The sequence below is a fragment of the Azospirillum sp. FG154 genome (assembly GCF_057809575.1).
In genome coordinates this window covers 1-54,839 of the sequence record NZ_JBMDKF010000003.1, presented here as the reverse complement: position 1 = coordinate 54,839, position 54,839 = coordinate 1, and the positions used below count along the sequence as shown (strand labels likewise).

The window sequence follows — 54,839 nt, the reverse complement described above, 5'->3', positions numbered from 1 at the left end:
CAACGATCGGCGTCAGCTTGTAACGCGCCGCCGCCGCCGCCAGTCGGCCATCGGCCTTGATGGCGGACACGAAAGCGTTGACCCGCGCCAGCCACGCCTCATCCCCCGGCGCGACCGCGTAGGCGTAGGGCGTCGGCTGCACGGGTTGATCGGGAACGATCAACTGCGCCCAGGGGTGGAAGGCCAGCATCCTTTGGCCATAGGGGTAATCGGTCAGAAAGGCGTCGGCCCGTCCGGATTGCACCTCTTCCTCGCGTTCCTGCGGGCGGGCGACGGCGACGACGCGGGCGTGGGTCATGGCGCTTCGCGCGTAGCCATCCATGAAGGTGCCGCTTTGGACGACGACGACGTTGCCTTCCTGATCCAGGTCCGCCCAGCGGTGAATTTGCGCGTTGGTCTTGGTGGTGACGGCGTAGATGCCGCTGCGCAGATAAGGCTGGCTGAACGACACCTTCGCCGCGCGGGCCGGGGTGGCGCCGATGCCGAACATGCTGATGTCGCAGCGGTCGGCCAGCAAATCCTCGATGAAGCGGGGAAAGCTGGTTTCAACAAACTCCAACGACGCCCCGAGGTCGGCGGCGAACGCCCCGGCAAGTTCGACGTCCACCCCCTCCAGAGCGTTGGTGCGCGGGTTGCGGAACGAGATCGCATAATAATCTGGCCACATGCAGACGCGAAGTTTCTTATCCTCAGCAATTTTTTCCAACCGCCCGCCCGCTTGCGCGGGACTGGAGACAAACGAAAGGACAATGAACGATATCGTTAGAAACGAAAAAAACCGGATGGCATGCTTTCTCATTCCAACATCCCTTTCCAAAAATTCGTTTCTGTATTGGAAGATTTTCCGATCAACGCTTCCGATGGCCGTTGACGATAACATCGTCCGGTTCACGCCAACAGCGTATGCTTTGCAGAATTGCAAAACCGCTGTTAAAATCGCGGGTGATGGTTTTGGGATTTTCCCGGAACGCCCCGCCCCCTTTCGCCTCTGGAACGCCGTTCTGCCCCCACCCGCCCCCACAGCCAAACCGGCCCGTGATCTGAAGGGCCTGTTCCTGCGCAAGGGCGGGGTGCTGGTGTTCGCCCTGCTGGCCGTCATGGCGTTGCTGGTGGATCTGACGTACCAGTTCACGGTGATCCGGCGCACCACGCTCCGCCAGACAAACGCCAATCTGGCCAGCCTGACCAGCGCGCTGGAGGCATCGACCACGCGCACCCTTCAATCGGTGGACGTCACCCTGTCCTCGATCATCGACGGGATCGACGACAGCAATCTGCTGAATGGCGGCCAACGGATGGCTGAGGTCGCCGCGCTTCTGAAGGAGCGTTTGCGCCGTTCGCCGCATCTGCGGGCCTTGGCCCTGTTCGACCTCACCGGACGCCTTCTCCTCAGCACCGACGGCGCCCCCCACGAGGCGTTGTTCCTGACCGAACGGGACATCATCCGGATCCACAGGCTTGACCGCAACAGCGGCCTGGTCATTGGCGACCCCATCCCCGGCCGCACCCTGCTGACCGCCAACCGCAGCATTGACCCGTCGGGCCGTTGGCTGCTGCCGATGAGCCGCCCGCTGCGCGACGCCGACGGCGCGCTGCTGGGCGTGGTGGTGGCCACGGTGAACCCTGATTATTTCCAGGGCCTTTATCAAACCGTGCGAATGTCCGACGGTGGGCGGGTCGCCCTCTACCGCTATGATGGAACGCTGCTGATCGCGCAACCGCCGCCCAAACCTCCCAGCGGCGCGAAGATCGGCGATTCCGCCGCTCAGGCTCCGCTGTTCCGTCAGCGGCTCCCAGCCGCTGAACATGGGGTGTTCGACGAGGTCGCGGCGGACGGGAACACCCGAATCACCGCCTACCGGACAACCCCGGTCTGGCCGCTGGTTCTGACGGTCAGCGTTGACGAGGCGGAGGAATTGGCGGGATGGCGGGACAATCTGCAACAGTCGGCGCTGTTGTCCGGCGGTTTCATTCTGCTGATCCTGCTGTTTGGCGTCCTGCTGGCCCGGTCGACGGCGACGCAACAGCGCCAAGCGACGGCGTTGGAGGAAAGCAACGCCCGCCTCAACGCCATTCTCGACACGGCGGTGGAGGGAATCCTCACGGCAAGGCCGAACGGCCTCATCGAAAGCGCCAACCCCGCCGCCCACAGCATCTTTGGCGGCCCGCCCGGCGCGCTGATCGGGCTGCCAATCAGCAACCTGTTGCCGCCGGAAAAGCGGGAGGCGCAGAACCGCTTCATTGACGACATGGCCGCCGGGGTGAAGCGATACCGCACCGGATTCAGCAAGGAATTGACGGCGGCCCGCCTGAACGGCGACCTCTTCCCGCTCTCTTTCTCCGTCGCCGAGGTGAAAACCGCCGCAGGCCCGCTTTACGCCGCCATTTTGCGCGACCTGACCGACAGCAAGCGGGTTGAGCAAACCCTGCGCGACGCCAAGGAGCGGGCGGAGGATGGCCAACGCGTCAAGATGGAATTCCTCGCGACGATGAGTCACGAGATCCGCACGCCGATGAACGGGGTCATCGGCATGGCCGGGCTGTTGCTCGACACCCGGATGACCGACGAGCAGCGCGGTTTCGCCACGACGATCCGGGATTCGGCGGAATCCCTGCTGGTCATCATCAACGACATCCTGGACTTCTCAAAGATCGACGCCGGTCGGCTGGAACTGGAAATCGACGATCTGGAATTGGCCCCGCTGGTCGAAGGCGTGCTGGAAATCCTGGCGCCGCGCGCCGCCGCCAAGGGGTTGGAGCTGGCCAGCTTCGTTCCGCCGCCGCTGCGTCGGCCCTTTCGCGGCGATTCCGGGCGGTTGCGGCAGATATTGCTGAATCTGGTTGGAAACGCCGTCAAATTCACCGACAGCGGCAGCGTCACCATCCTGCTGGCCGAGGACGTCGGCGAAAACGGCGCGCCGCAGGTGCGTTTCGAGGTGCGCGACACCGGCATCGGCATCGACGACGAAGACCGCCCGCGCCTGTTCACCATGTTCAGCCAAGTGGACGCCTCCCCCGCCCGTCGGCACGGCGGCACCGGCCTGGGGCTGGCGATTTGCAAACGGCTGGTCGAACTGATGGGCGGGCGGATCGGGGTGGACAGCCAGCCCGGTTTGGGCAGCGTCTTCTGGGCGTCCATCCCCCTGGAGCGGGGGGCGGCGGCCAAACCGCTCGCGCCGATGGCCGATTGGTCGGGACGGCGCGTCTTGATCGTCGACGACGTCGCCGTCAACCGCGACCTTCTAGCCCGCCACATGACCAGCTTCGGCATCGACGCGGAAACCGCCGCGTCCGGCGACGAGGCGCTGACGCGCCTGACCACGGCGGCGGAACAGGGACGTCCGTTCGACGCGGCCATCCTCGACCATCGGATGCCGGGGCTGACCGGCCCCGAAGTCGCCGCGCGCATCCGGACCATTCCGGCGTTGGCTGGGATCCGGCTGGCGCTGGCCACCTCGCATCTCACATCGCCCACGACCGCAGAGTCGCCCCAGGAAAGCGCGCCGGTCGATGCGAGCCTGAGCAAACCCATCCGTTTCAGCGTTCTGTGTCAGGTTCTGGCCAGTTTGCTGGACCGCCGACCGACGACCGAACGAACGGCTCCGGCGGCGGCGAACGCCACGCCCGCCGCCGCGCCGCCGCCCGATTTTCACGCCCGGGTTCTGGTGGCCGATGACAACCCGGTCAATCAGCAGCTCACCCTGGCTTTGCTGCGCCGCGCCGGTCACACGGCGGAAGCGGTGTCCAATGGCGAGGAAGCGGTCGAAGCGGTGTCGTCGCGCCCCTATGATCTGGTGCTGATGGATGTCCAGATGCCGGTGATGGATGGTTTGACGGCGACGCGCGCCATCCGTCGCCTGTCCGGGGCCGCCGCCCGCATCCCCATCATCGCGCTCACCGCCAACGCCATGCAGGGCGATGACGCCGTGTGTCTGGACGCGGGCATGGACGATTACCTGTCCAAGCCGATCAACGCCCGAAAGCTGACGGATTCCGTGATCCGCTGGGCGCGCCGCCCGCCGGCGCAACCCCTTCAATCCCCGCTCGCCGCGCTTGAGGCGACCGCCCCGCCAACCCCGGCGCCGAACGAGGATCACGATCCGGTCAACCCGGCGACGCGCGGAGAGCTGATCCAGATTCTGGGGCAGAATGGCTTCGCCGTCCTGATGAACACGTTTTTCACCGACAGCGCCCGCCACATGAGCCTTTTGCATTCTGCGATCGCTGAATCCAACCTTTCGGTTGTCTCACAAGAAGCTCACGTTTTGAAAGGTTCCGCCGCCAACGTCGGGTTGGGACGGCTGTCCGGCCTCGCCGATCAATTGGTGATTGCCGTTCAACAGAAAAATACAGCCGCCTTGACCCTTGAGCATGTTGAAAGAATGTCCGCAGAATTGACGAAGGCCAAACAACATCACACGCGTTTCTCAGAAAACTCGATAGGATTGATCCCGCCGAAAACCGCGTCTTAACGGACGTTTGACGACGCCTGCATTCTGTGGCAGTTGAACGACGCATCGACACCCGCATCGTTTGGAGAGCAACGCGATCATGGCCGAACCCGTCACAGCGCTGGTTGTCGATGACGAGGAAATGACCCGCGCCATCGTGGCCGGGTATCTGGCCCGCATCGGCTACCGCACGCTGGAGGCGGCGACGATCGCCGAGGCTTGGGCGATTTTGACCAATCCGGCGATCATCATTCATGTGGTGCTGCTCGACCGACGCCTGGACGATGGCGACGGGTTGGAGGTGTTTGAACGGATGAAGACCGTGCCCGGCTTGGCGGAAATCCCGGTGATCGTTCAAACGGTGTCGGACAGCAGCGCTGAAATCGCGGCGGCGATCCGCGCCGGGGTGTTTTATTACCTGTTCAAACCCTATGACGGGGCCTTGCTGCGTTCCGTCGTCCGCGCGGCGGAAGAGCGCTCCGGGCGGTTGAAGACCTTGCAGGGCGATTTGCGGTCGCGCGCCGACGCCATTTCCCTGCTGCGCGACGCCCGTTTCCGTTTCCGCACGCCGCAAGAGGCGCAGAACCTCGCCATCACCCTGTCCACCATCGCCGACACCGCGCACAGCCTGACCTTTGGCCTGTCGGAAATCCTGATGAACGCGGTGGAGCACGGCAACCTCGGCATCGGGTTCGAGGCCAAAAGCGTTCTCAAAGCCACCGGCGCGCTGACGCAGGAGGTCGAAGACCGTCTCGCGTCGCCCGAGCATCGCGACAAATACGCGACCTTGCATGTGGAGCGCAGCGACAACCGCGTCGTCTTCACCGTCACCGACATGGGCCGTGGCTTTGACTCCAGCCGTTATTTGACGGTGGACGCCTTCCAATCGACCGCCACCCATGGGCGTGGAATCGCCTTGGCCCGCATGGTCGGGTTTGACCAGTTGACCTATGTCGGCACCGGCAACCGTGTGGTCGGCATCGTCAATCTGGACCGCCCGGCGGTTCCTCCCGCCGACTGATCCACAGCGCGGTCAGGTCATCGGCCAACGGGCGCGGCATGTTGGTGAAGTAACGCTCCAGCAATTGACGCAGCGGCCCGCCCTCAAGTTCGGCGTCGCCGTCCAGGCCGTTGACCAGATCGACGACCCCCTCATAACCAAACACCTGCCCCTCCCAATCGCGCGCCTCGAACAGGGCGTCGCTGAACAGGAACAGAAAGGAGCCGGGGGGGAAATCCAGATGCCGGTTGCGATAACTGGCCTTGGGCGACACCCCCAACGGCAAGCCGACGCTGGCGCCGACCTCCAACGCGCCGTCCGGTCGACCGACGATGGGCTTCGGCGCGCCGGCGGTGGCGTAGACGACGGCGCCGACCCGAACATCGACCACCGCGTACAGCATGGTGGCGAACTGGCTTTCCGGCAGCAACCCGACCAACAGGCCGTTGATCGCCCCCAGCGTTTCCGCCGGATCGTCGCCGGGCAAATCAATTTTGGCCAGCAGCGCGTGCAAACGGAAGGTGTTCAGCGCCGCCGCCACGCCATGGCCGGTGAAATCGCACAGAAACACCGCGAAACGATGGTCGTCGAGCGCGCGGGCGCCCCAGATGTCGCCGCCCAGTTCCGAACTGGATTCAAAATGGCTGTCCAGCCGGATCGCGTAACGCCGCTCCAGCCCGCCGCGCGCCTCAACCGTCGGCAACAGATCAAGCTGCATGTCGCGCGCCAGGGTCATCCGCTGAACCGCGCCGGTGTGGTAGGTTTGCAGGCTGCGGATGACCTCCTGAAGCGAACGGTTGAGCGAACGGTTTTCCAAATGAACCCGCAGCCGCGCCGCCAGTTCCGGGCGTGTCACCGGGCGTGGAATCAAATCGGTGGCCCCAGCGCGCATCAGCGCCTGCCGCTCCCCCGCCCCGGAAAAGCGGCCAAGCACCAAAATCGGCGCGTCGCGCATGCCGTCCATGGCGCGCAGACGGGCGATCAGATCCGAACCGTCGGACAGCAGCCCCAGATGCAGCACCAACAGGTCGGGCGCGCCCTGCTCCACCTTCGCCAGCAGCCCATCGGCGTCCAGCGCGACGTCCACCACCCGCACGCCAACGCTGTTCAGGGCCGAACGCAACACCGTCACGGCGGGGGGGCGGGGATGACCGATCAACACGCGCTGCCCGCCAACCGAACGGGCCGCCGCCGGGGCCGCCGCGCCCGCCTCTGATGACGCGTCGCTCATGCCCGTTCGCCCTCCCTCCCTGCCGCGTTCAACGCCACCGGGGTCAGAACTCGCAGGGGATGATGGTGTGAAACTCGGAAATTTCGATCATGTCGCGGACCTGCCCGCGCGGATGCTTCATCTTCAACTGAACCGACGCGCGGTGTCCGGCGTTGTTCGCCAACACCAGCAGCCCCAGCCCCGCCGAATCAATGAAATCCAGGCCGCCAAGATTCAGCACGCATTCGGCGATGCCGTCCTTTTCCATGCCGTCGATGATCTGGCGGAAATCGTCGTTGGCTTCAAAGGTCAATTGCCCGCGCAACTCAACCTCGCGGACGCCGCCGCCCAGATCGCGGACCGTGTAATTCATGCCACACCCAATGATTTTGGTCCGATCTTACCCTTAAGAGCGCCCGTCTGTCCTGGCTGTTTCATCAACGCCAAACATGTCGCACGGATCATGAACCAATGCGGTTTTGCGCGCAAAGGAATGGCGAGGTCAACAGAGCGCGTTGCGAAAAACGATGGAAACACAAGGCCGACACAACCCCAACCAGCCCTTGCGGTCAAGACACAAGTTGCGACGCCCGCAAGGTCGTTGGGCGAAGGGTTCGTCTCGTCCTTTTGCGAAGCCGGGCGATCACGCCGCAGATCTTAGGGGCTTGCCTCGGGTCTCGGCAGGGCGGCGGCTCCCGCCGGTTCCGACGCGCGCATTCCCGGTTCATAGACGACGACCCGGTTCCGCCCCTCGCGCTTGGCGCTGTAAAGAGCCAGATCGGCGCGATGGATCGCCTTTTCCAGCGTGTCGGTCGCCCCTTCCAACCCGGCGATGCCGATGCTGGAGGTCAGATGGAACGGCGCGTCGGGGGCCGGAATCGCCATGCGCGCCAGATTGCGGCGGACCCGTTCGGCCACCACGCGGGTTTCGTCGGCGGTGGCGCCGGGCAGGACGACGACGAACTCCTCGCCGCCCAGGCGCCCCAGAATGTCGTATTCGCGCAGGATCGCCTGACAGCCGCCCGCCACCATGCGCAAGGCGTCGTCGCCGGTCGCGTGGCCGTAGGTGTCGTTGATCCGCTTGAAATGATCGACGTCGAGAACGAAGACCGCCAAGGGTTCATGGAACCGATGGGCGCGGGCCAACTGCTGGCGCGCCAGCTCCATGAAGGAGCGTCGGTTGTAGATGCCGGTCAATGGATCGCGCGAGGCCATGTCGCGCAACGCCTCTTCCATGTTTCGGCGTTCGGTGTAGTCGTAAATCCAGGCGAGATTGACCGGAACGCCCTGGATCACCGCCTGATTCACCGTGAACAGCGTCCAGAAGGGCGAACCATCGGCCTTCTTGAACTGCACCTCCATGTTCACGACGGCCCCGCCGCCGCGCAAACGCTCCAGCACCCGTTCGCGCTGATGGTCATCCAGATAGTAATCGCGCGCCCGGCTGCCGATCAGCCGATCCCGCGACAGGCCGATCAGTTCGGAGAAACGGGTGTTCACAAAAATGATCCGCCCATCGTCGCGGCGCGACACCGACACGCCGACGGGGCTTTGCTCCAGAATGGCTTCCAACCGGGCTTCGTTGGGTTGGGAATCGGTCAGGTCGTGAAGCACCCCGATGATGCCGCTCACATGGCCCTGAGCGTCGCGGTAGGACACCTTGGTCAGATTGACCAGGCGCAAACTGCCGTCGGCGACCGGAACCGCCTCTTCGTAATGCGACACCCCTTCTTCGATCAACAGACGCCGGTCATGAACGACATGGGCCTTGGCCACGCCCGGCTCCATCACCGCGAAGGCGGTCTTTTGCAGGATGTCGTTTCGGTTCAGGCCGGTGTAACGTTCAAACGCCTTGTTGCAGTCGCTGAATTGCCCCCGCGCGTCCTTGACGAACACCGGGATCGGCAGCACCTCGAACAGCGTGTTTTGCAGCGCCGCCTGGTTTTCCAGCGCGACCTCACGCCGTCGCCGCTCGTCAATGTCGGTAAAGACGCGCAGTTGCAGGGCCTCGCCGCTCTCGTCATCGCAAGCGTCGGCCAGCATGCGGACAGACTCGGCGAACCAGCGGCTGGTTCCGTCCGCCGCGCGCAGGGCGCGCAAGCCCGAACCGGCTTCCGCCGCGTCGCCGTCGCCGTCAACAAACTCCGCCAAGGATCGGCCAACCAACAACGGCGGCGCGATCCCCACATGCGCGTGCAAAGCCGGGTTGGCGTAACGGATGTCGCCCGACGGATTCGTCACGCAGACGCAAACAGGCAGAACGTCAAACGCCCGCCATGCCTCACGCCGCGCGCCGTTCGCACCATCTTGAGAAATCATCACGCTATGACCCGAGTCCAACATGCCGGGCAGTTTCCCATAAAATATTATTACTCTGCAATGACGGTATTTGACAAATATTGTTTGGTATCCAACCATTCACCGTCAAAGCACAGACTCCACCCTCAATTTCTCATGATTGTTCAATGCGCTGAGGGATCCGTACCGGCCAAGATGCGCACGCAGGCATCGTGCAGACGGGCGGCGGACTCCTCATCGGGGGGCAGCCCCAGACGCAACCAATCCGCTTGCCGCTCGAATCGGCGCACCAGGATTCCGGCTTCGCCCAGCCCCCGGCACAGCGCCGCCGCCCGACGATCCGCCACCAACCGGAACAGACTGGTCCCGCCGATCACCCGCAAACCAACCGCCGTCAACCGCGCGTCCAACGCCGTCACCGCCGTCGCCAAGCGGGCGCGGGTGGCGTCGATCCACGCCCGGTCCGCCAAGGCCGCCGTCGCCACCACCAACCCCGGCCCCGACACCGCCCAAGGGCCAACGGCGGCCCGCAGGCGCGCCGCCAACCCTGGTTCGCACAAGGCGACGCCCAGACGCAACCCGGCCAGCCCAAAGAATTTGCCGAAGGACCGCAAAACCACCAGCCCCGGCTGATCGGCGAAAGCGGACACGCTGGCCGACGGGTCGGCGTCGGCGAAGGCTTCATCCACCACCAGCCAGCCGCCGCGCACCGCCTGCCGCTCCGCCAACCCCAGCAGCGCGGCGACCGACAGCCTCCGCCCATCGGGGTTGTTCGGGTTGACGACGATCACCACGTCCGCCGCCGCGCCAGCCGCCCCATCGCCATCCACCCCATCGCCATCCACCAGCGCCTCGAACGCCGTGACCTCCCGCACCTCATGCCCGGCCCCGGCCCAGCAGACCGCGTGCTCGGCGTAGGTGGGGGCCAACACGGCGACGGTTCCCGGCGCGCGCAAACGCGGCAACAGTTGAATCAGCGCCTGCGACCCGGACGCCGCCGCCGCGTTCGCCGCCGACGGCGCGCCGTAGCAGGCCGCCGCCGCCTCGCGCAGCCCCTCCTCCGCCCCGCGCGCGGGCAGCCGGTTCCAGGCGTCGGCGGGAATCGGCGGCGCCGGATAGGGCCATGGGTTGATCCCGGTGGACAGATCGACCCACGGCTCCGGCGCGTGGGGGAAAGCCAAACGCGCGCCGTCCAGATCGCCGCCATGCAGAATCGTCGCGCCGCTTGCCACGCCGTTTGCCCGTCCTTCGGCCGTCACGCCGCCTGCCCCCTTGGTTGCCGTCTTGCTTTCGGCCATGATCCCCGCCTTCATCCTCGCCCGCCGCCCTCCCCGTCAGGAATCGTGCCGCCGTGCTTGCGTTTCATCCCTTTCTGCTCGCCGTCGCGCTCGTTGTCGAGGCGGCGGTCGGCTTTCCCGACGCACTTTATGCCCGCATCCGCCATCCTGTCGTGTGGATCGGCGCGCTCATCACGCATCTCGACCATGCGCTGAACCAGGAGCGGGACAACTTTGACCGCCGCAAGGCGTTCGGCGCGCTGGCCCTGCTGGTTCTGCTGCTGACCGTCGGCGGGGTCGCCGTGGCGGTCGCGTGGCTGTGCCGCCTGCTGCCCTTCGGCTGGCTGCTGGAGGCGGCCTTGGCCTCCACCCTGCTGGCCCAACGCAGCCTGCACGAGCATGTCGCCGCCGTCGCCGAGGGGTTCCGCAAGAACGGGCTGGCCGGTGGGCGGGACGCGGTGTCGCGCGTCGTCGGGCGCAACCCGGCGAGCTTGGACGAACCGGCGGTCTGCCGCGCCGCCATCGAGAGTCTCGCCGAGAATTTTTCCGACGGAATCGTCGCCCCGGCCTTTTGGCTGCTGGTCGGCGGCCTGCCGGGAATCGCGCTTTACAAGGCGATCAACACCGCCGACAGCATGATCGGCCACCGCACCCCCCGCCACGAGGCGTTCGGCTGGGCCGCCGCCCGGCTGGACGATCTGGTCAATCTGCCGGGATCGCGCCTGACCGCCCTGCTGCTGGTCGCCGCCGCCCGCAGCCTTGGCGCCGACGCCGCGTCGCGGGCGTGGCGAGCGGTGCGCCGCGACGCCCATCGCCACCGCTCCCCCAACGCCGGATGGCCGGAAGCGGCGATGGCGGGCGCGCTGGATCTGCGGCTGGGCGGCCCGCGCGTCTATGGAAACACCCGGATCGAAGACGTCTGGCTGGGCGGCGGGCGCACCGCCGCCACCCCGACGGACATCGACGCCGGTCTGCGCCTCTACCGGCTGGCCTGCGTCCTGTTGGGCGGCGGCGCGCTGGTTCTGGCGGTTTTGGGTTAGGTTTTACGCCAACGCCGACTCCACGTCGGTCAGGGCGAAATCCTGGCCGGTGTAGAGCAGCGGCACGTCCAGCGAGCGGGCCAGCGCGTAGGCCGCGCAATCGGTCAATGACAGTTGCGCCGGATGCCCGCAACCCCGGCCAAAGCGGCGGTAGGCGTTGAAGGCCAAGGTTGATTGCACCCGGTCAAAGGGGCGGATGACGATGCCCGCCCGCTCCACCAGCTTTTCAAACTCGCGCAGCATCTCTTCGCCGAAACGGGCCAGCAGCAGGGCGCGGCATTCCACCATGGTGACGGCGGAAATGTGGCAGGCGGGCGCGTCGTCGAGCAGCGCCTCGATCCGCTCGGCGTGGGCGTCGCCGCGCAGAAAGGCGACGATGGCGGAACCGTCGATCACCATCGGCTGATCCCCCGCCCGGCTTCGTCCCGCCCCAAAATCTCGGCGTCGCTGCGGGAATCGAGTTGCGGCAGTTGGGCGGCGCGTTGGCGAATGGCGCGCAACGCCTCGCGCCGTGCCGGATCCTGCGGGCGGTTGACCCGCTCCAACCGTTCGCGCAAGGCGAGCGTCACGGCGACCGTCAGGCTTTCCCCGGTGATGGCGGACAATTGCCGGGCCAGCCGGTCCGCCTCCTCGCTGTCCACCCGCAACGCCATACGCAACATCCTCGCCTTGGCCGTCCCGAAAAAACTCTAACCTGAAGAATGTTGCTCCGCCACCGCAAGAATCGCTCCGACGTCCATCTCCCGCTCCAGCCGGTCGGCGATGGCGTCCAGCGCCCGCTCCACCGCCGCGTCGTAGGACAGGCCCGAGGAGACCGCGCCCAACCCCGCCAGAAACGCCGCGCGGAAACCGTCGGCGGCGAACAGCCCGTGCAGGTAGCAGCCTTGCGCCCGCCCATCCTCCGACGCCGCGCCGTCCGTGCCGCCGGTCGCCAGGGTCAGCATCGGGCGGGCGCGGTCGCCCCCCTCGGTGCGGCCCATGTGCATTTCGTAGCCCGCCACCGCCGCGCCGGTCCGGCGCTCCACCCCGCGCGCCTCCTCCAGAACCTTCGGCCCCTTCAGCACGGTGTCGACGTCCAGCAGGCCAAGCCCGGCGGCCTCGCCCGGCGGGCCTTCAACGCCGTCGGGATCGGCGATGGTCCGGCCCAGCATCTGATAGCCGCCGCAAATCCCCAGCACCCGCCCGCCGCGCCGCCAGTGGGCCAACAGGTCGATGTCCCAACCCTGCGCGCGCAGAAAGGCCAGATCGGCGATGGTCGCCTTGGTGCCGGGCAGAATGACCAGATCGCAATCCGGCAAGGGCCGCCCCGGCGGCGCCATCAGCAGCTCCACCCCCGGCTCCTGCGCCAGCGGGTCGAAATCGTCGAAATTGGCGATGCGCGACAGCATCGGCACCACCACCCGCAAGGCCCCGCCGCTGGCCGCCCGTGGCCGGTCGAGCGCCACCGCGTCCTCGGCGGGCAGCGTCGCCGCCTCCTTCAGCCAGGGCACGACGCCGAAGCCGCGCCAGCCGGTGCGCTCCGCGATGATTCGCAAGCCCGACTCGAACAGGCGGACGTCGCCCCGGAATTTGTTGATGAGGAAGCCCTTGATCCGCGCCCGCTCATCCGGCGGCAACAAAGCGTGGGTGCCGACCAAGCTGGCGATCACCCCCCCCCGGTCGATGTCGCCGACCAGAATCACCGGCACGTCGGCGGCGGTGGCGAATCCCATGTTGGCGATGTCGCCCGCCCGCAGATTGACCTCCGCCGGGCTGCCCGCGCCTTCCACCACCACGATGTCGGCCTCGGCCCGCAGCCGCTCGAAACTGTCCAGCACGGCGCCAAGCAGTTCGCCCTTGCGCGCCTGATAATCGGCGGCCCGCGCGTTGCCGACCACCACCCCGCGCAGGACGATTTGCGAGCCGACGTCCGACTGCGGTTTCAGCAGCACCGGATTCATGTGGACCGTCGGGGCGACGCCGCAGGCCCGCGCCTGCAACGCCTGCGCCCGCCCGATCTCGCCGCCGTCGGCGGTGACGGCGGCGTTGTTGGACATGTTTTGCGGCTTGAAGGGCCGCACCGTCAGGCCGCGCCGGGTCAACGCCCGGCACAGCCCGGCGACCAGCAGCGATTTGCCGACGTCCGACCCAGTGCCCTGAAGCATGACGGCGCGGGCGCGTTTGGGGCTGGCCATGCTCAGAACTCAATCCCCGCCTGGGCCTTCACCCCGGCCTCGAACGGATGCTTGACCAGCGTCATTTCGGTGACGAGGTCGGCGGCGGCGATCAATTCCGGCTTGGCGTTGCGCCCGGTGACGCAGACATGCAGGTCGGGCCGCCGCGCCGCGAACGCCGCCAGCACCTCGTCCAGCGGCAGATAATCCATGCGCAGCGCGATGTTCAACTCGTCCAGAACGATCAGCCGGTAGCGCGGGTCGTCCATCATCGCCTTGGCCTTGGCCCAAGCGGCTTGCGCGGCGGCGATGTCGCGGGCGCGGTCCTGGGTGTCCCAGGTGAAGCCCTCGCCCATCGTGTGAAAATCGACCAGATCCTCAAAGCGCTCCAACGCCACGGTTTCGCCGGTGGACCAGGCGCCCTTGACGAATTGGACCATGCCGACCCGCAGGCCATGGCCGACCGCCCGCATCATCAGCCCGAAGGCGGCGGTCGATTTGCCCTTGCCCTTGCCGGTGTGGACCATCAGCAAGCCTTTCTCCAAGGTCTTGGAGGCCAAGGCCCGCTCCTGCAACGCCTTGCGGCGCTTCATCTTCTCGGCGTGGCGGCGGTTGGTTTCCGCCTCGTCAATGTGGGGTTCGCTCACAGCGCGCTTCCTTTCGCGTAAATCGGCAGGCCCGCCACGGTCAGAACGACGCGCGGGGCGACGGCGGCGACAGCCTGATGCAGCCGCCCGGCATGGTCGCGAAAGCGCCGGGCCAGCGCGTTGTCGGGAACGATGCCCAAGCCGACCTCGTTCGACACCAGCACCACCCGCCCCGGCAGCGTCGGCAGCAATTCCACCAGCGCCGCCGTTTCGGCCTCCACGTCGGAGTCGGCCATCATCAGATTGGTCAGCCACAGCGTCAGGCAATCGACCAGCAGCCCGCAGCCCTCCGCCGCGTGGGCGCGCAAGGCCCCGCGCAGGTCGAGCGGCTCTTCAACCGTCCGCCAATCCGGCCCCCGGTCGTCCCGGTGGCGGGCGACCCGTTCGGCCATCTCCGCGTCCCAAACCTGCGAGGTGGCTACGTAGACTCGCGGCCCGCCCAGCGCCGTGACCAGCCCCTCGGCAAGGCGGCTTTTGCCGGATCGGGCGCCGCCAAGCACCAGGGTGAGATCGGGGGGCGGTGGGGGGGCGTTCGGCACGGTCGCCGTCTCCTGCATGGGCGGGAGCGGACTGTCGCAAACCCCGTCGCCGCCGTCAAACCATGCGGCGCGCCTGGACAGCGCCCGCGCGCCGCGCCATCCTTCCCGCACCGCACAACAACCTCGCCGCTCCCAATGTCCCAGCTTGAAATCATCACCCGCCGCCCGACGGGACCCGCCAAGCCGACCCCGCTGCTGTTCGTCCATGGCGCCTTCAGCGGCGCCTGGATTTGGGACGCCCATTTCCTGCCCTGGTTCGCCGAACGCGGGTGGGAGGTTCACGCGGTGTCCCTGCGCGGCCATGGCGGCAGCGAGGGGCGCGAGCGGCTGCACAGCTTTGGCCTCGCCGACTACATCGACGATGTCCTGGAAGCCGTTGAGGCCTGTTCGGCCCCGCCGGTGTTGATCGGCCATTCGATGGGCGGAATCGTGGTTCAACGCGCTTTGACCCGCCGCCGCTGCCCCGCCGCCGTGCTGATGGCCTCGACCCCGCCGCACGGGTTGTTTTCGTCCACCCTGGGGCTGGCGTGGCGCGCGCCCTACGTGTTTCAGCAAATGGCGTCGCTGATGACCTTCGGCGCGGAGGCGGTGGACCCGCAGGCCGTGCGCCGCGCCATGTTCTCTGACGCCATGCCAGCCGAGGAAGCCGCGCGTTACGAACCCTTCCTGCAAGAGGAATCGCGCCGCGTGCTGGCCGACATCGGCGGTTGGATCCCTTTCCCGCCCCTGCCGCCGCGCGACCTTCCGCTGTTGGTTCTGGGGGCCGAGCAGGATCTGCTGTTCCCCCGCGCCGAAGTGCTGGCCACCGCGCAAGCCTTGGGAACCAAGGCCGAGTTCCTGCCCAACATGGGCCATGCCATGATGCTGGAACGCGATTGGGAATTGGTCGCCCAGCGTGTGGACGCGTGGTTGAACCAGACCTTGGCCAAAGCGATGGCGGCGTGACGGAACGGCGGAGCCGGTCAGCGGTCAACCACCCACGGCGATGATCCAGAAACAAAAAGGCCCTTCCGCTTGGGAAGGGCCTTTTGGCTGAGCGATGGACCGCCGGTCACGTCACTGGATCGTCGCGCCAGCGGGCATCGCCCGCTCAACGACCCGCGTCAGACCGTAACTGTCAAACCCACACACCAAGCGGCGATAATAGCTGATGATGTAGACGCGCAACGCGCCGGTCAGATTCGCGTCGCCGCGCGACTGGTCAAGCTCCGTCAGAAGATCGTTGATGCCGATGGCTCGACGCTGGGCAATGTCAAGCGCCGCGTCCCAAAGCTCTGGCTCCATGCGCAGACTGGTGCGGCGCCCGTCAACTTTCACATTCCGGCAAATCAACATCGCGGGCCTCCATCATCCGATGATGGTTGCATACCCACTCAGCCCTATGCGCCGCAGTGAAATCCTTCACACCGGCGTCGTTCCGAACAACCGCCATCACGGCGGCCGAGCGGCCAACCGCCCACAGGCGCCGCCCGCCGCCTCGCTTCCAATGAAAAAGATGTTTTCAAACAGGCGCGCCGAACGACGGCGCGCGCAAGGGCCGATGACTGACAGTCCATCGCCCAAACTTTTGATTTGAATTGGTGATCCGGGTGGGATTCGAACCCACGGCCACATGATTAAAAGTCACGTGCTTTTTATATCCCCCACATTCCCGCAACCTCCCTCAATACGAAATAAAACAGCAGATGTATTGAAGATTGACGGCTTCGATGTTCCCGCACCACCCCAATCAATCCCCTATTTTCCCGCTCCCGTGATTGCTGTATGATTGCTGACCGTCACCAGCAATCGCACAGAGGCCGCCATGCCCGAGAAGATCACCAAACGCCTTGTCGATGCGACGAAGCCGGGCGAACGCGATCTGTTCGTATGGGATACGGAAGCAAAGGGGTTCGGGCTGAAGGTCACACCGGCGGGCGGAAAGGTGTATGTCCTGCAATACCGGATCGACGGTGGCCGAACGACGGCACCCAAACGCTTCACCATCGGCAAGCACGGCAGCCCCTGGACCGCCGACACAGCGCGGGACGAGGCAATCCGACTGCTTGGCATGGTCAAGGCGGGGATCGACCCGCAGGGCCAGAAGATGGCCACCCGCGCCACCGCCAGCGTGAAGGCCGACACCTTCGCCGAGGTCGCGGCGCTGTTTGTCGAACGCTATGCCAAACCGAACACCCGGTCGTGGGAGGCCACCGAGCGGATTTTCCTGAAGCATATCAACCCAACCTGGGGCGACAGGCCGCTGAAGGACATCGCCCGCCGGGACGTCTCCCGCCTGCTGAACGATTTGGTTGATTCCGGAACCCCCGTGCTGGCCAACCGCGCCCTTTCAGCAATCCGAAAAATGTTCAACTGGGCCATGTCAAACGACCACGCCGAAACAAACCCTTGCGCGGGCGTGGAGCCGCCAGCCCCGGAGGAAAGCCGCGACCGCGTGTTGAATGACGAGGAGTTGCGCGAAGTGTGGATCGCCGCCGCCAGTCTTGGCGATCCGTTGGGTTCATTCGTTCGCATGCTGATCTTGACGGCCCAACGCCGCGACGAGGTGGCGGGCATGCGCTGGGCTGAACTCGACATCTCCGGCATGCTGTGGACCATCCCAAAGGAACGGGCGAAGAACGGCAAAGCGCATCAAGTTCCTTTGTCCGACGACGCCGTTGCCATCCTGGAGTCCTTGCCCAGAGTTCTGATGGAGGACGGCTCCCCCAGCGATTTCGTGTTCACGACCACCGGAATGTCGTCCGTGTCCGGGTTCAGCCGGGCGAAAGACAGGCTCGACCGGCTGACATTGGAAAATCGCAAAAAAGCCGCCGAGGAGCGCGGCCAGAACCCGGAGCAGGTCAAGCCGCTGGACGATTGGCGCTTCCACGATCTTCGCCGCACCGTGACAACCGGCCTTGCCCGCATGGGCATTCCCCCACAGGTCGCCGACCGCATCCTGAATCACACTCAAGGCACGATCAAAGGCGTTGCTGCGGTCTACAACCGCCACGCCTACCTCGATGAGCGACGCGCCGCCCTTGACGCATGGGCGCGCAAGGTTGATTCCCTCGTGAACGGCACCCCGGCAAACGTGGTTCGGCTCAAAACCGTCGCGGCATGACCGAAGCGACGGGGCGCTGATGCCCCGTCTTCGCCCGCCCGCGCGTACTGCTCCACGAACCCACCACACCAACCCCGTCGCCAAGGCTGCGGGAAGCTCGACAGACGCCCCCTTAGGCCACATCCGCTACCCAGGTGGCTCAGGCACGGCAAAACCCATGAGGGAGCTTCTTGCGGGCGTTTATGGCGACGGCCCATTCGTCGGGCAGATCGCCGTCGGGAACCCGCGTTCCCCGCGCGCTCCGGGCGGCGGTCTGGCCTCCGGCTTTCCGGCCCTTGACCGGATTGTCGTTGGCCGGAGCGGACACCGCCAAGCCCAATTCATCGGGCTGTTCGGGCTGGTCATCGACCGTCAGGTCGGTGCCATTCCCTTCTTTATTTTCATTCCCTTCATTGTTCTTGGTCCTCTTGCGGTCCTTTTGCGGTCCCGCTCCGGTCCCGTCTGCGGTCCTCTTGCGGTCCTTTTGCGAAGCAGAACCTTCGGTAAAACCCTGATACTCTTCGTAATTCGTGATGCGGTATGCGGTCCCAGCGCGTTGCGGGCAGCGGTCCTGAATTTCTGAAATCATGCCGTCATCGATCATGCGGCGAATCAGGGATCTGAGGCTGTTTCGATGCAGGCCAAACGCCTCCGAAACGGCTCGTTCGGCCATCAGGAATTCGCCCACGCCCAGCCTAACCGGGCCAAATTTCGTCCGTATCGTGGCCTCGCTCCATTGCGCGATGTCCTTCATCCACGAAAAGACAGCGGCCTCCTGATGGCTACGGAAAACCGGGTTGTCCCACATCCGTCGGTACTGGCGCGTGAATCCGCCCTCATGGTTCACGATCCGACCCCCATTTCATCCAGGGCCGATTCGATCCGCGCCACGGCCTGCCCGATCCCAACCGGATCGTGCTGCCGTTCGCGGGCGATTTCGCGCAGGTCGGAAAGGGCGCCCCGAATGCGCTCCTCAGCCGAATGGCGGCTGACGATCCGCCGACCGGGCGGGCGGGGGAACGGCGTGACGGTGCTCATGCGGTGGCCCTCTTGCTGTTCTGGTTGGCGGCTGCGGCGACCTTCGCCCGGCGCTCTTTGGCGGCGGCCTTGCGCTTCTGGCGGTCGGCCAGCAGCCTGGGGGAGGCCCCCGTTCGCCGCCGGGTCAGCAGGAGGTTTCCGCTCAACCTGAACATCGCGCGCTCCGAACGTCGCGCGCGTGCGCGTACTCGTTCGATAACTCCTTACAGCGTTACGCTCCTCACCGTCGGCGCATCATCGTTCGCCGACCGCCTCACCAACCCCGCCGCAATGTCGCTCAGAAGCCTTGCCCCGCGTCGATCTGGGCGAGGGTCGGCCACCGGATCATAGGCCCCAGGCTGAACCGGGATAAGAACCACCTCCACCCCATCGGGGTACAAGGTGTCAATCAGCAATTGAAGCATGCGCCACCCGGCAACCCGCCCCTGCTTCGTGTCGGGGTGGAGCAGCTTGGCGACATAGCCGTCCTGCAACCCGCTCAAGTCGTCGCACTGCTGCATCGTCAGACCGCGTTGCACGATTCGCCCGGCCAGAGCCAAGACCAAAGACCGATACAGTTTGGTCACGGACCTCACGCTTTGGGGTTTGCTTTCGCCGCTGGAGCCAACCCGCTCAAGCCGCTGGAGCACCCCCTCCATCTCATTGAACGCGGCCTGTCGCTTTGCCCGCCCCATCTCAGCATGAACGCCTCCAGCAACCACAGTTCCAGCCATCTTACCCCCCTTGCCGCAGGTATGTTCGTCGCTAATAAAGCAACAATATTGAACAACGCACAACTATTGTCATGAATTATGCTACAATTATCCGGTCGCGGTGGCAAATGTCCCGCGCTTCAGAACGTGCGGAATTGGAGGTTCACCATGGGAATGGCTGCGCTTGTGATGACAGCGGCCAGCGCCGCCGTCAGCGCTTACGGCTCGATCAAACAGGGCGAAGCGCAATCGGAGCAGATGCAATATCAGCAGCGCCAGCAGCAATTGCGTGAGGAACAATTGCGCACCCGCGCCTTGCAAGATGAAACCGCCCACCGCGAGGCGCTGATGGCGCAACTGTCCACCATCGAGGCGATCCGCGCGGGCCGTGGCCTGTCGCAGACCAGCCCGACGGCGCTTGTGATCCGCGACGACGCCACGGACACGGCGATGGACGCCATGCGCGTGTCCCGCCTGAACATCCTGAACGGGGCGGAAAGCGCCCGCCAAGCGGGCATCCAGGCCGGAAACGCGGCGGACAGCGCGAGCACCATGGGGTGGCTTGGGGCGGGGAAATCGCTTCTGGATTTCGGGGCAAAAACCTACGGCGCCTTCGGCCAAACCGCCAGCAAGGAGCCACTGACCGGGCGGTTTGGAGGGCCGATCTGATGGCTGGCACCGGACTTCCGACAGGAGACAACCGCCCGACCCTGATCGAGCCTCGCCCACTCGTGCAGCCCGACAACAGCGCCGCTCAAATGTGGGGAGCGGCAAAGGACCTCGCCGGGTCTGGTGTCAACTTTGGCATCAAGATCGCCGAGGCGGAGCGGGAGGGTTATCGCGCGGATCTTGAAACCAAGGTCAATCGCGACGTTCTGGACATCTACGCCCAGCACCCCGACGACCCGAAGGCGTTGGAGGGCGCGTTGCGCTCCTACAGCGACGGCGTTCTGGGCGGCGTGAATTTCGGGCATGCGGACATCGCCCGCCAGGTCTTGCAAAAATCCACCTTTGCGGCCCAATCGAAGGCGACAACCGCTTGGATCGCCAAAACAGCCCAGCAGAACACCGACCGGATCGACACCCGAATGCAGGGGCTGTTGAACGAGGGGATGGGCTACGCCGGTGCGGGTGACGGCGATGGATTGACACAAGCCTTCACCGAATTCAGCCGCTACGCGGACGAAAAGGCCCGCATCGGCCTGTGGAGCCAAGAACACGCCGAGGCCGCGAAGGATCATTTCCAGAGCCAGGGAAAAGCCGAGGCGGGCCTCTCGTCGGTTGCCGGAATGTTTCGCATGGAGGGAGCGAACGCAGCGCTGGCGCACGCCGATGCCGTTTACCGGGATCCAGCGTTGCCCCTTGGCCCGGTGGAGCGTGAACGGTTCCTTGGCCGCGCTCATGCCTTGGTCAACGACCTGTCCAGCCGCAAGGCCCGTGACGACGCGACCGAAGCCAGCGCGAACGCCACCATCTACGCACAGCGGTTGGCCGATCTCCAAAAACGCGCCATTGACGGAACCGCGACGGAATCGGACCTGTTGACCGCCTATCATGCCGGACAGCTTGAGCCGAACGACTACATCAGCCTCTATCGATCCGTGCACAAGCAGGCCGAAGAAAGCGCCGCCACCCTCGCGGCGATTCAGCGGGTGGACGGCGCAGGACGCCCCCAGGGTTTGGCCGACCGGATCATCGGCGTGGAAAGCGGCGGGCGGGCCGACGCGACCAACCCCAACAGCAGCGCCGTCGGGGCTGGTCAATTCATCGCCTCGACGTGGCTGCCGTTGATCAAACGGAACGCTCCCGATGTCGTCGCCGGAAAATCCGACGCCGAAATCCTCGCCCTGCGCGCCGATCCCAAATTGTCGCGCCAGATGGTGGACGCCTACATCACCGACAATCGCGCTCAATTGGCCGCGCAGAACCTGCCAACCGACGATGGGGCCATCTACCTTGCCCATTTCGCCGGTCCCGGCGGCGCTGCCGCCGTTCTAAAAGCCGATCCGTCCACCCCGGTTCGTTCCATCCTGTCCGATGCCGCCATGCAGGCGAACGCTGGGATGCGTCGCAACGGTAAACCCTTCGCCGAGTGGACTGCCGCCGATCTCACGGCATGGGCAACCGACAAGGTGACGACCGGCCACGCCGCAACCCATTTCCTCGACCCCCGTTCGCCTGACGACCGCAACGCCGCCAATCTGCATTGGCAAGCCCTGTCCAAGCAGATGGACGCCGGTGGATTCACCGCCGCCGACCGCCAAGCCGTCACGCTCTCCACCATCACGCGGACAGGCGTCATCCCTGACGCCGTTGCTGGCGACATTCGGGCGAAACTCCGCAACGGCGCAACCGCCGACCGCTTGGAGGTCGCCCGCTTCGTTGATCGTCTGGACGCCCGCGCGCCATGGGTGGCGAAGGATCTCGACGGCGAAGACTTCGCCCTTGCCCACATCATCAACGACAATCTGAAAGGAGGAGCCGACCCGGTGGCCGCCGTCCAGCGCGCCGATGACGCCATGCGCCAGGACCCGGCGGAATTGGAGCGCCGCAAACAGGCCTACGGCGCGAAGAAAACCCAGGACGCGAACCGCTCTTGGCTGACCAAACAGGGGCGGCATTGGTTCAGCGCCAACGCCGCCGTTCCCGACGCGCTCGCTGGTGATTTCGAGAAGAGCGTGAAGGACGCCTTCCTCGCCACCGGCAATCTTGAGGTCGCCCGAAAGGTGGCCTGGAAGGACATCTCCAACGTTTGGGCGGAAACCAGCATCGGCGGGAAGCGGTTTGAGCGCTACGCTCCAGAGGCGATCTACGCCAACGGGCGTGATCCGGCTTGGATCGAGGGGCAGTTGTTCCACGACCTTGCCCAGGCAGGAACCGCCGCGCCGGTGGAGAAGCTGAACGGAAAGGTTCGGTTGCAGGCGGACCCATTGTCACGGCACGAGCGGCAGCCAAGCTACATCGTGTTGGAGCAGAACGAGCTTGGGCAGTGGTTGCCGATTCGGGGGGCCGACGGCGCGCCCAAGTTGGGGCCGGACGGAAAGCCGATGCGCTGGCGTCCCGATTGGAACACGTCCCCCGCCGCTGATGAAGAGCGGCGGAGCTTGGCCCGCACCATGGATCGCGCCCGCGTGTCCCGCGACATGCGCGACCTCAAACCGGAGATCCCGGCGAACTCCACCGCAGGCCTGTTCCTTCCCCGCTGACCCGGAGCCTTTCCCATGCCCTTCCTGACGACCACCGACGCCGAACAGGGGATGGCCTCCCAGCCGCCCCGCATTCCCCAGACGAACGATCCCTCTCCCGGCTTCCTCACCGAAACCGTTCCTGCGGCCTTTCGCCAGGGCAACAGCGTCGGCGCTGGCCTCGCGCGTGAATGGGCGGTTCCATCGGTTGAGGATCCAGCGTTCGACCCGTTCAGCGGTTTGGAGGAACGCTACCAGCCCTTCGCCCGTTCCTTCATCCAGGCCGAGAACCCAGCCGACGCGGGTCGGATCAAACGGCAGATCGACCAGGAGCTTGACGACCACCGCACCCTGTCCGCCGCCGGTGGCGCTGGCATCGCCGCCGGGCTGGTGGCGGGCATCCTCGACCCCATCAACCTGTTGCCCGTCGGCGGGATCGCCGCCCGCGCGGCCACCCGCGCCGCCGGGGCGCTGGACGGAGCGCTTTCCACCGCCCGCGCGGGCCTGTTGAGTTCAACGGCGCAGGAAGCCGCGTTGACCGGCATGCAGGAAACCCGCAGCCCCGCCGAAAGCGCCATGAACATCGCGACCGCAACCCTGTTGTCGGGCGTTCTGGGCGGGGCTGTCGGAGCGATCCGCCGCCCGTGGCGCGATCTGGAGGCCAGCGCCGCCCGCGACCTCACCCCGCCGGGAGCGCAACCGACAGGCGCGCCGCCCCCCGATATTGGAATTCCAATATCGCCCCACCCCGCCGAAATGGTCGATCCCATCCTGCCCGGTCAGGTTCGGTTGACCCCTGATGATCTGGCGCACGACACCGGCGGGCGCATCGACCCCGCCCACAGCGGCCCGAGCGACGGCGTGGGCAGCGTCGGGGCGGCCATGGCCCGCGCCCCGGTGGCCGAGGAACGCATGGTCTCCGCGCTGGGGCTGGAAAAGGGCATCGCCCAGACCGCGCCCTTGCTGCGTCTGGCGACCTCCCCCAGCCTGGAAACGCGCCGCGTCACGCAAGAACTGTTGGAAACCCCCTTCCTCTACGAAAAGAACGCCTTGGGCGTGGCGTCGCCCGTCGCCGTCGAAACACGGGTGAAGCTGTGGGACGCGCCACTGGCCCAGTCCATCAACGACCTGGAGGCGGCCTTCATCCGCTACCGCACCGGACGGCCCGACGCCTCCATGATGGCGGTGAAAGCTGGGGACCTGTTCGGCGGCGCGCAGCGCGCCGGAAAGCTGACCTTCGACCAGTTCAAGGAGGAGGTAGGCCGGGCCATGCGCCGGGGCGACGTTCACGCGATTCCCGAGGTGGCCGACGCCGCGCGCACCTTCCGTTCAACCCTGTTCGATCCGCTGAAGGAACAGGCGATCCGCGCCGGGCTGCTGCCGGAGGATGTGGCGGTGAACACCGCGACCTCCTATTTCTCCCGCGTCTACAACACCGAGAAGATCAAGGCCCAGCGCCCCGCCTTCGTCCGCACCGTCAACGATTGGCTGACCGGCGAACGGAACACCGCCGCCGACCGGATGGCCGATCACCGCGCAAAGCTCGAAACGCTGGCCCTCCAGGCCGAGCGGGAACGCGCCCAGGTGGAGGAAACCGCGTCCGCTCTTGGCCGCGCCCAGGCAACCTTGAACAGCCTGCGCGGCGACCGCCGGGCCGCCGTCAACGAGCATCGCCGCGCCATCAGCGCCGTTGAGCGGATCGACACGGCATCCCCCGCCTTCAAGGCGTTCATGGCCGATGTCCGCCGGGGCCGACCCGCTGGGAAGCCGCCCATGCGGTTGGCCGCATGGCTGGTCAAACAGGGGGGCGTTCGCGACCAGGGCGGCGAGGTGCGGGCGCTGGGGTTCGATCACAAGACCCGCCCGGGTCTCATCAACAACAAGAGCGGCAAGACCCTGGACGACGCAGCCCGCGCCGCGTGGGAGGCCGGTTACATCGGCGCGCCGGACGAACGTCCCGCCATCGATGATTTCCTGTCCGCCCTGCAACACGACGTCAATGGCAAGACGCCGATCCTGCGGCACGAGGACATCGGCCATTCTCTGGCTCAGCGCGAAATCGACCAATTCCGGGAAATGCTGGACCGGGAAGGATTGGACATCGCCAAACTGAGCGATGGGGAACTGGAAGCCCGCATCGCCGTGGAACGCGAAGGGCCGATTACCGAAGCGGAAGCGCAACGCTTGGAAATTGACGCCGCCCTTACCGCCGACCGCCGGGCGGTGGCCGAGGCGCGGGCGCGCGATGCGGGCAAGCGGCTGGAAGCCATCCGCACCAAGATCGCCGAGGCGAAAAGCAAGCGCGATGAAATGCAATTGTGGTTGGTCAACCGCAAGGCCGCCCTGCGCGACACCGAAGCCGGTCTGAAGAAGGCCGAAGCCAAGATCAAGGAGGTGGTCGATTTCGCCCGCGCCGACGACCTGGAGGTGGAGGACATCGCCCAGCAAATCACCGACCGCATTCTGGGCGCGCCCGCCGGTCGCATCCCCTACGACGCGGTGCCGCTGGCGCGCGGCCCGCTTAAGGAGCGCACCTTCAACATCCCCGATCACCTGATCGAACCCTTTCTCGAATCCGATGTGGAGATGGTGGCCCGGCATTACCGCCACAGCATGGCCCCCGATGTGGAGCTTGCCCGGACCTTTGGCCGCGCCGACCTGTCCGACCAGATCGCCAAGATCTCCGAGGACTATGTGCAGAAAATGCGCGGCACCACGGATGAACGCGCCCTTCGGCGGTTGGACAGCCAGCGCCGGGCGGACATTCGTGACCTGGAAGCGATGCGCGACCGAGTGCGCGGGACCTATGGCGCCCCCGCCGATACCGACTCATGGTTGACACGCGCCGTTCCGGTGATCGCGAACTTCAACTACATCCGCATGCTGGGGCAAATGACGGTTTCCAGCGTCGCCGATCTGGCCCGGCCCGTTGCGGTCCATGGCGTCACCCGTGTGTTTGGCGACGGGCTGGCCCCGTTGGTCCGCAATTTCTCCGCCTTCCGCGCCGGCGCAGCCGAGGTGAAGGCTGCCGGAACCGCGCTCGACATGGTTCTGCATTCCCGCGCCCTGTCCATCGCCGACATCGGTGACGCCTATGGCCGCAAGACGCGCTTCGAGCGCGGGCTTGGCGCGGTGGCGAACCACTTCGGGGCCATCGCCCTGATGTCGCCCTGGAACGCCGCCCTGAAGCAATTCAGCGGCGTCATCACCGCAACCAACCTGATCCGCGACGCCCAGGCGCTGGCCGCTGACCGGCTGGCGTCCACCCGCGTCGCGCGCCTCGCCGCCGCAGGCATCGACCGTCCCATCGCCGAGCGCATCGCCGATCAATTTGCCCAGCACGGCGAAAGCACGGGGGGCGTCCACATCGCCCACACCGACCGATGGACCGACCGGCAAGCACTGGAGACCTTCCGCGCCGCCATCGTGCGCGAGGTGGACCGGACCATCAACACCCCCGGCGCGGGAACCAAGCCCCTTTGGATGTCGTCCCCCATCGGCAAGCTGATCGGGCAATTCAAGAGCTTCAGCTTCGCCACGACGCAACAGATCGCCATCGCCGGGCTTCAGCAGCGTGACGCCGCCGTGCTGAACGGTTTCATGCTGGCGGTCGGGCTTGGCATGGTGTCGCAATTGTTCGTGGACACGCTGGCCGGGCGCGCGGCGAGCGACAACCCCGCCGATTGGATCGTCAAGGGCGTGGACAAGTCCGGCGTGACCGGCTGGCTGTTCGACGCCCTGAACCTCACCGGCAAATTCACCCGTGAAACCACCAGCCCGGAAACGTGGTTTCGTGACGACCCTGTTGGCCGCTACTCTGGTCAAGACCCGGTGTCGGCCCTGTTCGGCCCCACCACCGGGTTGATCGGCGATGCCGCAAAAACCATCGGGGCCGCCGTCACCGGAGATTGGAGCCGGGGCGACGTATCCCACGCCCGGCGCTTGGTCCCCTTCCAGAACCTGTTCTTCCTGCGCTGGCTGTTCGACAAGGCCGAGGCGGGCGTCGCCGAGGAAATGGGGCTGCCTGCGGAACGGGCTGGCGCGCGGTGAAATCCCAACAAGCCATTTCCATGGAGGTGACGATGCGCGAATTGATTCACGCCTTGCGGCGCTGGTGGAACATCAGGGCGGGGAAGCGCCGGTCCTTTTCCGCCCACGATGCCGCGATGATCCGCATGAACGCGCGCTCGCGGCTGTAAATGCCGGGAATGTCGGCAATATATCAGGGGTTCGTGGGGCGCGAATACCCTGGGTAATTCCCAGGGTACTCCCCAACGTGGGGACTACCTTCGAGGCGCGCCACGGTGGCAAATGTGAGGACAGATTTCATCCGTGCATAATGTGGTTGTGGGCCATATTCACAACCCGATGATCTGGACCACTTCGGTCTCAGCGAAGTGGTTCATCTCCTGGCAGCCGCCAAGGGTGTGCGCATTGTGCACACCCTTTTCGTCCTCAAGCAGACACCGGAGAGCAGAGGAACCGGCGCGCCCGGCTCCCGCCCCGTGAGCGATGTTCCCTCGGGGACGGATACCGGCCAGCCGGTTTCGATCCCAGACACTGGCGACCGGAGCGCACCGGCGGATCAAACCATAAGCCCGAACGCCGCCCGCGTCTATTTCCGCCACCGTGGCGCGAACCTCCCCAATTCCGAGGACCGCAAATCTTGGAATTCCAAGGAAGGTGCAGAACGCAATTTTGCGTTCTGTGATCTGCTGGCTTCCGCTCATTTTTGAGCGAAAGGTCGGCTGAAAAGTCAGCCCACGCCGAAAATGTGGCCCACAGCCATATTATTCGTGGTGACGTAAAATAGGGGGGGTCACTTCTGACCCCTCCTTTGATTTCGAGGGCAACTCCGTTCGCGCCGTCGAACGCGATGGCGAACCCTGGTTCGTGCTGGCGGATGTGTGCCGCGTGCTGGAGATCGGGAACAGCCGAGACGCCGCCGCCCGACTGGATGGCGACGAAAAGGCTGACGTCGATATTACCGACACCAGCTCCAGCGGCACCACCCAGCGCCGTGCCATGACCATCATCAACGAATCCGGCCTCTACAGCCTGATCGCCAGCAAAAAGCCCGCCTGGATCACCGGGCGGGCTGGGGTGTTATATGGCCCGGCGTTCGCCCGCCTCATCCTCCGCGCGCTCCAGGTCCTTTGCGCTGTCGATGCGGACCCGCCTGCCATTGGGGAACGAGGCGACCACCTCCAGGCTGCCGCCAAGGGCTTCCACATAGGTCCGCATGACGCTCAGGGGAATGCCGCCCGCCCGCTCCATCTTGGACACCCGGGGCTGCTTCACCCCAATGCGCCGGGCCATGTCCGCCTGTGACAGACCAAGATCGGCGCGCAGTTCCGCAAGGCGCATTTGTTCCTGGACGATCTCATCCGTCCGTTTGGCGATCCGCGCTTGGCTCTCGGGGGAGAGTTTCGCGAGATAGCGATCCAGGCCCGTCATGTCCGCCTCCCCTTGCTCTTGTGTTTCCCCGCCGCCGATGGCTTCGGAGCCGCCTTCATCGCTTCAGCCAGCCGGGCCAAATGCGCATCGTATCGACGGTCGGCAATCGGAATGTTCACGTCGTACCAATCCGGTTGCCCCGCCTTGTTTCCACCCAACAGGACGATGGCATGCCGCCGGGGATCAAAGGCGAACAGGAAGCGCCACGGATCGCCAGCATACTGCATCCGCATTTCCTTCATGTTCGGGTGCCTCGCTCCCTTCAGCGTGTCCACCAGCGGACGGCCTGTTCCCGGGCCAAGCCGTTGCAGCGCCCCGGCATGGGACAGGATTTCTTCCCGCAGGGCTTCATCATCAAGCCCGTCAAGCCATGCCTCGAACTCGGGGCAGAAATCAACAGGCCATTCCTGTTTAGGAATACTGGGCATTCCTGCGTTGATCCTCAAGAGGGAATTGGAGGGTTCCCCGAAAGTGGGGGAAACCTCCGGGCCATCACCCGAGCAGCGGTTCACCACCGCCATGGGCAGCCGGTACCACCAGCGGTGCATCCGGGGCAACCCCATAGGGGCAGGAAGCTTCAGCTTGTTGATCGTCACGGGGATCGGAAGCCGCGCAGCACCCAAGCTCCAACTTTCACAAGCAAGAGCGCCGCCACAGGCGGGCCGACCATGTACAGCGTCGCTATGGCATATTCCGACGGGTACCGAGGCCGTTCAACGAATGTCACAATGTAGACCATGAAGACCGCCCAAGCACCTGATCCAGCAAACCAAAGCCGCCGTCCACCTTCTCGCCAGTTGATTTGCATCCACGCCTCCTACCCCTTCTGTAGCGTGCATGAAATCCGCCAACCTGTGAAGATCTGAGGCTACCCGAACAGCGGCCCGCCCTTGTCCAAGCGCACGCCCGGCCCGCCGTCGCCATGGTAGGGGCCTTCCGGGATGAACTTCACCCCGTGCGCCTCGAATGCCTTGCGGACAGCGTCGGCGTTCGCCGCGACGCTCCGTGAAGGGCCGAGCTTTTCCATGCGCTGAATGGTGGGCAGAGATAGCCCGGAGGCCTCCGCAAGCTGGGGCTGGCTCCAATCGAGCAAGGCACGGGCGGCTTTGAGTTGGGCGGCTGTTATCATGTTTTTCCCATCATTGGTGATGCGTTCCACTTGACGGCATCCACATCGTTCGTTATGTTTATCACATCACAGACGATATGGAAGCCATTACGGCACCGACCGTCGCGGAGGATTTTCCAGATGACCGAACCGACCACCGCGCCCGACCGGCGCGAACACCCAAGCCTTGCCGATCATCGGCCAGACACCGCCGCCACGCCGTTCCTTCAGGCCGTCCACCGCTATCGCACGGACATGCTGGAGGTGCGCCGCCTGTCCGCCACGGATGATGGTGGCGACGTTCTCAGCCAGGCCGAGGACCGTTTCCGCGCCAGCACCGAAGCGGTCCTCCCCTTCCGCCATTTGCCCGATGCGTTGGCCGCCGTGGAGTGGGTCCGCGCCGATCTGGCCGAAGGCCAATGCGGCAACCAATCCGACTGGCCGTCCGACGTTCGGCAGCGGGACACCCTGTTGAGCGGCGTCGGCGATTTCCTGCGGACCACCGCCAACAGCACCGTGCACCCGCTCCGGGAAACCGCGCACCCCGACGCCGCGCTGTTCGCGGCGTGGGAGGGTCTCAAGAAATCATACCGGGCCTTCACCCACGCTTGCGACGTGCTGTTGCCGGATGGCGGCACGGACAAGGACCACGAACCCTATTACGAAACGATGGAGTTCCACGAACGCCAAATCCGGCAGCACGAAGCCTCCACCGTTGAAGGGTTCGCGATCCAGCTTCGTTACCTGTTCGCGATGCGGATGGAGAGCATGAATTCCTTCAGGGTGGCCCTCTACGGCGATCCTTTGGGGCGGGAATTGGTCGCCGAACTCGACGAGGACTATCGCGACAAGATGCTGTGGAGCATGGCCCAAGCCGCCGCCCGCGCAAGCGCCCGCGACCTGCTGGAAACCAACGGCTGCCTGAGCGGAATGGGGACGAAAGACGAAGAGACCAAGCGCCCGACCGACAGGAACGCGGCACCGGATGATGCCGAACTCCTGGAGCTTTGGAGCCGCTACCTCCCCCTGAAAGACGAAGCCGAAAGCCTCCTCGACAACGGTGACGTTGACGGGTGGGAGCGCGCCCAGGCCCCTTGCTTCGAATTGGAGGATCGGATTGCCGCCATACCGGCCCGTTCCGCCACCGGGATTGCCATCAAATTGGGTGTTCTGTGGCAGTCCGGTGGGGCGGGCATCAAAGGAGGGAGCGGCGCCGACAACGAACGGAAAGGTGGGGCAAGCCCCATGGGCGATTTCGGCGCCCGTTGGCTGTGGATGGTCATGAACGAAGCCCGCGCCTTGGGCGGCCCCATGCCGCTCATTGCCAACGATCCCACCCTGGACACGCGGATGGCCGCAGCGTTGAGCAGGGGCCTCACCCTGACATGCACCGGCGACCACCCCATCGGGGGTGACACCTTCGCCAACGCCGTCACCGCCTTCCAGGGCGAAGCGTCCGCCACTCTGGCCCTTCCCCAGCGCCCCACCGGCGGCATGGTGGAGGCCGGGGCCAGCGCCGCAGGGATCACGCCCCAGCAGTTCCAGGCCGCCTACGCCGCCGCCATGGCCGTCTTCCAGCAGGAGCGCGCCGCATGATCGTCCTGTTTCCCAAAGGCCATGACCTCGCCGCCCGGCCCGCTGTCCAATCCATCACAGTCACCCGCCTGCCGTTGGCGAGCGGGACCGACTGGCAACAGACCATCGCGCAGGAATGCCGCCGCCAACGGACGTTGACGCCCAGCCTCCCCGCCTTCCTGAAGCGCGTCGGCCTGCTGGATCGATGCACCTTCCTGTCAGCCGACGGCCCGGGAGCGCCGCTGATCTTTCGACACCTTGGCACGCCCACGCTTTCCGTGCTTGGCCGGGCATGGGGTCGAACGGTCATCAACCGGCCCGACGCCGTGGATCCGCACGAAGCCTACGCCCAGCGAATCGGCGGGGAATACGCCGAAACCATCGACGCGGGGGAAGCGGTGTTCAACCGCGTCACCGTGTCCGGCCTGGGAACCCCCTTCGCCTACACGCATTGCCTGTTCGGTTGGGAGGACCGGGGGCGGCGGGCGATTCTATCCGCCGTGAACGTCCACCCTCTGCATTGAACCGGCCATCAAGCCGCGAACCGGGCCGCATCCCTCAGGTCCAGGATAACCGCCTCCCGCGACCAGCGCATGAAATGCAGCGGCAGACGCCCCACCCCATCCTGCTGGTACAGGATCGCGGGCCGAGACTCCAACCGACGCCGCCCGGCCCCACGCCGTGACCAGAGCGGCGTGATTTCCGGATCCACAAGGCCAACCGTCCATTTCGGGTTCCACCGCTCCAACGCCACCAACCGAGCCACCGCGCCCAAACCATGAAACAGCCCCCGCCCGCGCCACGCCGGAGCCGTCCACCCGGCAACGATCCAGGCGACCACCCCCAACGTGTCCGCCGCCGCTTCCGACGCGCAGAAGCCCCATTCGTTCGCGGGCGCTTCGCCCGGATCGTGGAAGGCGGTCAGATCACCAACCCGCGCGCCGAAGCTGGAGGAGGAGCAATCCAGCCGGACAACGCCATGGGTGCCAATCACCTCACCACCCCCGTCCACAGTGGCGATCCAGAAGGCCGGGGCCGAGGCGGGCTTGGGAAGCAGCGGAAACCACCCGTCGCGATGGCGGGCGTTCAGCGCCACCAGATCACTCCAATCCTCCACCAGCGCCAGCGTTACCCCAGCGCCGCGCGCCGCCGCGCACAGGGCGTCACGAGCCGCCACCAAAGCGGAAGCGTGCGGCCTGGAGGTCAGGGGGATCGTGTCGATCAAATGGCGTTCGTCGGGCATCGGCGGGGCGCTCCATGGTTGTTGAAGCACCACGACGCCCAAGGGAACAAGCCTCGCCCAACGCACGAAAATGGAAGGGAGCGATCGGAGACACCGCAGCATTTACGGCCCGGAGTTGCCACACAAACCGGAATTTTCGATCAAGAACACTCAGCCTTCATCTTCATCGCCGTCCCCCTGAAATATTCGGCGAGACGCCTCCTCTTGCTCGCGAAGGCGTTCTATCTGGCGCTCCTCCTCTCGAATAATTTCATGCTGTACCCGGGGATCTAACGCCGAGAAAGCCTTTTTCTTCTGTTCATAAGAAAGTCGGTCATGCGCATCCATCAAATGCCTGGCTTTCTCTTCAAAATCTTCACTAAGCCGCTTCGATGTTGCTGTCGTTATCAGCAGCGAAGTGGCAGCCCTCGCTATGACATCCATTTCGGGATAGGCGAATCCTCGCTCAATCAGACGACGAATCGCTTCAGCGCGCGAGGGCAGATCGGGTTGTCGCCGTCTCCATTCATCGAGTTTGGCAACGCCTTCTTCTGACAGACGCATCTCGAATCGCTCAGTGAGCTTCTCTGCCACATTCGCCTCACATCTCTACGGCAGTTACGTAAGTCGGCTTGACGCCCTCCGTCAATGAGAGGCATAACCGTAAACGGTAATTACGTAACAAGTGGGATTGCCATGACAAAGCCCAGCAGCATTGAAGAGCCAAAACGGCAGGAGATGCGATTTCCTGCCGCGCTTCTTGTGGACGTGGATCGTTGGCGCGGCACACAGCCGGGCGTCCCGAACCGCTCCGAAGCAATCCGTCGTCTGGTTGCATCCGGCCTGAAGGCCGAAACACAGGAAAAGGAAACCGACCATGGGAACTAAAACCGCACGGGTTGCGCCACTGACCACAAGCCCGATCCCCGCCAACGACGACGTGATGCTGAAAGACAGTGAGGCCGCCACACTGCTGGGCGTCACAACCAAGACGTTGGCGAACTGGCGATGCCGTGGACGGGAAGACCTCCCGCTCTACTGCTTCGGGGGCCGTGCGATCCGATACCGCCGGGGTGATGTGATCACCTTCCGCGACAAGCACCGCCGAACAAGCACGAGCGATCCAGGCGGCTTCACTTGACCCTGCATCATGCGAATGACGGTGCGCCACGGTGGCGCATCGCGCCTGGATCGAAACCCAAGAACAGGCGGCCCGCAAATGAACGGCCAATTTCTGCCCGAAACCGGGATCATCGAGAATGTGGGCGATGCTGTCGTCACGCTCGATGTCGTGTGCGCCCACATCCTTGAGGCTGTGGAGCGCTTTAGAACCGGCAACCGCGCCGCCGGGGAAGCCCATTTGGCCGAAGCGCTGGATGAGTTGGAGGGCGCTCAAACCCTGATGACGTTGGATGGAAAAACATCATCACGCGGTTGGCCTGAACCTGCCTGACCGTCAGGTTTCAGTCTGCCGTTTCCCGGTGCGTTGGGGCGCGCTTCGATTCTCTCCCATGCTTTGCCGTGCTTTCATCAGCGAGGTTTTCAGCATGGTAGCCAACCCGAACACCACCCAAGCCGAGCGGGTTCTCACGATCCTGGAGTTTTGTGAGCGCGCCGCGATCAGCCGTCGGTTTTTCGACGTGCTGCGCCAGCGTGGCGAAGCTCCCCCAACAATCACCTTGGGCCGTAAGCGCGGCGTGCTGGAAACAACCTGCACCGCATGGCTGAGGTCGAGGGAAGCTTGACCAGAGCGACAGCGGAGCGCCCAGCATGAGCAAGAAACCCCAGTCCTACAAAAAGGCTGAAGTCAGCGGCCCGCCGGAGGGACAGGCGTTCGTCTGGGAGACCGCTGAATTTCTCAGTTCACCCGCGCATCGGGCCGCGTCGCTCTATTGCCGCCGCTTGCTCGATTTTCTGAAGGTTGAGCATCTTCGGCATGGCGGGCTGGAAAATGGCCGATTGCTGGCCCCATACAGCCAATTGATCGAATGGGGCATTCCCCGCCGCGCCATTTCCGAAACGATCAAGGAAGCGGAGGCTCTTGGCCTGATTGCGGTCGAGCGCGGGGGAAAGAGGAATCACGTCGAGAACAGCGAGAACCGATACCGGATTACATGGCTTGAATTCTCCGTCCAAACAGCGGTGCAACCCTACTGGAGCCGGGGCGGAAACGAGTGGCAACGTGTGACCGACGCCCAGGCTGAAGCCGTAAAAGCCAACCTGAAAGACAGCATGAAGGCCGCCCGCGATGGCCGGAAAGCGGGTGAGAAAAAATCAGCGTCTCGGTTCCCCCGTGGGAACCACCTCGGTTCCCCCGTGGGGAACGCCTCGGTTCCCCCGTGGGAACCGAGAAAATCCGAAATCCAGCAATTCCAATGGGGGGTCCTCGGTTCCCCCGTGGGAACTGCTTCTAAGATCTTGGCACCCACCGCCAACACGAACATCCCCGAACAACAGCAAGGGGACATCGAGGACTATCTCGCCCAGCGCCCCTTCATCGATCCCGACGATCTGCGGCGGGACCTGAAAAACCACCTGGAGAATGCGCCGCGCGGCTCCATGTCCCGGATCGCCGAGGCGGCGGGCACAACACCGGCGCGGCTCAGTCATTTCAAATCGGGCGGCGGTCTGGCCGAAAAAACGGCAACAGCGCTGCTGCGTGCGCTTTTGGAGGCGAAGGCAGCATGAACACGAGCAGCATCGGCTTGTCCCCACCCGCAGAAATCGATGAACCGTCCATCCCCCGCCGTCGGGGGCAACTGGTCATCGGCTGTTTCACCATGCGGAGGGCGCGCCCGAAGCCGCCCAGGCTCTACCGATCGCGCCGCACCCGGCCCGTGCAGTTGGACCTTTTCACCACCGCCCCCCAAACAGAGGCCCCGCCATGTCCGACCCCGACCTGATCGCCACAATCCCCAAAAGCCACCGCGAGGAAATTCGGGCGCGCATTGGGGAGTATCGCGGGCACCGCTTCGCCGATCTGCGGATCTTTGTGGACGCTGCGGGCGAACGTGCGCCGTTGGGGCGAGTTCCAACCAAAAAGGGCGTGGCGATTCCCTTCGCCGCATTGCCCGAGGTGATCGCAGCCCTTCGGAAAGCGCTCGCCATCGAAACCGCGCGTCAACGACTCCCCGCCAACCAGGACATCAAACCGGCCAGCGCCAGAAGAGGAAAAAAATGACGCACGAATCAGGCGGCCAGACAGACCACAGCGACCTCATCAAAGCCTTCACCACCATTGAAGAAATCACAGGAACTATCCGGGAAACATTGGGGCATTCCCGCCTTGCCGTGCTGGCGTCCGGCCCGGCCCCGCAACCGCCCGCCACGCACGATGCGCATTACTTCGCCTGGATCAAGGAACAGGCCAGCCGAGAAGCGGCGGCCCGCAACGCCGAGTCTCGCCGCGCGGAAGACCTCATCGACAGCATCCGTCGATACCACGAAGCGCTGTCAAACGGCGTGCACCCATTTCAGGACATCCTCAACGGAAAGGAGGAACCGTGATTTTGATCCATCCCATCGTTGTTGAAATGAGCCATGCCCACCGCGAAATGCGCCACGCCCTGCGAGAGGGCGCACGCCTGCTTCCCGAGGTCGAGCGTCTCCGAAGCGCCTATCTGAAAGCCCACGGTCAGCCCAACTCGGCTTCTCTGTTCGCAGCATGGGAGATCGCCCAAACCGCAGCGAACCAGAACGCAGAACGCCGCGCCCAGACGGAAGCGCGCCGTAACATGGCCGACGCCGCCTTTGATGCCCTCCCCATGTCCGTCCGCTGGGCATGGCTCGAAACCATCGGGACCGCATGACCCCTTGCGTAATAATATTTCGCCTGTGGCTTGGAGGAAAATTTGAGAGGGGAAGCCCCCAAGAGTTTTGTCGCACTCGTTTTTCCCTCCCCCCTCTCCTCCGGCGCGAAGCCCACCCCCCCTCTGTGTGGACAGGCGTGGGGCCGGGCGTGGGCGAGCGGACTGGGGTGGTTCGTGGCGCGGGCCGCCAAGGCGCCACCGGGCAAGGGGAGGCCAGCCTCCAGGGCGGCGTTGGTCGCGACCCTCGACCAAAGCGGGCAGAGCGGATCGGGCGCACTCATGCCGGTGCCGAGAACGATGACCGAAGGCACAGGTGGGGCATGGAAGGGCGACCAGCGGGCGCAAGCCTTCCTTGATCCAAGGCGCGTCACCGACGCAGGGGAGAGCGCCGCAACAGGTTGAAATGGCTGGCGGGATCGAGAGCGGCTTTGCGTCGGTGGCGCGGGCATGACGCAGCGGTGATGCAAAGGAACCGAGACACCGAGCAAGGCGCAAACCAAGGCAGCCCGCCCGCGTGCAGTCCTAGGCGATCAAGCCCGACGGATGCTGTATCGATTGCCGTATCGGCTGTTCGCCGTCGGAACCGAACCGCCCGATGAAAGCAAAGGCTCCGCTTGAAGGAACCGGGTTGCCGAATGCATCGGGCGCGCATCACCGGGTGTATCGGTTCCCCCGGATTGGGTTCCCCGTCGAAACGACGCGCACCACAGCAATCACTGCCCGGCAATCGCCCAAGCCAGCGGCCAAGGAAAACAGCACGGTCAGCAGGTCCGGGCCGCTGGTCAACAGGCCAAAAGGCACCGAAAGATTGCTATGTGATTGCTGGGGGAGTTGAACAGCCAGACGTTGGTCGCCTAAGCCTTTGATTGAATTGGTGATCCGGGTGGGATTCGAACCCACGGCCACATGATTAAAAGTCACGTGCTCTACCAACTGAGCTACCGGATCGAAACTCGGCTGAACAGAAAGCGCCGTGAAAAGAGCGCGTTCCGTTCAAGGTGGGCGCACCATAGGGAGACGCGCGGCGAAGGTCAAGCGTGGGTTTGAGGGGGACGTGCAAGAAAACGCCGTCCTCCCCACCCTGACCCAAAAATCGTTACGACAGCGTTTGCACCGGCTTCGGCCCGGCGTCGCTGTCCGCTTCCAAGGCGAAACGTTCGGCCAGACGTTCGGCCACGCGCGGCGATACGAAATGGCGGATGTCGCCGCCCAGACGCCCAATCTCCTTCACGAAGCGCGAGGAGATGAACTGGTGGCGTTCCGACGACATCAGGAAAATCGTTTCGACTTTCGGATTCAGCCGGGCGTTCATGCCCGCCATCTGGAACTCATACTCAAAGTCCGAGACGGCGCGCAGGCCACGGATGATGACGCTGGCGTTCATTTCGATGGCGAAATGCATCAGCAGCGTGTCGAAGGCGCGCACTTCGATGCTGGCGGCGGTGGTCAGGGCAGCCACATCCTCGCGCACCATCGCCACCCGCTCGTCGGTGGAGTAGAGCGGCCCCTTGCCGGCGTTGCGGGCGACGCCGACGATCAAATGATCCACCTGTCGCGACGCGCGCTGGATGATGTCCAGATGGCCGTTGGTGATCGGGTCGAAGGTGCCGGGATAGACCCCGATCCGGCCCTTGGCGCTGGTTTCGGACACGCTCGTCACCATGGAAGCACCTTTCTTCGCCCTTCCGTTACTCGGACGCGTCACCGGGAGTCCCGGCGGCGGCGTCATCGATCACGCCGTCCGCCGCGTCGGCGGCGTCGCCGTTTTCACCCTCGTCCTCGGCGATCGAGGCGACGGACACCACGCGCTCCTCCGCGCCGACGCGGAACAGGGTGACGCCCAGCGTCTTGCGGCCCGCCACCCGCACGTCGTGCAGCGGCATGCGGATCACCTGCCCGCCGTTCGTCACCATCATCACCTGATGGCTGGCCTCGACCGGGAAGGTGGCGACGATGGAGCCGTTGCGCTCGCCCATCTCCATGTTCCAGATGCCCTGGCCGCCACGGCCCGTCACCCGGTATTCATAGGAAGAGGTGCGCTTGCCGTAACCGCGATCCGACACGGTCAGGATGTATTGCTCCAGCCGCTTGAGGTCTTCGTAGCGTTCCGGCGTCAGCGTCACCGAATCGGCGGCGACCTCGTCGGCCTCGGGGGCGGCTTCGCCCTCCATCTCGACGCCTTCGTCGCGGCGCATCTTGAAGAAGGCGGCGCGTTCTTCCGCCGAGGCTTCGACATGGCGCAGCATCGACATCGAGACCACCTCGTCGCCGTCGCCCAGCTTGATGCCGCGCACGCCGGTGGAGGTGCGCCCGGCGAAGACGCGCACGTCGTCAACCTGGAAGCGGATGCATTTGCCGCCGCTGGTCGCCAGCAACACGTCGTCGCTTTCCTGGCAGGTGCGGACGGCGATCAGACGCTCGCCCTCCTCCTCCAGCTTCATGGCGATCAGGCCGTTGGAGCGGATGTTGGCGAAATCCGACATGCGGTTGCGGCGGACGTTGCCCTTCGACGTCGCGAAGACGACGTGCAGATCCGACCAGGCGGCCTCGTCCTCGGGCAAGGGCAGCACGGTGGTGATGGTTTCGCCGTCGATCAGCGGCAGCAGATTGACGAAGGCCTTGCCGCGCGCCTGCGGGTTGCCCAGCGGCAGGCGGTAGACCTTCAGCTTGTAGACCATGCCGCGAGTCGAGAAGAGCAGCAGCGGCGTGTGGGTGTTGGCGACGAACAGGTCGCTGACCGCGTCCTCCGCCTTCATCGACATGCCCGACCGGCCCTTGCCGCCGCGCTTCTGCGCCCGGTAGGTGGAGAGCGGGACGCGCTTCACATAGCCCGACTGGCTGACGGTGACGACCATGTCCTCGCGCTGGATCAGGTCTTCGATGTCGGCCTCGAACTCCAGCTCCTGGATTTCGGTGCGGCGCGGCGTGCCGAAGCGCTCCTTCATCTCCACCAGCTCGTCGCGCAGGATGCCCAGCAGCTTGACCCGGTTGGCCAGCGTTTCCAGGAAATCGGCGATCTGGTCGGTGACGTCCTTCAGCTCCGCCCCGATCTTGTCGCGCTCCAGCCCGGTCAGGCGATGCAGACGCAGATCCAGGATGGCGCGGGCCTGCTGGTCGGAAATGCGGTAGGTCCCCTGCGGGCTGACGCCCCGGCCCGGCTCGTCGATCAGCTCGATCAGCGGGCCGACGTCGTGCACCGGCCATTCGGTGTCCATGATCCGCTCGCGCGCCCAAACGGGATCGGGGGCGCTGCGGATCAGTTGGATCATCGCGTCGAGGTTGGCGACGGCGACGGCCAGACCGACCAAGGTGTGGGCGCGTTCGCGCGCCTTGCCCAACAGGAATTCGGTGCGGCGGGTGATGACCTGCTCGCGGAACTGGACGAAGGCCTCGATGATCTGCTTCAGATTCATCAATTCCGGGCGACCGCCGCGCAGCGCCAGCATGTTGACGCCGAAGGACGTCTGAAGCTGGGTGTGGCGGAACAGTTGGGCCAGGACGACTTCCGGCACCGCGTCGCGCTTCAGCTCGACCACCACGCGCACGCCGTCGCGGTCGGATTCGTCGCGCAGGTCGGAAATGCCCTCGATGATCTTGTCGTTGACCACCTCGCCGATGCGTTCCATCAGCTTGGACTTGTTGACCTGATAGGGAATCTCGGTGGCGACGATGGCGAAGCGGTCCTTGCGGATCTCTTCAATCTCGGTCTTGGCGCGCAGAATGACCGAGCCGCGCCCGGTTTGCAGGCCCGACCGGCTGCCCGACCGCCCGAGGATCAGGCCGCCCGTCGGGAAATCCGGACCGGGGACATGCTCCATCAGCTCGTCGAGCGTGATGTCGTTGTTGTCGATGTAGGCGCAGCAGGCGTCGATCACCTCGCCCAGATTGTGGGTCGGGATGTTGGTCGCCATGCCGACGGCGATGCCGCCCGCGCCATTGACCAGAATGTTGGGGAAGCGCGCCGGAACGACCGTCGGCTCGCGCCCGGAATCGTCGTAGCTCGCCTGGAAATCAATGGTGTCCTTGTCGATGTCGTCGAGCAGCGCCTCCGCCGACTTGGCCAGACGCGCTTCGGTGTAGCGCATCGCCGCCGGGGGATCGCCGTCCATCGACCCGAAATTGCCCTGCCCGTCGATCAGGGGCAGGCGCATGGAGAAATCCTGCGCCATGCGGACCATGGCGTCGTAAATCGCGCTGTCGCCGTGCGGGTGGTATTTACCCATCACGTCGCCGACGATGCGGGCGGACTTCTTATAGGGCTTGGTCGAGTCGTACCCGCCCTCTTTCATCGCGTAGAGGATTCGCCGGTGCACCGGCTTCAGCCCGTCGCGAACGTCGGGCAGAGCGCGGCTCACAATCACGCTCATCGCGTAATCGAGATACGACTTGCGCATCTCGTCTTCGATGTTGATCGGGGCGATGTCGGAGGCGGGAGAAAGGGGCGCGTTGCTCAAGCAGGACACTCATTCTTCGGTCGGCGTGCCGCCGCGACGCGGTCACGCTGGCCCTGCGGGCCGAAGGTTGCACCAGAAACATAGCATCTTTCGCACATGCACACAACGCGGGCCGCCGCCCGCCCCGTCGCGGACGGGTCAGCGGTGGCTGAGATGCGCGAAGCGCAGCGAAAGGACGCTGACCGATACCACACTGGCGATGAGAATTCCCTCGAAAAGACCACGCGCCCCCCGCTCCAGCCCGAAGACCAGCAGGGCCGACACCGGGATCATCACCACGGCGTAGGAAATAAAATGCAGCGCCGTCGGCATCCAGGCGTCATGCCGCCCGCGCAGGGCGTTCGACATCACCGTCTGGCCGCCGTCGGCCACCAAAATCCAGGCGCCGAAGGCGATCAGCGGGGCGACGCTGGCCAGCAATTCCGGGTCGGTGGTGTAGATGGAGCCGATCCGCTCCGGCAACGCGTAATACAGCACGCCAACCGCCGCCAGAATGGCGCTGGTCACGCCCAACCCGGTCCAGCCCGCCATCGCCATGTCGCGCTTGTCGCCCTGACCATAGGCGACGCCGACCCGCACCGCCGTGGCCGACCCCAGACCGACCGCCGCCATGAAGGGCAGCGCGATCAAATTCAGCCCGACGGTGTAGGATCCCAGCGCCAACGGCGACACCATCCCGGCGAACAGGCCGAGCGCGGCGAAGGCCCCGCTTTCCACCCCGATGCTCAACCCGGCGGCGTAGCCCAGATGGCGTTGCCGCCCGGCCCCCGACCACCAGTCGGCCACCGGAACGCGGACCTGCCAACGGGCGTGATCGCTCATCCACCAGGCGTAACCGACGAGACTCAGCCCCATCGCCCAGCGCACGATGGTCGTCGCCCAGGCCGAGCCGACGGCCCCCATGGCCGGAAAACCGCCATGCCCCCAGACCAGCGCCCAGGCCAGCAGCCCGTTCGCCAGATTGCCGAGAATCATCACGACCATGCCCGGCAGCGGGCGCTTGATGCCCTCCAGGAAAAAGCCGGTGGTGATGAACAGCATCATCCCCGGCGCGCCCAGCCCCAGCACCGCCAGCACCGCCGCCCCGCCCTGCGCCATCTCCTCCGTCTGGCCGCCCAGCCGGAACAGCGGCACGCCCAGCAGGGAAATCAAGGCGAAGATCACCCCCAGCAACAGGGCGTAGGGAATGGACCGCCGCCACGCCCGCCCACATTCGGCCTCGTTCCCCGCGCCCAGCGCGTGGGCGGCGATCATCACCGTGCCCATCAGCAAGCCGACTCCGGTGCCGACCATGATGTTGCCCGGCAGATGGGCCAACCCGTAAAAGGCCAACTCCTGCGCCGAATAGCGGGCGACGATGGCGGTGTCGACCGCCATCATCACCATCAGCCCGGCGCGCGAGACGATGACCGGGGCGGCCAGCCGCAACAGCTCCCCCACATGCGCGCGCAGGCGTTCGGCGGTGGACGGACGGGCGGAGGTCATGATCGGTCACGCAGGCTTGTGGTTCAAAAATGGGCAAAACGCCGCAAGGCTGGCCATTTTGAACGGCCTGACCAACAGGTCAAGGTTTGCACGCAAAACCACGGGGACGGTTGCGCCGGACGCATGGCGCGGGCTTGCGCCGAACCCATGGCGCGCCGATAGTCAGGCGACCACAGCCTTGCCGCGAAAGACGCCGCAGACGATGACCGACGACGCGCTCGACCTTCCCGGCGGATTCGCCCGCATCCGCCCCTGCCGCCATGGGCGGATGATGTACAACCCGAACGACGCCTATGTCGGGCGCTCGCTGGACGTCTATGGCGAGTATTCGGAGGCGGAGGCGTCGTTCCTGCGCTTTCTCGTCCGCCCCGGCGACATCGTGGTGGAGGCCGGGGCCAACATCGGCTCGCTGACCGTCGTTCTGGCCAAGGCGGTCGGGCCGGACGGCTGGGTGGTGGCCTATGAGCCGCAGCGGATCCCCTTTCAGATGTTGTGCGCCAACGCCCTGCTGGGCGGCTTCGCCAACATCGAAGCGCGCCCGACGGCGGCGGGCGCCGCGCCGGGCGGCATCGCCGTGCCGCAGCTCGATCCCACCCGGCCCAACAATTTTGGCGGGTTGAGCCTTCAGGGGAACGACGGGGCGCAAGGCTTGACGGTGGCGGTGGAGACCATCGACAGCCTCGCTTTGCCCCGCTGCCGTCTCATCAAGGCCGACGTCGAGGGGATGGAGGCCGACGTGCTGGACGGCGCGCGCGCGACCATCGCCCGCCACCGCCCCATGCTCTATCTGGAAAACGACCGGCGCGACCGCGCTCCGCTGTTGATCCGCCATGTGCGGGCGCTGGGCTATCGCCTGTGGTGGCACACGCCGGTCTATTTCAATCCAGGCAATTTTCGCGGCGCGACCGAGAACGTCTTTCCCGGCGAGGGGGCGTTCAACATGTTCTGCGCCCCTCAGGAGCTGGCGATCACCATCTCCGTGCCGGAAATCCTGTCGGATGATTCGTGGCCGACGCCCTGACGGTCACGACGCAGAGACGTCAGCGCCCGGAAGCGCGTCGCCATCACGCCCCCGCATCGTCATCCAATGGCTGGCCTTGCCAACAGACCTCGCAATTCGCCGCCAGAACCGCCGCCGCCCGATCCAGATCCCCGGCGCGCACCAGCACATAGTGCGACGCGGCGGTGGACATGGCGAAAATGGCGATTTGCGCCTGGGCCAAGGGCGCGGCGATGGCCGCCAGCACCCCGAACAGGGCGGAATCGCCCGCCCCGTCCACGCTCGCGGCGTCAACCCGGAAGGCCCGCCACCCGCGATCCGCCGCCACCGTCGCCGGAATCCGCGCCTCAGGGCACAAAATCGACAGGGCTTCGCCGGTGCGGGTGGCGCCGACCAACGGATCGCTCCAGTCCAGCCACGCGGGCAGGCCAGCGCCCGGCGGCAGTTGCGCCACCGCCAGACGATCCTCCAGCACGGTCAGGCTCAGCCCGGTCGGCTCGCGGACCAGCGCCGCCGTCAAAATCGCCTCGTCCACCTCGAAGGGTTTCAGGATGCGGCGGGCGCGGGCGGCCAGCGACGGCACGCCCGACCGCATGGCCCGGCCCAGCATGTCCGCCGCCGTCGCCCGCAAATCGGCGTCGCGTGCGGCCAGATCGACCACGGCCTGAAGCGCGCTGCTGCGCACGATGCGGCTCGGGCTGGTCTCGAACCAGTCGGACAGCCGACGCAGGGCGCGGCGGCGCTGGTCGTCGTTCAAGGTCAGGCGCGGCAGGATCTGAACGAGACGCCAGCGCAACTCCACCTGGTCGATGGCCGCCGCCTCGGTCAACAGCCGCTCGCCATAGGGATCGAGCCACGCGCCATGGCCGCGCGACAGACGTTCCAGGGCGTCCGCCGCGCGCATCCGCACGGTGGCGTCGCGGCTGAACAGGCAGGCGACCAGATCGGGCAGCGCGCCGGGGTTGGCGGCGATCTCGGCGGCGACCGACGCCGCGTCGCCCTCCCCCCGGTGATCGCCCCGCGCCAGCCGCCTCGCCAGATCGCCCGCCCCGAGATCGCCCGCCCTGAGATCGCCCGCTCTGGAATCACCAGCGCGGGACAGCGCGTCCATCATCGCCGCCCCGGAATGTGGCGGCCAAAGCGCGACCCCGCCTTCAGCGCGGTTGGGCGCGGCGGCGGCGGGGGTGGCGGCGGGGGCGGAACGTCGGCGCGCGGAACCCCGCCGCCCGTCGCCATCTCCGCCATGTCCTTCACCAGCTTTTGCACGCTGCGCACGCGGGATTGGGGATCGGGCCATTCCCGGCTGTAGACCAGCTTGTGGTCGGGCCGCAGCTTCATCAGCGTCAAATGCTGGGCGATGTAGGTCAGCAGCTTGGCCGGTTCGGCGTAGCTGTTGCCGTGGAAGGTCAGCACCAGCCCCTTCGGCCCGGCGTCCACCCGTTCGACGTTCGCCTGTTTGCAGAAACGCTTGATGGTGACGACGTCCAGCAGATTGTCCACCTCCTCCGGCAGCTTGCCGAAGCGGTCGATCAGTTCGGCGGCGAAGCCGTCCACCTCCGCCCGGTCCACCAGATCGGCGATGCGGCGGTAGAGCGACAGCCGCACGGTCAGATCGGGGACGTAGCTTTCCGGAATCAACACCGGGGTGCCGAGGTTGATTTGCGGCACCCACTCCATCGCGGCGGCGGCGGCGACCGCCCCCTCCTGCATCGCGGCGCGGGCGTGGGCGACGGCCTCCTCCAGCATCTGCTGGTAGAGTTCCACGCCGACCTCGCGCACCTGGCCCGATTGCTCCTCGCCCAGCAGATTGCCGGCGCCGCGAATGTCCATGTCGTGGCTGGCCAGTTGGAAACCGGCGCCCAGGCTGTCGAGAGTCTCGATCACATGCAGCCGCTGCTGCGCCGTGGAATTCAGCGGCTTGTTCGCCGCGTAGGTCAGATAGGCGTAACCGCGCTTCTTCGACCGGCCGACGCGGCCCCGGATCTGGTAAAGCTGGGCCAAGCCGAACAGATCGGCGCGGTGGACGATCAGGGTGTTGGCGTTGGGAATGTCCAGGCCGCTTTCAATGATGTTGGTGGCGAGCAGCACCTCGAACTTGCCTTCGTCGAAGGCGGTCATCACGTCTTCCAGCTCGGTCGCCGCCATCTGGCCGTGGGCGGTGACGATCTTGACCTCCGGCACCAGCGTCCGCACCCGTTCGGCCACCGTCGCCAAATCCTCGATGCGCGGGCAGACGTAGAAGGATTGGCCGCCCCGGTAATGCTCGCGCAGAATCGCCTCGCGGATCACCACCGGGTCGTAGGGCAGCACGAAGGTGCGCACGGCCAGACGATCCACCGGCGGGGTGGCGATCAACGACAGCTCGCGCACGCCCGACAGCGCCATTTGCAGGGTGCGCGGAATCGGCGTGGCGGTCAGCGTCAGCACATGCACGTCGGCGCGCAGTTCCTTCAACCGCTCCTTCTGCTTCACGCCGAAATGCTGCTCCTCATCGACGATGACCATGCCCAGCCGCTTGAACTCCAACCCCTTGGCGAGCAGGGCGTGGGTGCCGACGACGATGTCGGCCACGCCCTCGGCCAGTTCTTTTTTCGCCAGGGTCTGTTCGCGCGCCGTGACCATGCGGGACAGTTGGACGATGCGCACCGGCAGACCGGCGAAGCGGGCGGCGAAGGTCTTGAAATGCTGGCGGGCCAACAGCGTCGTCGGCACCACCACCGCCACCTGCTGGCCGCTCATCGCCACCATGAAGGCGGCGCGCAAGGCCACTTCGGTCTTGCCGAAACCGACGTCGCCGCAGACCAGCCGGTCCATCGGACGACCGCTGGCCAGATCGCCGAAGATGTCCTCGATGGCCTTCAACTGGTCGTCGGTTTCGGGATAGGGGAAGCGGGCGGCGAACTCCTGATAGACGCCCTCCGGGGTCAGCACCGGATCGGCCTTTTTCAGCATCCGTTCGGCGGCGATCTTCAGCAGGGCCTCGGCCATGTCCTTCAGCCGCTTCTTGACCCGCGCCTTGCGGCCCTGCCACCCAGCGCCGCCCAGCTTGTCCAACTGGACGTTGGCGTCTTCGGAGCCGTAGCGCGAGAGAACCTCGATGTTCTCCACCGGCACATAGAGCTTGTCGCCGCCCTCATAGATCAGGCGCAAGCAGTCGTGCGGCGCGCCCGTGACCTCCAGCGTCTCCAACCCGTCGTAACGCCCGATGCCATGATCCATGTGGACGACGATGTCGCCCTCATGCAGCGCCGAATGTTCGGCGATGAAGTTGGCGGCCTTGCGCTTTTTCTTGACCGGGCGGACCAGACGGTCGCCCAGAATGTCCTGTTCAGTGATGACCGCCAGATCGGGGGAGACGAAGCCATGCTCCATCCCCAGCACGATCACGCCGATGACGCCGCGATCAAAGGCGCGGACGTCGGCCATGCTGTTGGCCGGCTCCAGACCGGGAATGCCGTGGTCGGCCAGCACGCCGGACAGACGGTCGCTCGACCCCGCCGAATAACCGGCGATCAGCACCCGCCGCCCGTCGGCCCGCAACGCCCGGATGTGGTCCTTCACCGCGTCGAAGACGTTGACGTCGGGGCGGTTGCGCTCCTCGGCGAAATCATGGCCGCGCTTGCCGCCCGCGTCGGAGGTTCCCTTGACGCCCGGCGGCACGGCGAAGGGCTGCAACTGCGCCACCGCCCGTTCGCCCAGCAGCGCGTCCCAGCCCAGCGCGTCGAGAAACAGCGCGGCGACGGGAATCGGCTTGTAGACCGGCGCCCCCGCCCGCTTTTCAATCGACATCATGCTGTCGCGGGAGTTGTGGAAATCGGCGATCTGGGCGATGCGTTCGTCGCGCGATTCCACCGCCTGATGGTCGAGCGAGACGATGCCGCGCGGCAGATAATCGAACAGAGTGTCCAGGCTGTGATGGAACAGCGGCAGCCAATGCTCCATCCCGCCATAGGAGCGGCCCGCCGAAATCGCCTCGTACAACGGATCGTCGCCGGTGACGGCCCCGAACAGCTCGCGGTAGCCGGAACGGAAACGGGCGATCCCCGCCTCGTCGAGGAAGACCTCCGACATCGGCTTCAACTCGACCCGGTCGCGCTTTTCGATGGTGCGCTGGCTCATCGGGTCGAAGGCGCGCACGCCTTCCAGCTCGTCGCCGAACAAATCGAGGCGCAGCGGCTCGTCGGCGCCGGGCGGGAACAGGTCGATGATGCCGCCGCGAACGGCGAATTCGCCCGGCTCGCGCACCGTCTGGGCGCGGGTGTAGCCGTTGCCGGTCAGATAGCGTTGCAGCTTTTCCAGATCGATCCGGTCGCGCAGCGTCGCCGTGAACACCGCGTCCTTGAAGGCCGAACGCGGCGGCAGCTTTTGCAACACGGCGTTGACCGTGGTCAGCACCACCAGCGGCTTCCAGCCTTCCTTGGGCGGCGTTCCCTGGCGGGCCAGCAGGCGGGTCAGCGTGTCGATGCGCTTGGCGACGATGCCGCCGTTGGGCGACACCCGGTCATAGGGCAGGCAATCCCAAGCCGGGAAGGTCAGCACCTCCAGCCCCGGCGCGAAGAAGGCCAGCGCCTCCGTCAGCAAAGCCGCGCGGGCGTCGTCAAGCGCCACATGGAGCAGCCCGTAAGACCCCGCCTTTTTGGCGAGTTCGGCGAGGATGCGGGCGTCCTGCCCTTCCGGCGCGCCGCCGATCAGAAGACGGGCGGCGCGGCCGGGCTGGAGATCGAAACTGACCAAGGGAGAAGCCTCAACAAACGCGAATAAGGACCGGATCGGCGCGTTCGCGCGCGTCAGGAGCCTTGGCGCGGGGTGTAGCGGAAGGCGATCAGCAGCTTCATGATGTCGTTGTCATGCTCGACCGGCACCGGCTCGCGCCCCGACATCCAATTGTAGAGATCGGGATCGCTCAACTCCAACAGCGCTTCGTAACGGTCGAGCATCGGGGTGTCGAAACCGCCGACATGGGCGTCGGCGAAGCTGCCGATCAGCAAATCCATCTCCCGCATCCCGCGATGCCAGGACCGGAAACGCAGCCGCTTGCGGCGGTCTTCAACAGCGCTCTCGGCGGCGTCCGCCATGGCTTGGGCTTGCTCGGTCATTCTGTCTCAACATCAAAAGCCCCGCCGCCGCCCACGGCGTCGACCGAAGGCGCGAAAGGGGGAACCATTCAGGAACCCCATCCTGCACGGGCCGCGTCGGCGATGCAACCGCTTGCGCGCGGCCAAGCCCCAGGCTTGACCCGGCGGGCGGCGCGCCCCACATGGAACGCTCAGCCCGGCGGGGACGACCCCGCACGCCAAACGGGATCGCCAAAACGCGCGGGGACGGCCCTGCCTTCCAAGACAGACGGAGGCGCCGTCATGGCGTGGGTCGCCTTGTTCTTCGCCGGATTGTTTGAAATCGGCTGGGCCGTCGGCCTGAAACACACCGAAGGTTTTTCCAAACTCTGGCCAAGCCTGTGGACGGGCGCGGCGATGCTCGCCAGCGTGGCGCTGCTGGGCTACGCCGTGAAAAGCCTGCCGCTCGGCACGGCCTACGCGGTGTGGACGGGGATCGGCACGGTCGGCACGGCGGCCTTGGGGATGATTCTGTTCGGCGAACCGGCGGGGGCCGCGCGGCTGTTGTGCGTCGCGGCCATCGCCGGGGGAATCGTCGGGCTGAAGCTGTTGCCGGGCTGACGGTCGCCGGGCTGGCGCGCCCGGCGTCCGCCTTACGGGGCCTCGACCACCTCGAAATCATGGGTGATCGTCGCCGTCTGCCCCAGCATGATGGAGGCGGAGCAGTATTTTTCCGCCGACAGGGCGATGGCCCGCTCCACCTTGGCCGGGTCCAGCCCGCGCCCGGTCACGGTGAAGCGCATGTGGATCTTGGTGAAGACCTTCGGGTCGGTCTCGGCCCGTTCGGCCTCAATGCTGGCGACGCAATCGGTGATCGCCTGACGGCCCTTTTCCAGGATCATCACCACGTCGAAGCAACTGCACCCGCCCATGCCGATCAGCAGCATTTCCATGGGGCGGACGCCCATGTTGCGCCCACCGGATTCCGGGGCGCCGTCCATCACCACGGCATGGCCGCTGCCGGATTCGCCGACGAACATCTTGCCGTCCACCCAGGTGACACGCGCCTTCATGATCCACATTCTCCCAAAAAATCGGCCCAACAATCGGTTGACGGGCTTCGTCGCCCGTCCAGGCGACGACACTAAGCGGATCGGCGGCGATCAGGCAACGCTTTGCCCTTGCCGCGCCGCAGCGGGTGGCGATAATGCCGACAGAGTCCGGTCGCCCGCCCCGACCGACCAACCATCCGTTCCCGGAGGTGCGATGATGCGCCGCTTTCTGACCACCGCCATTGCCCTGCCGCTCGCCGTCGCCGGAACCCTGACCGTCGGCGCCGCCCAAGCGCAGGAGATCCCGACCTTCACCGAACAGGCCGTCATCTCCTGCCTCAGCGGGGCCACCGTCAGCGGGCTGACCAGCGGGTTGATTTTGATGCCCTTGGTCAACAGCGGAGTCGCCACCTCCATCGCCGTGTCGGCGGTCGCCGCGTCGGCCACCGTCGGCTGCGGGGCGGGCGTCGCTTACATCGCCGCCTACGCCGGCTACAGTTGGGCCTGGCACGGCATGGGCGACAAGACCACGCCCCAACCCACGAATCCGACGCCCGCCACAACCGTGAAGGGGTTGATCCATGCCGCATGGTGACGATCACGGCCACGATTGCGGCCACGGCCACGATCACGACGGCCACGACGCCCACGCCAGCCACAACCACGCCAAGCCGCATGGCGGCCACTCGCACGGTGGCCATTCGCATGGCGGCTTGGGCGGCGGCCATCACCACGGCCCGATCTCTTACGACCGTTCTTTCGCGTTGGGCGCGGCGCTGAACATCGGCTTTGTTCTGGTCGAGACGGCCTATGGCCTGATGGCCAACTCCACCGCGCTGTTGGCCGACGCCGGGCACAATCTGGGCGACGTCATGGGGTTGTTGATCGCCTGGGCGGCGGTGTGGATGGGGCGGCGGGCGCCGAGCGGGCGTTACACCTACGGGCTGGGCAACGCCTCGATCCTCGCCTCGCTGCTCAACGCGATGATCCTGTTGATCGGGGTCGGCGCCATCACCCTGGAATCCGTCAACCGCCTGAGCGCGCCGGAGCCGGTGGCCGAAACCACGGTGATGATCGTCGCCGGAATCGGCATCGCCATCAACGGTTTCACCGCGATGCTGTTCATGGGCGGACGCCACCAGGACATCAACATCAAGGGCGCCTATCTGCACATGGCCGCCGACGCGGCGGTGTCGCTGGGCGTGGTGATCGCCGCCGCCTTGATCGGCCTGACCGGCTGGCAATGGCTGGATCCGGCGACCAGTCTGGTCATCGCCGCCGTCATCACCGTGGGCACCTGGGGCCTGCTGCGCGATTCGACCCGGCTGGCGCTGGCCGCCGTGCCGGATGGGGTCGATCAACCTTCGGTCGAGCGTTACCTCGCCGCTCTGCCGGGCGTGACCGCCGTGCACGACCTGCACATCTGGCCGATCAGCACCACCGAAACCGCCCTGACCGCCCATCTGGTCCGCCCCGGCGGCGAGCCGGACGACAGCCTGCTCGACAACGTCGCCAAGACGCTGAAGGAACGCTTCGGCATCGGCCACGCCACCGTTCAGGTGGAGCGCGACGGCGCTTTCTGCCGCCTGGCCCCGCCCAACGTGGTGTGAGGGGCGATAGGGCGTGAGGGTCGATAGAATTCTGTCGATGGCCGTCCGCAGGCGGGCTATGTAGGGGGATGACGACAACCGCCCCCTCCCCCGCCGATCTTCTGGAACTTTTCCTTGTGACCGCCCCCGGTCTGGAACCCGCCCTGTTGGCGGAGGCCCAAGCCAAGGGCTTCGCCAACGCGGTCGCCATCAAGGGCGGCGTCACCGTCACCGGCGGCTGGCCGGAGGTGTGGCGGGCCAATCTGGAACTGCGCGGCGCCACCCGCGTGCTCGCCCGCATCGCCTCCTTCCGCGCCCTGCATCTGGCCCAGCTCGACAAGCGGGCGCGCCGCGTGGCCTGGGGCGACACGCTGCGCGCCGACGTTCCGGTGCGGGTGGAGGCCTCCTGCAAGGCGTCGCGCATCTACCACGCCGGGGCGGCGACCCAGCGGATCGAGCGGGCCATCGCCGAGACTCTCGGCGCGCCGATCTCCGCCGAGGCGGACATCTGCGTCAAGGTGCGGATCGACGATGATCTCTGCACCATCAGCCTCGACACGTCGGGTGACTCCCTGCACAAGCGCGGCCACAAGGACGCCGTCCACAAGGCCCCGATGCGGGAAACGCTGGCCGCCCAACTGTTGCGCTTGAGCGGTTACGACGGGCGGGAACCTGTGGTCGATCCCATGTGCGGGTCGGGCACCTTCGTCATCGAAGCGGCGGAAATCGCCGCCGGTCTCAATCCCGGTCGGACCCGCAGCTTCGCCTTTGAACGCTTCGCCAGCTTCGACCCGGCGGTGTGGGAGCGGATGCGCGCCGCCGCCCCCGCCATTCCCCCGACCCAGCGTTTTTACGGCAGCGACCGCGACGGCGGCGCCATCGCCATGAGCCGCGCCAACGCCGAAAAGGCCGGGGTGGCCGACTGGGTTCAGTTCGACCAGCACGCCGTCAGCGATCTGCCCCGCCCGGATGGCCCGCCGGGTCTGGTCATCGTCAACCCGCCCTATGGCGCGCGCATCGGCGACCCCAAGGCGCTGTTCCCGCTGTATCAAGCGCTGGGCCGCACCCTGCTGGCCCGTTTCGGCGACTGGCGCGTGGCGGTGGTGACGAGCGACGCCGCGCTCGCCCGCGCCACCGGCCTGCCCTTCGCCCCCACCCCCTTGAGCTTCACCAACGGCGGCCTGCGCGTGGCGCTCCACACCACGGGGGCGCTGCCGATTGAGGCGACGGCAATCGACGTGGGAGAGCCGGAAGCCACCCCCGAAGACGTGGCTTAACGTTTAAACGCCTAAATGCCGCTCCGACGGCGCCCCGCTCGCCTCAGCAAGCGTCGGCGCTCTTGCCATCGTCGGCGCCGTTCATAGGTGGGAAAGAGGGATGAAAGCAGAGAGGAAGTCCGAATGAACGTCGTCGAAACCGACCGACTGATTTTGAGAAATTTCAGGTCGGGTGACGCCGCCGATCTGTTTGCATACCTGCGCCAACCCAGGCCGAGTTGTTTTGCTTCTCTCAGGTTGGCCGATCTTGACGCTGCTCAAGCGGAAGCTGAGGCGCGCGGCGGCAGCGATGAGCATATTGCCGTGTGTTTGAAAAACTCCGACAGGTTGATCGGCGACCTGTTCTGGATGCATGAGCCTCCCGACACCTATTCGGTTGGATGGAATTTCAACGCGGATTTCGGCGGCGCCGGTTACGCGTCCGAAGCCGCGCGGGCGTTCTTCGACAGCTTGTTTACGGTGAAGCTCGCCCGGCGCCTCTACGCGTATGTGGAGGAAGACAACATCGCTTCGCAACGCTTGTGCGAAAGATTGGGAATGAGAAGGGAGGGGTTGTTCCGAGAGTTCATATCCTTCGTGACCGATGACGACGGCGCCCCACGATTCGAGAACACGATGCAATACGCGATCCTGCGGAAAGAATGGATGTGACGCTGGTCCCAATTTTGCCAAGGGCAGAGTTCGGTCGGCGGCTGGCGCGTGGCGGTGGTGACGAGCGACGCCGCTCTCGCCCGCGCCACCGGCCTGCCCTTCGCCCCCACCCCCTTGAGCTTCACCAACGGCGGCCTGCGCGTGGCGCTCCACACCACGGGGGCTTTGCCGACAGACTTGCCGATTGAGGCGGCGGTTGGTGAGGCGCCCCCGCCGGACATCTCAACCGAGCGGGTGACGCCCTAAACAGGCAGGCGGCGGCGCGCCTCATAGGCTTTCGCCGCCAGTTGCGGCGCGGGCGCGTGACCGATCAACAGCACCGCGTGATGACGGCCCGACCAGAAGGCGAGCCTCAGCCCCTGCCGCTCCTCCTGCCGCAGGTCGCCCGAAACCCCGTCCCGCCGCAGAATGCACAGAGCCAGCGGACCCGTTTGCGGATCAAGGTGGGTGATCTGGGCCAAAGCGCGCCCATCATAGGCAAGAGGAAGCGCCCAGCGAAATTCAGCCCCGGCGACGGCGACGGATTCAGGCGTCAACGAAAGGCCAAGCTGTTGGTTTATGACGTCAAGCTGCGCCGTCTGGGTTTGATGGTCTGGCGCGTCCCCGGCGAAGGTCGCCGGTGTGTAGAGCGCCATATATTGCGCGACCACCTCTCGCCAGCGCCACTCATCCTCTCCGGCGTCGGACAGCGCCAGCCACAGGCGATCCGCCAACACGCCAACGGTCACAGACGCCGCCAACGCGCCAAACAAACGACGGCGCGGCAGGGCTTGCGTGGAACGCGCCGTCGGCGTCGGGGCGAGGCCGTCCAACATCCGCCGCAGATCGGCCTCGGGCGCGGCGTCGAGCAACGGTTCAAAACCCTCCCGAAACGGAAGGGTCGCGCGGGACAGAAACGCGACCCGCGCGGCGACGGTCGGATCGCGCGCCGCCAGTTCCCTGAGACGGGCCGATTCCCCGGCGCCGACCTCGCCGTCAAGGAAGGCCGTCAATTCCTCGTCGGACGGGGTGTTGGTTTCCTCAGTCATGGCGCGCGCCCCTCATCCATCGCCGACGCAAGTTTGACGCGCGCGGCGGCAAGCCGACTCATCACCGTTCCAATCGGCACATCGAGAATGGCCGCCACCTCGCGGTATGACAGGCCTTCCACATAGGCCAGAAACACGGCGGCCCGCTGCGCTTCCGGCAACTCGTTGACCCGACGCAACACCTGATTCGCCATCACGCGAGTCTCGGCCTCACGCGCGCCGTCAAATGTCAGATTCGTCTCAGCGTCGACAATCCCCAGGCCAGCGCGAACGCGCCGCGCCCGGACTTCGTTCAACCAGATCGAGTTGAGAATCGAGAACAGCCAATGGCTCAGATCGGAGCCGGTTTGAAACTGCGCGTGACGTTCCAGCGCCCGCAGGCAGGTTTGCTGAACCAGATCATTGGCCACGTCGCGTTGCCGCGACAGGACGAACCCATAACGCCAAAGCCGCGCCAAATTGGCGGACAAACCATGCCGGACCACGGCTTCGCTGGCTATCGCGCCGCCTCCTTGAATTGGCGCCCTGCCGTGCGCCGTTGATCGCGACCAATCAACGCCGGACGACGCATCATGAAAGATCGCCATAATCCCGTTCATCCCAAGACCTGCCAAGGACAAAGGGACGGCGCGACCACCGCGCCGCCCCTTTCCTGTCAGCTTTTGGACGTGCCGTTGATCGCTTCGCTCAAATCCTGGTATTCCTCGCAGGCGACGCCGCAAATCGACTGAATCGCCGCAAGCTGCTCGCGCGCCAAATCCAAACGTCCCTTGATGACGTAAGCCTCGCCCAGATACTCGCGGACTTTCGCATAGGTTGGGGCGGAGGCGACAGAGCGCAGATAATACGAGATCCCCTCATCCGTCCGACCCAACTTGCGCGTGGCGTAGCCGCGATAGTTCAGCACAACCGGGTCATTCTGATTTTTGGCGAGGTCGAGGACCGAAAGCGCCTCCGCGTAGCGGTCGGCCTTGGCCAGGGAATAGGCGTAATCGGCAAGATTGTCGTCGGTCAGATTGGCCCCGCTCTGCTTGACGCAGGCGCCAACCTTCTTGTCATACACCTCGCCCGCCTTGCACACCGGGGTGGTGTCGCCGCCCATGGCGAAGGCCGAACCGGACGACAAGGCCCCGGCGGCAAGGCCACCAATGAGCATCACAGCAAAAAGAGCGGACTTGGCGGTCATAAAAGATCTCCTGGCGGCTGTTGGAAAGCGATGCGTGCGGAGAACACCCAAGCCCCAGGATTTATTCGGCCCTCGTCAAATTTTTCCAAAGCGCCCCGCAACCGCTGAAACGCCTTGCATTCCTGCATGGCATCGCAAAATTCAGGGCAGACTGGACGCGCCAAGCCAACCAGCTTCAGCGTCCAGACGATCAATCAATTTGGATTTTTGGTTTCACTGAAAACATGGCGTCCCCGACGGGATTCGAACCCGTGTCGCCGCCGTGAAAGGGCGGTGTCCT

Annotated in this window: 56 protein-coding genes, 1 tRNA gene and 1 pseudogene (1 of these 58 running past the window's edge); 27 read left to right on the top strand and 31 right to left on the bottom strand. The window is 65.7% G+C overall.

The annotated features are described in order from the left end of the window. Positions 1 to 667 carry the 5' portion of a substrate-binding periplasmic protein gene (locus tag ACODS4_RS04410; RefSeq protein ID WP_488861108.1) on the bottom strand. 11 nt of this gene lie to the left of the window's left edge, so the window shows 667 of its 678 coding nt (coding positions 1-667); its start codon is at positions 665 to 667; its stop codon lies off the left edge, out of view. Positions 668 to 860: 193 nt separating this feature from the next. Between ACODS4_RS04410 and ACODS4_RS04405 the strand changes: the two genes are divergently transcribed. Then, on the top strand, positions 861 to 4,472 hold the full coding sequence (locus ACODS4_RS04405; protein WP_488861106.1) for a response regulator: 3,612 nt from the start codon (positions 861 to 863) through the stop codon (positions 4,470 to 4,472). Between the two features lie 79 nt (positions 4,473 to 4,551). Continuing rightward, positions 4,552 to 5,472 carry a response regulator gene (locus tag ACODS4_RS04400; protein ID WP_488861104.1) on the top strand — a complete coding sequence of 307 codons (921 nt, stop codon included), beginning with the start codon at positions 4,552 to 4,554 and terminating at the stop codon, positions 5,470 to 5,472. Here ACODS4_RS04400 and ACODS4_RS04395 read toward each other — a convergent pair. From ACODS4_RS04395 to cobD, 4 genes are all read right to left on the bottom strand, one after another. Next, positions 5,435 to 6,682: a PP2C family protein-serine/threonine phosphatase gene (locus ACODS4_RS04395; protein ID WP_488861102.1), complete on the bottom strand. Its 1,248-nt coding sequence runs from the start codon at positions 6,680 to 6,682 to the stop codon at positions 5,435 to 5,437. The two genes, ACODS4_RS04400 and ACODS4_RS04395, sit on opposite strands and share 38 nt — an antisense overlap. A 43-nt stretch (positions 6,683 to 6,725) precedes the next feature. Beyond that, complete coding sequence (locus tag ACODS4_RS04390) at positions 6,726 to 7,034, bottom strand: STAS domain-containing protein (RefSeq protein ID WP_488861100.1); 309 nt, start codon at positions 7,032 to 7,034, stop codon at positions 6,726 to 6,728. A 284-nt stretch (positions 7,035 to 7,318) separates the two neighbouring features. Next, positions 7,319 to 8,980: a sensor domain-containing diguanylate cyclase gene (locus ACODS4_RS04385; RefSeq protein ID WP_488861098.1), complete on the bottom strand. Its 1,662-nt coding sequence runs from the start codon at positions 8,978 to 8,980 to the stop codon at positions 7,319 to 7,321. A 143-nt stretch (positions 8,981 to 9,123) separates the two neighbouring features. After that, entirely contained in the window at positions 9,124 to 10,257 is a 1,134-nt protein-coding gene (gene cobD / locus ACODS4_RS04380; RefSeq protein WP_488861096.1) for a threonine-phosphate decarboxylase CobD, read from the bottom strand. Between the two features lie 53 nt (positions 10,258 to 10,310). Between cobD and cbiB the strand changes: the two genes are divergently transcribed. Continuing rightward, entirely contained in the window at positions 10,311 to 11,276 is a 966-nt protein-coding gene (gene cbiB / locus ACODS4_RS04375; RefSeq protein ID WP_488861094.1) for an adenosylcobinamide-phosphate synthase CbiB, read from the top strand. 3 nt (positions 11,277 to 11,279) lie between these two features. On the opposite strand, the gene ACODS4_RS04370 is transcribed toward cbiB, so the two are convergent. The 5 genes from ACODS4_RS04370 to cobU are packed head-to-tail and all read right to left on the bottom strand — an operon-like array spanning position 11,280 to position 14,633. After that, positions 11,280 to 11,675, bottom strand: coding sequence for a type II toxin-antitoxin system VapC family toxin (locus ACODS4_RS04370; RefSeq protein ID WP_488861092.1), 396 nt, complete (start codon positions 11,673 to 11,675; stop codon positions 11,280 to 11,282). Continuing rightward, positions 11,669 to 11,929: a type II toxin-antitoxin system VapB family antitoxin gene (locus ACODS4_RS04365; protein WP_488861090.1), complete on the bottom strand. Its 261-nt coding sequence runs from the start codon at positions 11,927 to 11,929 to the stop codon at positions 11,669 to 11,671. The genes ACODS4_RS04370 and ACODS4_RS04365 overlap by 7 nt, the downstream gene beginning before the upstream one ends. Positions 11,930 to 11,965: 36 nt before the next feature. After that, positions 11,966 to 13,450: a cobyric acid synthase gene (locus ACODS4_RS04360; protein WP_488861088.1), complete on the bottom strand. Its 1,485-nt coding sequence runs from the start codon at positions 13,448 to 13,450 to the stop codon at positions 11,966 to 11,968. Between the two features lie 2 nt (positions 13,451 to 13,452). After that, positions 13,453 to 14,022, bottom strand: a complete 570-nt coding sequence (cobO, locus tag ACODS4_RS04355; protein ID WP_488861636.1) for a cob(I)yrinic acid a,c-diamide adenosyltransferase — start codon at positions 14,020 to 14,022, stop codon at positions 13,453 to 13,455. 50 nt (positions 14,023 to 14,072) lie between these two features. After that, on the bottom strand, positions 14,073 to 14,633 hold the full coding sequence (cobU, locus tag ACODS4_RS04350; protein WP_488861634.1) for a bifunctional adenosylcobinamide kinase/adenosylcobinamide-phosphate guanylyltransferase: 561 nt from the start codon (positions 14,631 to 14,633) through the stop codon (positions 14,073 to 14,075). A 117-nt stretch (positions 14,634 to 14,750) separates the two neighbouring features. Here cobU and ACODS4_RS04345 point away from each other — a divergent pair, with 117 nt between their 5' ends. After that, positions 14,751 to 15,560, top strand: coding sequence for an alpha/beta hydrolase (locus tag ACODS4_RS04345; protein WP_488861086.1), 810 nt, complete (start codon positions 14,751 to 14,753; stop codon positions 15,558 to 15,560). Positions 15,561 to 15,671: 111 nt separating this feature from the next. Here the strand turns inward: ACODS4_RS04345 and ACODS4_RS04340 are convergent, their stop codons facing one another. After that, a complete protein-coding gene (locus tag ACODS4_RS04340; protein ID WP_488861085.1) occupies positions 15,672 to 15,950 on the bottom strand; it encodes a ribbon-helix-helix domain-containing protein in 279 nt (92 codons plus the stop codon). A gap of 469 nt (positions 15,951 to 16,419) precedes the next feature. On the opposite strand from ACODS4_RS04340, the gene ACODS4_RS04335 reads away from it, so the two are divergent. Then, positions 16,420 to 17,718, top strand: coding sequence for a tyrosine-type recombinase/integrase (locus ACODS4_RS04335; protein WP_488861083.1), 1,299 nt, complete (start codon positions 16,420 to 16,422; stop codon positions 17,716 to 17,718). A gap of 139 nt (positions 17,719 to 17,857) precedes the next feature. Here the strand turns inward: ACODS4_RS04335 and ACODS4_RS04330 are convergent, their stop codons facing one another. The 4 genes from ACODS4_RS04330 to ACODS4_RS04315 are packed head-to-tail and all read right to left on the bottom strand — an operon-like array spanning position 17,858 to position 19,301. After that, positions 17,858 to 18,544 carry a hypothetical protein gene (locus tag ACODS4_RS04330; RefSeq protein ID WP_488861081.1) on the bottom strand — a complete coding sequence of 229 codons (687 nt, stop codon included), beginning with the start codon at positions 18,542 to 18,544 and terminating at the stop codon, positions 17,858 to 17,860. Continuing rightward, positions 18,541 to 18,735, bottom strand: a complete 195-nt coding sequence (locus ACODS4_RS04325) for a hypothetical protein (protein ID WP_488861079.1) — start codon at positions 18,733 to 18,735, stop codon at positions 18,541 to 18,543. Before ACODS4_RS04325 ends, ACODS4_RS04330 begins: the two co-directional genes overlap by 4 nt. Next, entirely contained in the window at positions 18,732 to 18,881 is a 150-nt protein-coding gene (locus ACODS4_RS04320) for a hypothetical protein (protein WP_488861077.1), read from the bottom strand. The genes ACODS4_RS04325 and ACODS4_RS04320 overlap by 4 nt, the downstream gene beginning before the upstream one ends. Positions 18,882 to 18,938: 57 nt before the next feature. After that, a complete protein-coding gene (locus ACODS4_RS04315) occupies positions 18,939 to 19,301 on the bottom strand; it encodes a hypothetical protein (protein ID WP_488861075.1) in 363 nt (120 codons plus the stop codon). A gap of 315 nt (positions 19,302 to 19,616) precedes the next feature. Between ACODS4_RS04315 and ACODS4_RS04310 the strand changes: the two genes are divergently transcribed. From ACODS4_RS04310 to ACODS4_RS04290, 5 genes and pseudogenes are all read left to right on the top strand, one after another. Beyond that, positions 19,617 to 20,096 carry a hypothetical protein gene (locus ACODS4_RS04310; protein ID WP_488861073.1) on the top strand — a complete coding sequence of 160 codons (480 nt, stop codon included), beginning with the start codon at positions 19,617 to 19,619 and terminating at the stop codon, positions 20,094 to 20,096. Then, a complete protein-coding gene (locus ACODS4_RS04305; RefSeq protein WP_488861071.1) occupies positions 20,096 to 22,633 on the top strand; it encodes a lysozyme family protein in 2,538 nt (845 codons plus the stop codon). The genes ACODS4_RS04310 and ACODS4_RS04305 overlap by 1 nt, the downstream gene beginning before the upstream one ends. Positions 22,634 to 22,648: 15 nt before the next feature. Next, positions 22,649 to 26,662, top strand: a complete 4,014-nt coding sequence (locus ACODS4_RS04300; RefSeq protein WP_488861069.1) for a hypothetical protein — start codon at positions 22,649 to 22,651, stop codon at positions 26,660 to 26,662. A 455-nt stretch (positions 26,663 to 27,117) separates the two neighbouring features. Next, positions 27,118 to 27,348: a hypothetical protein gene (locus tag ACODS4_RS04295; RefSeq protein ID WP_488861067.1), complete on the top strand. Its 231-nt coding sequence runs from the start codon at positions 27,118 to 27,120 to the stop codon at positions 27,346 to 27,348. A 73-nt stretch (positions 27,349 to 27,421) separates the two neighbouring features. After that, positions 27,422 to 27,676 (top strand): annotated as a pseudogene (locus ACODS4_RS04290) (BRO-N domain-containing protein); the annotation flags it as partial. Between the two features lie 42 nt (positions 27,677 to 27,718). Here the strand turns inward: ACODS4_RS04290 and ACODS4_RS04285 are convergent. From ACODS4_RS04285 to ACODS4_RS04275, 3 genes are all read right to left on the bottom strand, one after another. Then, a complete protein-coding gene (locus ACODS4_RS04285) occupies positions 27,719 to 28,069 on the bottom strand; it encodes a helix-turn-helix domain-containing protein (protein WP_488861065.1) in 351 nt (116 codons plus the stop codon). Further along, positions 28,066 to 28,665, bottom strand: a complete 600-nt coding sequence (locus tag ACODS4_RS04280; RefSeq protein WP_488861063.1) for a type II toxin-antitoxin system RelE/ParE family toxin — start codon at positions 28,663 to 28,665, stop codon at positions 28,066 to 28,068. Before ACODS4_RS04280 ends, ACODS4_RS04285 begins: the two co-directional genes overlap by 4 nt. A 272-nt stretch (positions 28,666 to 28,937) precedes the next feature. Next, complete coding sequence (locus tag ACODS4_RS04275; protein ID WP_488861061.1) at positions 28,938 to 29,228, bottom strand: helix-turn-helix transcriptional regulator; 291 nt, start codon at positions 29,226 to 29,228, stop codon at positions 28,938 to 28,940. 90 nt (positions 29,229 to 29,318) lie between these two features. Between ACODS4_RS04275 and ACODS4_RS04270 the strand changes: the two genes are divergently transcribed. Further along, on the top strand, positions 29,319 to 30,773 hold the full coding sequence (locus ACODS4_RS04270) for a hypothetical protein (RefSeq protein ID WP_488861059.1): 1,455 nt from the start codon (positions 29,319 to 29,321) through the stop codon (positions 30,771 to 30,773). Further along, positions 30,770 to 31,276: a hypothetical protein gene (locus ACODS4_RS04265; RefSeq protein WP_488861057.1), complete on the top strand. Its 507-nt coding sequence runs from the start codon at positions 30,770 to 30,772 to the stop codon at positions 31,274 to 31,276. Before ACODS4_RS04270 ends, ACODS4_RS04265 begins: the two co-directional genes overlap by 4 nt. 8 nt (positions 31,277 to 31,284) lie before the next feature. Here ACODS4_RS04265 and ACODS4_RS04260 read toward each other — a convergent pair whose 3' ends face one another. After that, on the bottom strand, positions 31,285 to 31,995 hold the full coding sequence (locus ACODS4_RS04260; RefSeq protein WP_488861055.1) for a hypothetical protein: 711 nt from the start codon (positions 31,993 to 31,995) through the stop codon (positions 31,285 to 31,287). Positions 31,996 to 32,145: 150 nt separating this feature from the next. Next, entirely contained in the window at positions 32,146 to 32,568 is a 423-nt protein-coding gene (locus ACODS4_RS04255; RefSeq protein WP_488861053.1) for a hypothetical protein, read from the bottom strand. A gap of 102 nt (positions 32,569 to 32,670) precedes the next feature. On the opposite strand from ACODS4_RS04255, the gene ACODS4_RS04250 reads away from it, so the two are divergent. The 8 genes from ACODS4_RS04250 to ACODS4_RS04215 all read left to right on the top strand — a co-directional run bounded on the left by ACODS4_RS04250 (position 32,671) and on the right by ACODS4_RS04215 (position 35,783). Then, a complete protein-coding gene (locus ACODS4_RS04250) occupies positions 32,671 to 32,862 on the top strand; it encodes a hypothetical protein (RefSeq protein WP_488861051.1) in 192 nt (63 codons plus the stop codon). After that, entirely contained in the window at positions 32,852 to 33,115 is a 264-nt protein-coding gene (locus ACODS4_RS04245; RefSeq protein ID WP_488861049.1) for a helix-turn-helix domain-containing protein, read from the top strand. The genes ACODS4_RS04250 and ACODS4_RS04245 overlap by 11 nt, the downstream gene beginning before the upstream one ends. A 9-nt stretch (positions 33,116 to 33,124) precedes the next feature. Further along, positions 33,125 to 33,427 (top strand): hypothetical protein, encoded by a 303-nt coding sequence (locus tag ACODS4_RS04240; protein ID WP_488861047.1) that lies wholly within the window; start codon positions 33,125 to 33,127, stop codon positions 33,425 to 33,427. After that, positions 33,387 to 33,719: a helix-turn-helix transcriptional regulator gene (locus tag ACODS4_RS04235; RefSeq protein WP_488861045.1), complete on the top strand. Its 333-nt coding sequence runs from the start codon at positions 33,387 to 33,389 to the stop codon at positions 33,717 to 33,719. Before ACODS4_RS04240 ends, ACODS4_RS04235 begins: the two co-directional genes overlap by 41 nt. 25 nt (positions 33,720 to 33,744) lie before the next feature. Further along, the gene (locus ACODS4_RS04230) at positions 33,745 to 34,662 is read left to right on the top strand and encodes a hypothetical protein (RefSeq protein ID WP_488861043.1); all 918 of its coding nucleotides are present in this window, start codon (positions 33,745 to 33,747) and stop codon (positions 34,660 to 34,662) included. A gap of 196 nt (positions 34,663 to 34,858) precedes the next feature. Further along, positions 34,859 to 35,155 (top strand): transcriptional coactivator p15/PC4 family protein, encoded by a 297-nt coding sequence (locus tag ACODS4_RS04225; protein WP_488861041.1) that lies wholly within the window; start codon positions 34,859 to 34,861, stop codon positions 35,153 to 35,155. Next, positions 35,152 to 35,481: a hypothetical protein gene (locus tag ACODS4_RS04220; protein ID WP_488861039.1), complete on the top strand. Its 330-nt coding sequence runs from the start codon at positions 35,152 to 35,154 to the stop codon at positions 35,479 to 35,481. Before ACODS4_RS04225 ends, ACODS4_RS04220 begins: the two co-directional genes overlap by 4 nt. Beyond that, positions 35,478 to 35,783, top strand: a complete 306-nt coding sequence (locus ACODS4_RS04215) for a hypothetical protein (RefSeq protein ID WP_488861037.1) — start codon at positions 35,478 to 35,480, stop codon at positions 35,781 to 35,783. The genes ACODS4_RS04220 and ACODS4_RS04215 overlap by 4 nt, the downstream gene beginning before the upstream one ends. 872 nt (positions 35,784 to 36,655) lie before the next feature. On the opposite strand, the gene ACODS4_RS04210 is transcribed toward ACODS4_RS04215, so the two are convergent. The 4 genes from ACODS4_RS04210 to ACODS4_RS04195 all read right to left on the bottom strand — a co-directional run bounded on the left by ACODS4_RS04210 (position 36,656) and on the right by ACODS4_RS04195 (position 41,722). Beyond that, positions 36,656 to 36,731, bottom strand: a tRNA-Lys gene (locus ACODS4_RS04210). 148 nt (positions 36,732 to 36,879) lie between these two features. Continuing rightward, on the bottom strand, positions 36,880 to 37,446 hold the full coding sequence (gene coaD / locus ACODS4_RS04205; protein ID WP_488861035.1) for a pantetheine-phosphate adenylyltransferase: 567 nt from the start codon (positions 37,444 to 37,446) through the stop codon (positions 36,880 to 36,882). Positions 37,447 to 37,471: 25 nt separating this feature from the next. Then, positions 37,472 to 40,237, bottom strand: a complete 2,766-nt coding sequence (gene gyrA / locus ACODS4_RS04200) for a DNA gyrase subunit A (RefSeq protein WP_488861033.1) — start codon at positions 40,235 to 40,237, stop codon at positions 37,472 to 37,474. Between the two features lie 138 nt (positions 40,238 to 40,375). After that, positions 40,376 to 41,722 (bottom strand): MATE family efflux transporter, encoded by a 1,347-nt coding sequence (locus ACODS4_RS04195; protein ID WP_488861031.1) that lies wholly within the window; start codon positions 41,720 to 41,722, stop codon positions 40,376 to 40,378. Positions 41,723 to 41,924: 202 nt separating this feature from the next. On the opposite strand from ACODS4_RS04195, the gene ACODS4_RS04190 reads away from it, so the two are divergent. Then, positions 41,925 to 42,743, top strand: a complete 819-nt coding sequence (locus tag ACODS4_RS04190) for an FkbM family methyltransferase (protein WP_488861029.1) — start codon at positions 41,925 to 41,927, stop codon at positions 42,741 to 42,743. 43 nt (positions 42,744 to 42,786) lie between these two features. Here ACODS4_RS04190 and ACODS4_RS04185 read toward each other — a convergent pair whose 3' ends face one another. Genes ACODS4_RS04185 through ACODS4_RS04175 form a run of 3 tightly spaced genes read right to left on the bottom strand, consistent with a single transcriptional unit; the run spans position 42,787 to position 47,818 of the window. Next, positions 42,787 to 43,836: an ACT domain-containing protein gene (locus tag ACODS4_RS04185; protein ID WP_488861027.1), complete on the bottom strand. Its 1,050-nt coding sequence runs from the start codon at positions 43,834 to 43,836 to the stop codon at positions 42,787 to 42,789. Continuing rightward, complete coding sequence (mfd, locus tag ACODS4_RS04180) at positions 43,833 to 47,456, bottom strand: transcription-repair coupling factor (protein ID WP_488861025.1); 3,624 nt, start codon at positions 47,454 to 47,456, stop codon at positions 43,833 to 43,835. The genes ACODS4_RS04185 and mfd overlap by 4 nt, the downstream gene beginning before the upstream one ends. Before the next feature lie 53 nt (positions 47,457 to 47,509). Beyond that, positions 47,510 to 47,818, bottom strand: a complete 309-nt coding sequence (locus ACODS4_RS04175; protein WP_488861023.1) for an FAD assembly factor SdhE — start codon at positions 47,816 to 47,818, stop codon at positions 47,510 to 47,512. Between the two features lie 261 nt (positions 47,819 to 48,079). Between ACODS4_RS04175 and sugE the strand changes: the two genes are divergently transcribed. Then, a complete protein-coding gene (sugE, locus tag ACODS4_RS04170; RefSeq protein ID WP_488861021.1) occupies positions 48,080 to 48,397 on the top strand; it encodes a quaternary ammonium compound efflux SMR transporter SugE in 318 nt (105 codons plus the stop codon). Positions 48,398 to 48,429: 32 nt separating this feature from the next. On the opposite strand, the gene ACODS4_RS04165 is transcribed toward sugE, so the two are convergent. Next, entirely contained in the window at positions 48,430 to 48,849 is a 420-nt protein-coding gene (locus ACODS4_RS04165; RefSeq protein ID WP_488861019.1) for an OsmC family protein, read from the bottom strand. Positions 48,850 to 49,042: 193 nt separating this feature from the next. Here ACODS4_RS04165 and ACODS4_RS04160 point away from each other — a divergent pair, with 193 nt between their 5' ends. The 5 genes from ACODS4_RS04160 to ACODS4_RS04140 all read left to right on the top strand — a co-directional run bounded on the left by ACODS4_RS04160 (position 49,043) and on the right by ACODS4_RS04140 (position 52,591). Further along, positions 49,043 to 49,423 (top strand): hypothetical protein, encoded by a 381-nt coding sequence (locus ACODS4_RS04160; protein ID WP_488861017.1) that lies wholly within the window; start codon positions 49,043 to 49,045, stop codon positions 49,421 to 49,423. Next, positions 49,410 to 50,438: a cation diffusion facilitator family transporter gene (locus ACODS4_RS04155; RefSeq protein ID WP_488861015.1), complete on the top strand. Its 1,029-nt coding sequence runs from the start codon at positions 49,410 to 49,412 to the stop codon at positions 50,436 to 50,438. Before ACODS4_RS04160 ends, ACODS4_RS04155 begins: the two co-directional genes overlap by 14 nt. A gap of 68 nt (positions 50,439 to 50,506) precedes the next feature. Next, the gene (locus ACODS4_RS04150) at positions 50,507 to 51,694 is read left to right on the top strand and encodes a THUMP domain-containing class I SAM-dependent RNA methyltransferase (RefSeq protein ID WP_488861013.1); all 1,188 of its coding nucleotides are present in this window, start codon (positions 50,507 to 50,509) and stop codon (positions 51,692 to 51,694) included. A gap of 123 nt (positions 51,695 to 51,817) precedes the next feature. After that, on the top strand, positions 51,818 to 52,345 hold the full coding sequence (locus ACODS4_RS04145; RefSeq protein WP_488861011.1) for a GNAT family N-acetyltransferase: 528 nt from the start codon (positions 51,818 to 51,820) through the stop codon (positions 52,343 to 52,345). 48 nt (positions 52,346 to 52,393) lie between these two features. Continuing rightward, complete coding sequence (locus ACODS4_RS04140) at positions 52,394 to 52,591, top strand: hypothetical protein (protein WP_488861009.1); 198 nt, start codon at positions 52,394 to 52,396, stop codon at positions 52,589 to 52,591. Here ACODS4_RS04140 and ACODS4_RS04135 read toward each other — a convergent pair. The 3 genes from ACODS4_RS04135 to ACODS4_RS04125 are packed head-to-tail and all read right to left on the bottom strand — an operon-like array spanning position 52,588 to position 54,559. Then, a complete protein-coding gene (locus ACODS4_RS04135) occupies positions 52,588 to 53,373 on the bottom strand; it encodes an anti-sigma factor (protein WP_488861007.1) in 786 nt (261 codons plus the stop codon). The two genes, ACODS4_RS04140 and ACODS4_RS04135, sit on opposite strands and share 4 nt — an antisense overlap. Further along, positions 53,370 to 54,095: an RNA polymerase sigma factor gene (locus ACODS4_RS04130; protein ID WP_488861005.1), complete on the bottom strand. Its 726-nt coding sequence runs from the start codon at positions 54,093 to 54,095 to the stop codon at positions 53,370 to 53,372. The genes ACODS4_RS04135 and ACODS4_RS04130 overlap by 4 nt, the downstream gene beginning before the upstream one ends. Then, positions 54,029 to 54,559: a tetratricopeptide repeat protein gene (locus ACODS4_RS04125; protein WP_488861004.1), complete on the bottom strand. Its 531-nt coding sequence runs from the start codon at positions 54,557 to 54,559 to the stop codon at positions 54,029 to 54,031. The genes ACODS4_RS04130 and ACODS4_RS04125 overlap by 67 nt, the downstream gene beginning before the upstream one ends. Between the last annotated feature and the right edge of the window lie 280 nt (positions 54,560 to 54,839).

What these genes read in the sequence shown, in the direction of transcription:
- ACODS4_RS04235 (WP_488861045.1), top strand. Translation starts at nt 33,387, where the DNA reads ATGGAAAAACATCATCACGCGGTTGGCCTGAACCTGCCTGACCGTCAG.
- sugE (WP_488861021.1), top strand. Translation starts at nt 48,080, where the DNA reads ATGGCGTGGGTCGCCTTGTTCTTCGCCGGATTGTTTGAAATCGGCTGG.
- ACODS4_RS04395 (WP_488861102.1), bottom strand. Translation starts at nt 6,682, where the DNA reads ATGAGCGACGCGTCATCAGAGGCGGGCGCGGCGGCCCCGGCGGCGGCC.
- ACODS4_RS04195 (WP_488861031.1), bottom strand. Translation starts at nt 41,722, where the DNA reads ATGACCTCCGCCCGTCCGTCCACCGCCGAACGCCTGCGCGCGCATGTG.
- ACODS4_RS04405 (WP_488861106.1), top strand. Translation starts at nt 861, where the DNA reads ATGGCCGTTGACGATAACATCGTCCGGTTCACGCCAACAGCGTATGCT.
- ACODS4_RS04125 (WP_488861004.1), bottom strand. Translation starts at nt 54,559, where the DNA reads ATGACCGCCAAGTCCGCTCTTTTTGCTGTGATGCTCATTGGTGGCCTT.
- ACODS4_RS04240 (WP_488861047.1), top strand. Translation starts at nt 33,125, where the DNA reads ATGCGAATGACGGTGCGCCACGGTGGCGCATCGCGCCTGGATCGAAAC.
- ACODS4_RS04220 (WP_488861039.1), top strand. Translation starts at nt 35,152, where the DNA reads ATGACGCACGAATCAGGCGGCCAGACAGACCACAGCGACCTCATCAAA.
- ACODS4_RS04145 (WP_488861011.1), top strand. Translation starts at nt 51,818, where the DNA reads ATGAACGTCGTCGAAACCGACCGACTGATTTTGAGAAATTTCAGGTCG.
- ACODS4_RS04390 (WP_488861100.1), bottom strand. Translation starts at nt 7,034, where the DNA reads ATGAATTACACGGTCCGCGATCTGGGCGGCGGCGTCCGCGAGGTTGAG.
- cobO (WP_488861636.1), bottom strand. Translation starts at nt 14,022, where the DNA reads ATGAAGCGCCGCAAGGCGTTGCAGGAGCGGGCCTTGGCCTCCAAGACC.
- ACODS4_RS04225 (WP_488861041.1), top strand. Translation starts at nt 34,859, where the DNA reads ATGTCCGACCCCGACCTGATCGCCACAATCCCCAAAAGCCACCGCGAG.
- ACODS4_RS04335 (WP_488861083.1), top strand. Translation starts at nt 16,420, where the DNA reads ATGCCCGAGAAGATCACCAAACGCCTTGTCGATGCGACGAAGCCGGGC.
- ACODS4_RS04155 (WP_488861015.1), top strand. Translation starts at nt 49,410, where the DNA reads ATGCCGCATGGTGACGATCACGGCCACGATTGCGGCCACGGCCACGAT.
- coaD (WP_488861035.1), bottom strand. Translation starts at nt 37,446, where the DNA reads ATGGTGACGAGCGTGTCCGAAACCAGCGCCAAGGGCCGGATCGGGGTC.
- ACODS4_RS04250 (WP_488861051.1), top strand. Translation starts at nt 32,671, where the DNA reads ATGACAAAGCCCAGCAGCATTGAAGAGCCAAAACGGCAGGAGATGCGA.
- ACODS4_RS04340 (WP_488861085.1), bottom strand. Translation starts at nt 15,950, where the DNA reads ATGTTGATTTGCCGGAATGTGAAAGTTGACGGGCGCCGCACCAGTCTG.
- ACODS4_RS04135 (WP_488861007.1), bottom strand. Translation starts at nt 53,373, where the DNA reads ATGACTGAGGAAACCAACACCCCGTCCGACGAGGAATTGACGGCCTTC.
- ACODS4_RS04300 (WP_488861069.1), top strand. Translation starts at nt 22,649, where the DNA reads ATGCCCTTCCTGACGACCACCGACGCCGAACAGGGGATGGCCTCCCAG.
- ACODS4_RS04370 (WP_488861092.1), bottom strand. Translation starts at nt 11,675, where the DNA reads ATGGTGATCGACGGTTCCGCCATCGTCGCCTTTCTGCGCGGCGACGCC.
- ACODS4_RS04175 (WP_488861023.1), bottom strand. Translation starts at nt 47,818, where the DNA reads ATGACCGAGCAAGCCCAAGCCATGGCGGACGCCGCCGAGAGCGCTGTT.
- ACODS4_RS04365 (WP_488861090.1), bottom strand. Translation starts at nt 11,929, where the DNA reads ATGGCGTTGCGGGTGGACAGCGAGGAGGCGGACCGGCTGGCCCGGCAA.
- ACODS4_RS04190 (WP_488861029.1), top strand. Translation starts at nt 41,925, where the DNA reads ATGACCGACGACGCGCTCGACCTTCCCGGCGGATTCGCCCGCATCCGC.
- ACODS4_RS04160 (WP_488861017.1), top strand. Translation starts at nt 49,043, where the DNA reads ATGATGCGCCGCTTTCTGACCACCGCCATTGCCCTGCCGCTCGCCGTC.
- ACODS4_RS04270 (WP_488861059.1), top strand. Translation starts at nt 29,319, where the DNA reads ATGACCGAACCGACCACCGCGCCCGACCGGCGCGAACACCCAAGCCTT.
- ACODS4_RS04360 (WP_488861088.1), bottom strand. Translation starts at nt 13,450, where the DNA reads ATGGCCAGCCCCAAACGCGCCCGCGCCGTCATGCTTCAGGGCACTGGG.
- ACODS4_RS04245 (WP_488861049.1), top strand. Translation starts at nt 32,852, where the DNA reads ATGGGAACTAAAACCGCACGGGTTGCGCCACTGACCACAAGCCCGATC.
- ACODS4_RS04150 (WP_488861013.1), top strand. Translation starts at nt 50,507, where the DNA reads ATGACGACAACCGCCCCCTCCCCCGCCGATCTTCTGGAACTTTTCCTT.
- ACODS4_RS04185 (WP_488861027.1), bottom strand. Translation starts at nt 43,836, where the DNA reads ATGATGGACGCGCTGTCCCGCGCTGGTGATTCCAGAGCGGGCGATCTC.
- cobD (WP_488861096.1), bottom strand. Translation starts at nt 10,257, where the DNA reads ATGGCCGAAAGCAAGACGGCAACCAAGGGGGCAGGCGGCGTGACGGCC.
- ACODS4_RS04230 (WP_488861043.1), top strand. Translation starts at nt 33,745, where the DNA reads ATGAGCAAGAAACCCCAGTCCTACAAAAAGGCTGAAGTCAGCGGCCCG.
- ACODS4_RS04385 (WP_488861098.1), bottom strand. Translation starts at nt 8,980, where the DNA reads ATGATTTCTCAAGATGGTGCGAACGGCGCGCGGCGTGAGGCATGGCGG.
- ACODS4_RS04400 (WP_488861104.1), top strand. Translation starts at nt 4,552, where the DNA reads ATGGCCGAACCCGTCACAGCGCTGGTTGTCGATGACGAGGAAATGACC.
- cobU (WP_488861634.1), bottom strand. Translation starts at nt 14,633, where the DNA reads ATGCAGGAGACGGCGACCGTGCCGAACGCCCCCCCACCGCCCCCCGAT.
- ACODS4_RS04165 (WP_488861019.1), bottom strand. Translation starts at nt 48,849, where the DNA reads ATGAAGGCGCGTGTCACCTGGGTGGACGGCAAGATGTTCGTCGGCGAA.
- ACODS4_RS04310 (WP_488861073.1), top strand. Translation starts at nt 19,617, where the DNA reads ATGACAGCGGCCAGCGCCGCCGTCAGCGCTTACGGCTCGATCAAACAG.
- ACODS4_RS04265 (WP_488861057.1), top strand. Translation starts at nt 30,770, where the DNA reads ATGATCGTCCTGTTTCCCAAAGGCCATGACCTCGCCGCCCGGCCCGCT.
- ACODS4_RS04260 (WP_488861055.1), bottom strand. Translation starts at nt 31,995, where the DNA reads ATGCCCGACGAACGCCATTTGATCGACACGATCCCCCTGACCTCCAGG.
- ACODS4_RS04345 (WP_488861086.1), top strand. Translation starts at nt 14,751, where the DNA reads ATGTCCCAGCTTGAAATCATCACCCGCCGCCCGACGGGACCCGCCAAG.
- ACODS4_RS04325 (WP_488861079.1), bottom strand. Translation starts at nt 18,735, where the DNA reads ATGAGCACCGTCACGCCGTTCCCCCGCCCGCCCGGTCGGCGGATCGTC.
- ACODS4_RS04285 (WP_488861065.1), bottom strand. Translation starts at nt 28,069, where the DNA reads ATGACGGGCCTGGATCGCTATCTCGCGAAACTCTCCCCCGAGAGCCAA.
- ACODS4_RS04305 (WP_488861071.1), top strand. Translation starts at nt 20,096, where the DNA reads ATGGCTGGCACCGGACTTCCGACAGGAGACAACCGCCCGACCCTGATC.